Source organism: Duganella margarita, assembly GCF_009857535.1.
In the GTDB taxonomy this organism is placed as follows: domain Bacteria; phylum Pseudomonadota; class Gammaproteobacteria; order Burkholderiales; family Burkholderiaceae_D; genus Rugamonas; species Rugamonas margarita.
Genome location: NZ_WWCS01000002.1, coordinates 109090 through 166760, shown reverse-complemented (window position 1 = coordinate 166760; position 57671 = coordinate 109090). Strand labels below are relative to the sequence as shown.

Below are 57671 nucleotides of genomic sequence, written 5' to 3'. Positions count from 1 at the left end.
TTCTTCGTGGAACTCGCGGCCCTGCGTGCCGACTTCGCCCATATCGCCCAGCACCAGAATGCGCGGCGCGGCGGCTTTCGACAGCACGTCGATGGCGGCGCGCACCGAATCCGGATTGGCGTTGTAGGTGTCGTCGATGACCACCGAGCCGTTGGCGGCCTGCTTCTTCTGCAGGCGGCCGCTGACCGGCGCAAAGGTATCGAGTCCCAGCTTGATCTTTTCCAGCGGGATGCCGGCGGCGTAGGTGCACGCCACCGCAGCCAATGCGTTGCGCACGTTGTGCTCACCGGCCGCCTGCAGGCGGACGAAGAACTGCTGTGTATCGGCTTCGCTTTCGCAGATGGTGATGAACATCTCGCTGGCGAAATCGTCGGCGCGGAAGGTGCAGCTGACTTCTGCATCCTTGGTCAAGCCGAAGCGCAGCATGCGGCGGCCGGCCGACAGTTCTTCCCACACCGGCGTGAACTCGTCGCCATGCGGGAACACCGCGACGCCATCGGTCGGCAGCGCGGCCAGCACGGCGCCGTTTTCGCGCGCCACCGCTTCCACGGTGTGCATGAATTCCTGGTGTTCGCGCTGGGCGTTGTTGACCATGGCGATGTTGGCGCCGGCGATGGCGGCCAGGCGACCGATTTCGCCCGGATGGTTCATGCCCATCTCGATTACGGCCGACTGCTGGCTGGCTTCCATGCGGAACAGCGTCAGTGGCACGCCGATTTCGTTATTCAGATTGCCGCGCGTGGCCAGGCGGCCTTCCTCACCATGGGCGGCGGCCAGGATCGCGGAGATCATCTCCTTGACCGTGGTCTTGCCGTTGCTGCCGGTGACGCCGATGACCGGCATGCTGAACTGCTTGCGCCACCAGTTGGCGATCTGGCCCAGCGCCACCAGCGTATTCGGCACCACGACGGCCGGCAGCGAAAATCCTTCCGGCAGTTCTTCAACGATGACGGCGGCGACGCCCTTCTCCGCTGCCTGCGGCAGGAAGCTGTGGGCGTCGAACACTTCGCCGCGCAGGGCGACGAACAGATTGGCTGCGATGACGCTACGGCTGTCGGTGGAGACGCCGTTGAATACAACTTCGCCGTCACCCACAATGCGGGCGCCGGTCAGGGAAGGCAGAATTTGTGCGAGTGCTGCACGCATTAATTCGTCCTCATCATGGTTAAGCGGGCCGACAGCGCCAGTTGCGCGTGATCGGCGTCGGAGAATGGCAGCTTCTTGCCTTTGATTTCCTGGTACGGCTCGTGGCCTTTACCAGCCAGCAGGATCACGTCCGGCTTGGCCGCATGCTTGACTGCCGACAGGATGGCGCCAGCGCGGTCGTCCAGTGCCTGCACCGTCGATGCCGGATTGTTCTGGTCCATGCCGGCCAGGATCTGTTCGATGATCGAATGCGGATCTTCGCTGCGCGGATTGTCGCTGGTGACCAGCACATGGTCGGCCGCCTGCGCCAGCTTGCCCATCTGCGGACGCTTGCCCGGATCGCGGTCGCCGCCGCAGCCGAACACGCACCACAACTGGCCGCCACGGTCGGTGGCCACCGGACGCAGCGCAGCCAGGGTCTTCTCCAGCGCGTCCGGCGTGTGTGCGTAGTCGATGACGACCAGCGGCGCATCGTGGCCGCCCACTTGCTGCATGCGGCCCGGCGCCGGTTCCAGCGCTTCCACCGCTTCGATGGCGGCGCGCAGGCCGAGGCCCTTGGCCAACAGCGCGCCCATCACGCCCAGTGCATTACTGATATTGAAACCGCCCACCAGATGCGTGCGCACTTGCGCCACGCCCAGAGCGCACGCCAGATGGAATTCGGTGCCGCCGCTGCGGCCTGCGCGCAACTGGCTGGCGCGCAGTATCAGCACGCCGTCGATGTCGGGACGCGCGGTGCTGTCGTGCAGCGTGTAGCCGATCAGCGGGATCTCGCCGGCCAGTGGTGCGGCTTGGGCTTTCAGGTGATCGATGATGCGCACGCCGGCCGGATCGTCTAGATTGACGACGGCGGTTTTCAGGCCAGGCCACTGGAACAGTTTAAGCTTGGCCGCCTCGTAGGCTTCCATGGTGCCGTGATAGTCCAGGTGGTCGCGCGTCAGGTTGGTGAACAGCGCCACGTCAAAGCGCATGCCCGACAGGCGGCCCTGTTCCAGCCCTATGGACGAGGCTTCAATCGCCAGCGAGGTCGCGCCTTTGTCGCGCAGCTCCGCCAGCGAACGCGCCAGCAGCACTGCATCCGGCGTGGTGTAGCCGGTAACATCGTATTCCACTTCACCGCGCGGACGGAACACGCCCACGCCCAGCGTGCCGATGACGGCGGCCGGTTCACCGCCGCGCGACAGGGCCTGGCCCAGCCACACGGCGCTGGAGGTCTTGCCGTTGGTGCCGGTGACGGCCACGGTGAACATGCCGGCATCCGGCTGCGCATAGAAAGCGTTCGCGATGGCGCCCGCGTTCCTCTTCAAGTCCTCGACCGTCAGGTACGGCACGCTCCACTTGTCGTTCCACGTAAAGCCGGCCGGATCGAGCACGATCAGTGCTGCGCCCTGCTCGATGGCGCCGTCGATAAAGCTGCGGCCATCGGCGGCGTCGCCTGCGGCCGGCGCAAACGCAAAGAACACATCGCCCAGCTTGATGCGGCGCGAATCCGACGCCAGCTGCGCGCCTGGCGCCAGCTTGCGGATTGCGGCTGCAATAGCCAACGGGTCGAAAGTAGAAGTCGTCACATGTTCCCCTGTGCTGCAGATTCAGGAATGATGATATGGGTCAGGTCCGAGTCCGGCGCCACGTTCTTGGCGCGCAGCGCCTGGGCCGCCAGCGCCGAGAACACCGGACCGGCGACGTCGCCGCCGACGTGCACCGGACCACCCGGCTCGTCGATCATGACGGCAATGATGAAGCGCGGGTTGGACATCGGCGCCATGCCGATGAAGTTACCGATATATTTGGTTTGCGAGTAGCGGCCGTTTAACACCTTCTGCGCGGTGCCGGTCTTGCCGCCGACGCGATAGCCCGGTACCTGCGCCTTGACGGCGGAGCCGCCCGGCTGCGTCACCATTTCCAGCATCTCGCGCATTTCAGCCGCCGTCTTCGGGCTGACCACCGGCGTGCCATGCGGCGCCTCGCTCACTTTCTGGAACGACAGCGGAATGATGTCGCCGTCGCGGGCGAAGATCATGTAGGCACGCGCCAGCTGGATCAGCGATACCGAAATACCCTGGCCGAAACTCATATTGGCCTGCTCCACCGTGCGCCACAATTTATACGGACGCACGCGGCCCGCCACCGCGCCGGGGAAGCCCCACTTTGGCTGCTGGCCAAAACCGACCTTGGTGAACATCTCCCACATATCCTGCGCCGGCATGCCCAGCGCGATCTTCGAGGTGCCGATGTTGGACGACTTCTGGATGATGGTCTGCACGTCGATCAGGTAGTGCGGGTGCGTGTCGTGAATGATATGGCCGCCGATCAGCGCCGAGCCGGCGCCGGTGTCGAACATGGTGTGCGGCGTGATGCGCTTCTCGTCCAGCGCCAGGCCCACGGTGAACGGCTTCAGCGACGATCCCGGCTCGAAGGTGTCGGTCATCACGCGGTTGCGCAGCTGTTCGCCGGTGAGCTTGGAGCGGTCGTTCGGGTTGTAGGTTGGCCAGTTGGCCAGCGCCAGCACTTCGCCGGTGTGCACGTCCAGCACCACGGCGGCGCCGGCCTTGGCGTGGAACTTCTCCACCGCGTCTTTCACCTGCGTGAAAGCGATGTACTGGATCTTGCTGTCGATCGATAGCGTCAGGTCCTTGCCGTCGTGCGGCTCGCGCACCGACTCGATATCTTCAACGATGTGGCCGAGGCGGTCCTTGATCACGCGGCGGCTGCCGGTCACCCCTTGCAGGGTTTTCTGCTGCGCCAGCTCCATCGATTCCTGGCCCTGGTCCTCCACGTTGGTAAAGCCCACCACGTGGGTGGTCACTTCACCCTGCGGGTAGAAGCGCTTGTATTCCTTGCGGGTCTGGATGCCGTCGATGTCCAGCTTCGCGATCTGGTCGGACACGTCCTGCTCCACCTGGCGTTTCAGGTAGACGAAGCTGCGGTCCGAGTCGAGTTTTTTCTGCAGTTCGGCATCCGTCATGTCGAGCAGCCTGGCCAGCTGTTTCAGCTTGGCCGGCGGCGCTTCCTGCACGTCTTCCGGGATCGCCCAGATGGCCTTGACCGGCACCGACGATGCCAGCACCTGGCCGTCGCGGTCCGTGATCTTGCCGCGCGTGGCCGGCAGTTCCAGCGTGTGCATATAGCGGCTGGCGCCCTGTTTTTGCAGGAACTGGGTCGACACGCCCTGCAACCACAGCGCGCGCACGCCCAGCGCCACGAAGGCGGCGAACAATACGAACAGCACCACGCGCGAACGCCAGGTTGGCAGACGCACTGCCAGCACTGGACTCTTGGAGAAGGCCACGCCTTTGGCGGCGGCCACGCGGGAGGTGTTCACATTGTTGGAGCGGCTCATTTTGCTGGCTCCGGCGTCAGGTATTGGGTGCGCGCGGCGGTCAGCTGCGTCATGTTCAGATCGCGGCGCGCGATTTCTTCAATCCGCGCGTGCTTGCCCAGCGTCGACTGGTCCAGCTGAAACTGGGCCCACTCGATGTCCAGCTGACGCGCCTGCGTCTGCGCGCGTTCCAGCTCGATGAACAGATGACGCGCCTGGTACTGCGCGTTGACCAGCGACAGGCCGCACGCGACCAGCAACGCCGTCAACACCAGGTTGATCTTGCCGCTCATGCAGCCTCCGCATCCACAGGAATCGGCAGGCGGCGCGCCACGCGCATCACCGCCGAACGGGCGCGCGGATTGGCGTCGACTTCCGCATCGGATGGCTTGATCTTGGCCAGCAGCTTGAGTTCCGGCTGCGGCAGGTCCACCGCGCGGATCGGCAGGCGGCGGTCAGGCTGCTCGACATTGGCCTTGGACGCAAAGAAGCGCTTTACCATGCGGTCTTCCAGCGAGTGGAAGCTGATGATGGCGATAATTCCGCCCGGCGCCAGGCTGGCGTAAGCCTGGGTCAGACCGACTTCAAGGTCTTCAAGCTCTTTATTGATGAAAATCCGGATAGCCTGAAATGTGCGGGTTGCCGGATCCTTGCCCTTTTCCCGAGTCTTGACCGCGCCTGCCACGATGCCGGCAAGCTGTCGTGTGGTTGAAATTGGCTCGACTGCCCTGCGAGCAACAATCGCCTTTGCAATCTGAAAAGCAAACCGTTCTTCCCCATATTCCTTTATCACCTTTTCCAGTGTCTGTTCGTTTTCAGTGGCGAGCCACTCCGCCGCCGACATGCCGCGCGTGGTGTCCATGCGCATGTCGAGCGGGCCGTCGTTGCGGAAACTGAAGCCGCGCGCGGCGTCGTCCACCTGCGGCGACGAGATGCCCAGGTCGAGCAGGATGCCGTCCACCTGGTCCACGCCGTTGGCCGCCAGCGACTCGCGCATGGTGGCAAAGCTGTCGTGCACGATGGTGAAGCGCGGGTCGTTGATTTGTTCGGCGGTGGCGATGGCCTGCGGATCCTTGTCGAACGCCACCAGGCGCGCCTTGGCGCCCAGTTTGGACAGGATCAAACGCGAGTGGCCGCCGCGGCCGAAGGTGCCGTCGACGAACACGCCGTCGGCGCGCGCGCCGGCCAGCGCCAGCGCATCGACTGCTTCGTCTAGCAGCACCGTGCGATGCTGGAATTCAGGCACCGTTGTCGTGGTCATGAAATGGGGCCTTAGAAGGAGAAATTGGCAAGTACATCAGGGGTGCCGGCCTCCAGGGCCTGCTGCTCTTTTTCCGCCATCTTGGCGGTGTCCCAGATCTCGAAGTGAGAGCCCATGCCCATCATCATCACCTCTTTGTCCAGGCCGACGGCGGCGCGGAGTTCGGGCGAAATGAGGATGCGGCCGGCGGTGTCCATTTCCACGTCGGTGGCGTAACCGAGGAAAATGCGTTGCCAGGCGCGCGCTTGCAGGGGCCAGGCGGAGATCTGTTGACGGTGTTGTTCCCACACAGGACGGGGAAACAGCATGACGCAGCCGTCGGGATGGCGCGTCAGGGTGAGGCGGCCTTCACACTGGATCGACAGCGCGTCACGGTGCTTGGCAGGGATGGACATCCTGCCTTTGGCATCGAGATTGATTGCGGACGCGCCTTGAAACACGTGATTACCTTTTGACCTCAGTATGGTTAGCGGAGCATGAAACTATGACCATTCGTATTTCATCTCCCCTGTCCGCTAAGTCAGGCAAAATTTCCCACAAAAAGACACTTTTTCACACAGATGCCCACTTTAGAGGATGCACGAATGGTGGTCAAGCGCTTTCAGCCAATCGAAACAGCGATTTTAGTAATGAAATTAAGGACTTAGCGCGATTCCTTGAAGCCAGCTAGAAACAAAATAGTTCAATAAATTAAGTACTTATGTCAGGTTGTGAAGGTGACACTTCATCTATACCCATGTGTTTTGCGTAAAAATTATGCGGTTAAAAATAGTGATCTAAATGCATAAAGTTGCAAACCGCCAACATTGCAGTAGCAAATTGACAAGCAGGGAATCGGCAGGGGAAATACGCGGGATAGAGACGAGAAGCGCATCAACAGCGCGCTTACGCGGAATGAGGGAACCTTCACAAAACACACGCAACCAACTCAACTTTACTTCATGGCAACACCGACAGCGCAACTTGTCTATACAAATTTTGCGGCGCATCAACGCTATTATACGCGCTGAAAATCGTCCCAAACAGGGTCGCCGGCAAACGCGCTGGCCAGGTAATCGACAAAGCTGCGCACCTTGGACGGCAAGTGGCGGGCGCTCGGATAAATCGCCTGCACCACCAGTTCCTCCGGCACGTACGCCGGCAACAGTTGCACCAGCCTGCCCTCGGCGATCGCGGGACCGAACGCAAACGTCGGGCCGTAGGCGATGCCCAGGCCGGCGACGGCCATCGCCAGCAGCAGCTGCATATTGTTGGCTTGGGCCCGCAGCGGCCCGGCGATGGTGTGCCCCTGCCGGGCGGCGTTGGTGATGCTCCAGTCGCCGGCGGTGACCGCGCCGCTGAAGGCCAGGCGTGGCGCATCGCGCAGATCGGCTGGAGTGTGCGGCGTGCCGTGCGTTGCCAGCCAAGACGGCGCGGCGCACAACACCATGCGGCATGGCGCCAGCCGGCGCGCCACCAGCCCGGAATCCGGCAGGCGGCCGATGCGGATGGCGACGTCGATGCCGGCCGTGTGCAGGTCGGTGTAGTGGTCGTCCAGGATCACTTCGGCCGTCACCTGATCGTGCTGGGCCAGAAAGCCGGCCACCACGTCGCCCATGTGCAAGGCGCCGAAGCTGACCGGCGCGGCGATGCGCAGCCGGCCGCGCAGGGTGGCGGCGTTGTCGCTGGCTTCCCGGTTGGCCTCATCAAACTCTTCCAGGATACGTTTGCAGCGCGCGTAGTAGGCCTGCCCGGCCTCGGTGATGCTCAGGCTGCGCGTGCTGCGCTGGAGCAGGCGCACGCCGAGCTCAGCCTCCAGCCCGCCAAGGTATTTGCCCGCCATCGACGCCGACAGGCCGAACTTGCGCCCGGCCGCCACCAGGCTCCCCTCTTCCACTGCCGCCACAAAAACGGAGATACAGGCAAAACGGTCCACGGCAACTCCATTCGATCATATTACGATCGATTTATGATAAAGATATAGGGATTATCACGGCATTTGCGCGAATCTACAATGAGCGGCCAGTTATCCATAAAGGAGTATCGCCATGCATATCACCGTCAACAACATCCGGCTTCACGTCAGCGAACAAAGCGGCAAAGGGCCCGCGCTGGTCTTCCTGCACTACTGGGGCGGCTCGTCGCGCACCTGGCAGGCGGTGATCGACGCCCTGCCCGCCGGCCATCACACCATTGCCCCCGACCTGCGCGGCTGGGGCGATTCCGACGCGGCGGAGAACAACGCCTACGCCCTGACCGACTTCGCCGCCGACATCGAGCACCTGATTGCCGCGCTGGCGCTCAAACAGTACGTGCTGATCGGCCACTCCATGGGTGGCAAGATCGCCCAGTTGCTGGCGTCGCGCCGGCCGCCAGGATTGATGGGATTGGTGCTGGTCGCGCCAGCGCCGCCGACCCCGCTGGCGCTGGCGCCGGAAGCGCGCGCCGCGATGGAAAGCGCCTACAACTCGGCCGAGTCGGTGAGCATGAGCATCGACCACATGCTGACCGCCAAGCCGCTCAGCGCCAGCCAGCGTGAGCAGGTTATCGATGACAGCCTGCGCGGCGCCCCGCAAGCGCGCATTGCATGGCCAAACTACACCAGCCGCAAGGACATCAGCAATGAGGTAAGGAAGATCGCCGTGCCGACCCTCGTCATTGCCGGGGAACAGGATAAGGTCGATCCGGTGGAAGTCTTGCAGGCGGAAGTGCTGTCGCGCATTCCCCAAGCGACGCTGCGCGTGCTGCCCGGCACAGGCCACCTGTCGCCGCTGGAATCGCCGCAGGGCGTTGCCGAGGCAATCGACCACTTCCTTGCCTCGCTGGGCTGATTCAGTTTTCCCAATCCTTGGAGCGCTCGACGGCGCGCGACCACTTGGCCAGTAATTCCGCGCGGCGGTCGGCGCTCATGGCCGGCTCGAAGCGGCGCTCGCAAATCCATTGGGCGGCGATTTCTTCCTGCGTTTCCCAGAAGCCGACCGCCAGGCCGGCCAGATAGGCGGCGCCGAGGGCGGTGGTTTCGGTCACTTTCGGCCGCACCACCTGCACGCCCAGCAAGTCGGCCTGGAATTGCATCAGCAGGTCGTTGCGGGCGGCGCCGCCGTCGGCGCGCACTTCGGTCAGCGGCAGCGAAGCGTCCTTTTGCATTGCCGCCATCAGCTCGGCGCTCTGGTAGGCGATGGCTTCCAGCGCGGCGCGGGCGATGTGGGCGCGCGTGCTGCCACGGCTCAGTCCAAACAGCGCCCCACGCGCGTAAGCGTCCCAGTGCGGCGCGCCGAGGCCGACGAAAGCCGGCACCATGAACACGCCGTCGCTGTCCGGCACGCTGGCTGCCAGCGCCTCGACCTCTGAAGACGATTTGATGATGCCCAGTCCGTCACGCAACCACTGCACCGTGGCGCCGCCCATAAAGACGCTGCCCTCCAGCAGATAATCAGTCGCGCCATCGACGCGCCAGCCCACCGTGGTCAGCAAGCGGTTGTGCGAGGCCACCGGATGCCGTCCCAGATGCATCAGCATGAAGCAGCCAGTGCCGTAGGTATTCTTGACCATGCCCGGCTGATGGCAGGCCTGGCCGAAGGTGGCCGCCTGCTGGTCGCCGGCGATCCCAGCCACCGGTATCGGCGCGCCGAACAGATTGGCATGCGTGTTGCCCACTTCCTCGCTGGACGAGACGATCTGAGGCAGCACCTGCTCGGGAATATCGAACAGGTGCAGCAGGTCATAATCCCAGCGCATCAAATGGATGTTGAACAGCATGGTGCGCGACGCATTGCTGACGTCGGTCACATGCTGGCCAGTCAGCTTGTACACCAGCCAGCTGTCGACCGTGCCGAACGCCAGCCCGCCCTGCCGCGCCTTTTCGCGCGCGCCCGGCACGTGATCCAGCAGCCATTTCAGCTTGGTGGCGGAGAAGTAGGCATCCAGTTCCAGCCCGGAGATGTCGGTAATTTTCCTGGCCTTGCCGTCGGCGCGCAAGGCGTCGCAGATATCGGCCGTGCGGCGGTCCTGCCAGACGATGGCCGGGGCGATCGGCTCGCCGGTCTTGCGGTCCCACACCACGGTGGTCTCACGCTGGTTGGTGACGCCGATGGCCAGCACGTCATGCGCATTGACATGGTTATCGGCCAGCACCTTGCGGGCCACCGCCAACTGGCTCAGCCAGATGTCATGCGGGTCGTGCTCGACCCAGCCGGGATGGGGGAAATGCTGGGGAAATTCCTGCGCCGCGCAGCCACAAATCTGGCCCTGGTGGTCAAACAGAATGGCGCGCGAACTGGTCGTACCCTGGTCCAGGGCAAGAATGTATTTTTTCATCGCGAAAAAATGGTTGTTAGTTGAAGCAAGCCGATAGGCCGGATTTTGTTACGGCGCAGGCGAACCTGCGCTATGACAGCCATTCCTCTAGGCGCTGGATTACTCCAGCGCTCAAGCTTCCTACCCGCACGCTCCGCGAGCAGCATCATCGCGTGCCTATTTGGAATTGCACCAGGTGGAGGTTACCGCGTTTCACCGTAACTTAATACGCTCGTCTCTGTGGCCCTATTCCTCGCCTTATATCCCGTGAGGGACTTTCAGCGGACGGCCGTTAACCGTCACCCCGCTCTATGGAGTCCGGACCTTCCTCCCGTCAGGCATTACACGCTGACCAGCGGCTGTCTGGCTTGCTTCGGGCGCTATTGTACCAGTCCGCGCCTGCAAATCTGAAATTTGGTGTCGCCATTGCCAAAGCAGCGCGTCCGGCGCCGCCGTAGAATGCCGTGATACCTTCACCGCAAAAGGCTCACCACAATGACGCAACCATCCCGCACCGGCGGCCAGATCCTGGTCGACGCCCTGAAGATCCACGGCGTGGACACCGCTTTCGGCGTCCCCGGCGAAAGCTACCTGGACGTGCTCGACGCCCTGCACGATTCCGCCATCCGCTTCATCATCAACCGCCAGGAAGGCGGCGCCGCCTTCATGGCCGACGCCTACGGCAAGATGACCGGCAAGCCAGGCATCTGCTTCGTCACCCGCGGCCCCGGCGCCACCAATGCCTCGATCGGCGTGCACACCGCGTTCCAGGATTCGACGCCGATGATTTTGTTCATCGGCCAGGTCGGCAGCGACTTCATCGACCGCGAAGCGTTCCAGGAAATCGACTACCGCCGCATGTACGGCCAGATGGCCAAGTGGGTGACGCAGATCGACCGCGCCGACCGCATGCCGGAATACATCGCGCGCGCCTTCCAGATCGCCACCAGCGGCCGGCCCGGCCCGGTGGTGCTGGCGCTGCCGGAGGATATGCTGACCACCAGGGCCAGCGTGGCCGACACCCGCTGCTACCAGCCGGTGCAAGCCTCGCCGTCCGCCGCGCAGATCGACACCGTGCGCGGCCTGCTGGCCGGCGCCAAAAAACCGCTGCTACTGCTGGGCGGCGGCGGCTGGAACGCCCAAGCCTGCGCCGACATTCAGCGCTTTGCCGAAGCCAATCAGCTGCCGGTCAGCTGCGCCTTCCGCTTCCAGGATTTGCTGGACAATGAACACCCGCAGTACATCGGCGATGTCGGCATCGGCATCAATCCCAAGCTGGCGGCGCGCGTGCGCGAAGCCGACGTCATCCTCGCCATCGGCCCGCGCCTGGGCGAGATGACCACCAGCGGCTACGCCCTGCTGCAAGCGCCAGTGCCGGCGCAGCGCCTGATCCACGTGCATGCGGATGCCGAGGAACTGGGCAGCGTCTACCAGGCGGAAGTGATGATCAACAGCGGCATGCCGCAGATGGCGGCGATGCTGGCGGCCATGCAGCCGGTCGACGCCGGCGCCTGGCAGCACACGGTGGCCGAAGCGCGCGCCGAGCTGAAAGACTGGCAGCAGCAGCCGGCCATCTTCAAGGACGGCAAGGCGCCGCTGGACCTGTGGCAAGTGGTGCAGCAGATCGACCAGCTGGCGCCGCATGACACCATCGTCACCAACGGCGCCGGCAACTACGCCACCTGGGCGCACCGTTTCCACCGCTACGGCGGCATGCGCACGCAGCTGGCGCCGACCAGCGGCGCCATGGGCTACAGCGTGCCGGCCGGCGTCGCCGCCAAGATCATCGATCCGTCGCGCACCGTGATCACCTTTGCCGGCGACGGCGAATATATGATGAACGGCCAGGAACTGGCGACGGCGGTGCAGTATCAGGCGGGCGTGATCATCATCGTGTTCAACAACGCCATGTTCGGCACCATCCGTATGCACCAGGAACGCGAGTATCCGGGCCGCGTGTCGGGCACCACGCTGCGCAATCCGGATTTTGCCGCGCTGTCGGTGGCCTATGGCGGCACGGGTGAAGTGGTGACGAAGACCGAGGAATTCGCGCCGGCACTGGAACGCGCACTGGCGCACACGCGCGCGAACAACCTGCCGGCGCTGATCGAGCTGCGCTACGACGGCAACCTGATCACGCCGGGCGCCACGCTGGAGACCATCCGCCAGCAAGCGGCAGCGGCGCAGGCCGCCAAAGCGGCTCAATCATAAGCCGGCGGTAGTGGTGGAGCCGCTGTCCAGCAGCGGCTTGTCTTCTTTTTTTTCCTTCTGCGGCTTGGGCACAGGGCAGGCACGGCACACGCCGGCCTTGCGGCCGAAGTCCGTCACCAGCTGCAAGCGCATCGGCACCGCCTCATCGCCGCAATAGCCGCCATCCAGCACCAGCGTCTTGCCGCCGTCGGCCAGCTTGCCGCTGATGGTGCGCTCGTCTTCGTCCGGCGGGCGCACGGTGAAGTACAGCTGCTGGCCGCGCGGATCAATCGTCACGTCGCTGGCCACCACCGGCCAGCTCAGGCCGCCTGCGGTATATTCATACAGAATCGTGTCCACCTCGGCAAAGCGCTGCAGCGTGATGCGCTGGCCGCCGAATTCGCCGCTGTCGGCATGGATGCATAAATCGGAAAACACCAGCATGCCGTAGCGCGGCAGCATGCCGGGCTTTTTGCTTGTCTTGGGGGCGGCCAGCACGGCGCAGGAGGCCAGCAGGATGGCGCCGGCAAACAGGGCACGTCGTGTCATTGTGATCGCTTTCGGAAATGAACAACGGCTGCACAAGGCAGCCGTTGTTGAATCTAAACCTGAATAATCAGATTAGAACGAGTGTTTCAGACCCAAGTTGAAGGCCTTGTCGCCGGTGCCGGCTTCGGTGTTGTTACCAACGGTGTAACCTGCGCCGTTTTTGTTTTTGATTTTAGCGTAAGCAACGTAGGTGCTGGTGCGCTTCGACAGAGCGTAGTTGTAACCGATGGCCCACTGGTCAGCGTCACGGTTGAACGACTCTTTGTCGTTTTTACGGATGTACGAAGCCATCACGGTGCCGGCTTCCGACACTGGCGCGGTCAGACCGACCAGAGCGTCCTGGCTGTCAGCGCTTTGGGCGAAGGTGTAACCGAACGCGTTGGTGGTTGCGGTTGCGCTAGCTGCGCCGTTGATTGGTGCCGAACCCTGGCCTTTGTCTTTCGAGAAGGCAGCGAACACTTTCACTACTTTGAAGTCGTAGTTAGCAGCGATCAGCGAGTTGTGGCCAACACCGGCGGTTTTCAGTACCGAGGTGTCGTTGTTTTTCATGTTGTAAGCAACAGCAACGTTCAGAGGACCGTTTTTGTAACCCAGCGAGCCGCCAACTTGACGGGCAGCCGATGCGTCGCCTTGCTGTTCGCCCAGGCTGTAGGAAACAGCGCCGCTGAAGCCGTTCAGGTCAGGGGTTTTGTACACAACAGCGTTCGAGTTGCGGGTCATGTAGCTGGCAACTGGGAACAGGTTTTTAGCGGTACCAGCGTAGCCCATGGCGAATGGATCACCAACGTCGCGCAGGGTTTCGTAGTACGGAGTGTACTGGCGACCCAGGGTCAGCGAACCAGCGGTTTTCGACGACAGGCCAACATAGGCTTCACGGTTGAACAGCGCGCTGTTGGTGTTGTCCAGGGTGCCGTCGTCAACTTTAACGCCGGTTTCCAGTTTGAAGATAGCGCTCAGACCGCCGCCCAGATCTTCAGTACCTTTGAAACCGATACGCGATGCCGAAGCTGCGCCGCTGGTCACTTTGGTGACGTTGCCTTGGGCGCCGCCACGTTCTGCGGTGATGCCAGCATCCAGGATGCCGTAGATGGTGACGTTCGACTGAGCGAATGCTGCGGAGCTGGTTGCTGCCAGTACGGCGATAGCGATAAGGGATTTTTTCATTACGTGTTTCCTTCAGTTGTGTTGCTGTAAAAATAAGCCAGTAGTGCGGCGTGTTCGGTGCTTCACGGCTTGTGCCGTTGTGTGCGTGAGGGCAAACTCCCCAGCTGCCACTGTGTGCCCCAATCATGGGACACGTTCACTTGCGGCCGATCAATCTACGCCGGCTATTATCGCAGCGCCCTCATGGGGCGCCGGAGGCGGCACTATACTGATGCTAAGAAACTTCAACAAGTGTAAAACCATTCATGCTGAACCGTCTGCATACTTGTCTGTTTTTCAAAGCAGCGGCATTTTACCGCATCGCAATATTTCCTGCCGATCAAGCGAAACAGGCCGAGTTTTCCGCACGATGAACACGGTGTGTGCCACTTCTTCGTCGGACCAAGTAAAAATAGCCACATTGCTATTTCTGACGCTATTTTATACTGAACCACCGCCACACTCCTCTCTACCAAATGGTAATAAGCTAACAATTCCTGACTTTGTTCGGTGATTTTCTCAAGCAAAATAGGCCACAAACCAACTTTGCTCCTAGCATTACAGCTTTATTTGTGTAGTAAATTTTGTAAAAAGCGCAGGAAGTTGCATGACGTTACCGAATTGTAAGAAATTGCTACCTGTTGTATTCAGGAGACATATCGGTGCAGTTTTTTGCACCATTGCACGCTTTTGGTGCATGAAATCGATTCATTGAATGGCAATTTTGCCCCCCGTGCCCATCAAAAACACAGGTAAAATGCGCTGGCGCACCCTGCCCCCGTGCAGCTTGTTTATATCTGATGACTAATAAAGTTACCCCACAACTCGTTCCCAGCAGTATCAGCGACGTCGAACGCGACACCGGCGTGGCCAAGGAAACCCTGCGCGTGTGGGAACGCCGCTACGACTTTCCGCAACCGCTGCGCGATCTTAACGGCGAACGGGTCTACCCGATCGAACAGGTGCAAAAGCTGCGTCTGATCAAGCGGCTGCTGGATCTGGGCTTCCGCCCCGGCAAGGTGATTCAATACAGCACCGACGAATTGCAGCAACTGAGCAGCAAGGCCAGCGGCAAGGGCGACGCGCCGTCGGCGCCGGCGCCGGAACTGCAGACCTACCTGGATTTATGCAAAAGCCACCAAATGGAGACGCTGCGCCGCCGGCTGTCGCAGGCGCTGCTGATGATGGGACTGAAAAGTTTCGTGATCGAACTGGTGGCGCCGCTCACCACGCTGATCGGCGAGGCCTGGGCCAGCGGCCAGCTGGCCACGTTTGAAGAACATTTATATACCGAGTCGCTGACGGTGGTGATGCGCAGCGCGATCTTTGCCATGCCGCAGGCCAGTCAGGGCAATCCGGGCGCACCGCGCATTCTGCTGACGACTTTGCCCCAGGAACGCCACGGCCTGGGCTTGCTGATGGCCGAGGCGATGTGCGTGGCCGAAGGCGCGCACTGCATTTCGCTGGGCGTGCAGACGCCGCTGCTGGATATCGTGGAAGCGGCGCGCGCGCAACGGGTGGACATCATTGCGCTGTCGTTCTCGGTGGCGATGAATCCGCGCCAGGCGCTCGATGGCCTGGCCGAACTGCATGCCCGTCTGGCCGGCTGCGCCGACCTGTGGGCCGGCGGCGCCAATGCCGCGCTCAAGCGCCGGCGACCGCCGTACGTGCGGGTGTTCGATCTGGCGGGCCTGGCGGGCGCGATTGCCGAGTGGCGCGCGCGTGCCGCAATCTTGGCCGCTGGCTAGTACCCCGCACTCCGATCCGTCGCGGGGTCTGACCCGTACGGGTCAGACCCCTGTGCTTTGGCCTTGCGGGGTGGCGCTCTGGTAAAATAGGCAAATTCCCGTGCTGGCCAGCACCCCATTTACATATCCATGTTCAGCTTCTTCAAGAAAAAACCTGTCGCTCCCGAAGCGCCTGTGGCGCCTGTCGCCGCCCCGGCCGTGGTTTCCGCGTCCCCTTCCGCTCCCGTCACGCCCGATGTTGCCGACCTGCTGCCGATCGAAGAGCCGGCGGAACGTAAGCAATCGTGGATGGCGCGCCTGAAGGCCGGCCTGTCCAAGACCTCCAGCAACCTGTCGGTGCTGTTCATCGGCGCCAAGATCGACGACGACCTGTACGACGAGCTGGAAGCGGCGCTGCTGATGTCCGACGCCGGCGTCGACGCCACCGAATACCTGCTCGCCGAGCTCAAGCGCAAAGTCAAGGAAGACAAGCTGCTCGACGCCGCCGCCGTCAAGGCCGCGCTGAAACAGCTGCTGATCGACCTGCTGACGCCGCTGGAGCGCCCGTTCGTGCTGGGCCGCCACACGCCGACCGTGATGATGATCTCCGGCGTCAACGGCGCCGGCAAGACCACCACCATCGGCAAGCTGGCCAAGCACATGCAGACCCACGGCCAGTCGGTGCTGCTGGCCGCCGGCGACACCTTCCGCGCCGCCGCCCGCGAGCAGCTGATGGTCTGGGGCCAGCGCAACAACATCACCGTGATCTCGCAAGCCTCGGGCGACCCGGCCGCCGTGTCGTTCGACGCCGTGCAGTCCGGCAAAGCCAAGGGCATGGACGTGGTCATGATCGACACCGCCGGCCGCCTGCCGACCCAGCTGCACCTGATGGAAGAACTGAAAAAGGTCCAGCGCGTCATCGGCAAGGGCATGGACGGCGCACCGCACGAAACTCTGCTGGTGATCGACGGCAATACCGGGCAAAATGCGCTGGCGCAGGTGAAAGCCTTCGACGATGCCCTCAAGCTGACCGGCCTGGTGATTACCAAGCTGGACGGCACCGCCAAGGGCGGCGTGCTGGCCGCGATTGCGCGCGTGCGTCCGGTGCCGGTGTACTTCATCGGCGTGGGCGAGAAGATCGAAGACCTGCAGCCGTTTGTGGCTGCCGAATTTGTCGAAGCACTGCTTGGCTAATCCTACTCACCAGACCTCTATGATCGAATTCCGGAACGTCTCCAAACAATACTCCACCGATGTGATGGCGCTGCGCGACATCTCGTTCACGGTGGAAAAAGGCGAACTGGTGTTCCTGGCCGGCCCTTCCGGCGCCGGCAAATCCACCCTGATGAAAATGATCGCCGCGATGGAGCGGCCGACCTCCGGCCAGGTCATCGTCAACGGCCAGGACATCAGCCGCATCAAGCCGGTGGCCGTGCCCTTCCTGCGCCGCAACCTCGGCCTGATCTTTCAACAACAACGGCTGCTGACCGACCGCACGGTGCTGGCCAACGTCATGCTGCCGTTGCTGGTGACCGGCGCCTCCCACACGCAAGCCGAGCAGCGCGCCCGCGCCGCCCTCGACAAGGTCGGCCTCGGCGACCGCGCCAACGCCCAGCCGCTGGCCCTGTCCGGCGGCGAGCAGCAACGGGTGTCGATCGCGCGCGCCATCGTCAACCGGCCGCAAGTGATTTTGGCCGACGAACCGACCGCCAACCTCGACCGCGCCAGCGCCAACAAGGTGCTGGATGCCTTGAAAGCCTTCAACTCGGTCGGCGTCACCTGCCTGATCTCCAGCCACGACGAGCAGATGCTGGACGCCGCCGCGCGCGTCATCCATCTCCACCGCGGCCAGGTGGGAGCAGCAGCATGACCTACTGGTTCCGCCAACACCGCTACGCGCTGTCCGCCGCGCTGGTGCACCTGCGCCGTTCGCCGGGCAGCTTCCTGTTCAATATACTGGTCGTGGCGATCGCGCTGGCCCTGCCCTTCATGGGCGTGACGCTGCTGGACAATGTGCGGCCGATGTCGGAAACGCTGTCCGTCGATCCGGAAATCAGCATCTTCCTGAAGCAGGACACGCCGCGCGACCAGGCCGAAGCGCTGGCCGTGCAGCTGCGCCAGACCGTCAAGGACAAGCAGGCCAAAATCGTCTTCACGCCGCGCGAAAAAGCGTTGGATAACCTGAAGGACAAGAACGGCCTGGCTGATGTGCTGGCCACGCTGGGCGACAACCCGCTGCCCGACAGCTACGTGCTGAAGCTGGACGCCTTCCGCAACGCCCAGGCCGGCGGCGACGTCGACCAGTTGGCCGAGCAGATCCGCGCGCTGCCGGGCGTCGACACCGTGCAGGTCGACTCGGCCTGGGTCAAGCGCCTGGCTGCACTGATCAATATCCTGCGCCTGGCCTTGCTGCTGCTGGCGGCGACGCTGGGCACGGTGGTGGTGGCGGTGATCTTCAACACCATCCGCCTGCAGGTCCTGACCCAGCGCGAGGAAATCCTGGTGTCCAAGCTGATCGGCGCCACCGACAGCTTTATCCACCGCCCCTTCTATTACACCGGCGCGCTGCTGGGCCTGGGCGCCGGCGCGCTGGCGCTGGGCGCGGTGACGGCGGCGCTGCGGCCGCTGAATACCGCGATTGCCCAATTTGCCAGGTTGTACGCGTCCGAGTTCCAGCTGGCGCCGCTGCCGCCGGCCGCCATGGCGGCCCTGCTGGCACTGTCTGCCACGCTCGGCCTGATCGCCGCCCGCCTGTCGGTCAAGCGCCACACGGCCCGCCTCAACTGATCCCTCCTGCCGTTCCGTGCGTCGGCGCACGGAACGCGCCATCCCGGCGGCTTAGGATGTTTTCCATCATTAAGCCCGCCCTAAGATCCATCGCGCATTCTAAACACATCGGCACTCCCGATAGTGTTCTACTATCAGGCCCATTTATTTTGGGTGATTGGCACTCATCGATAGAGAGTGCTAATATATGTCCATCAGAGTACATAGGTGCTCTCAAGCAGTATTCAAGCGAAGGAAACGAAAATGACTATGATGTCCGTGGTACCTGCGAAAAACAGTGCTCTGGGACTCGGGTTTAGTGGCAACCTGGGCAACCTGGATGCTTACATTTCGGCTGTCAATCGCCTGCCGATGCTGACGCACGACGAAGAAATTTCGCTGGCTAAACGCCTGAAAGACCAGGCCGACCTCGGCGCCGCCGAACGGCTGGTGATGTCCCACCTGCGCCTGGTGGTATCGATCGCCCGCGGCTACCTGGGTTACGGCCTGCCGCACGGCGACCTGATCCAGGAAGGCAATATCGGCCTGATGAAGGCGGTGAAACGTTTCGACCCCGATCAGGGTGTGCGTCTGGTGTCGTACGCCATGCACTGGATCAAGGCCGAGATGCATGAATACATCCTGAAGAACTGGCGTCTGGTCAAAGTTGCGACCACCAAGGCCCAGCGCAAGCTGTTCTTCAATCTGCGCAGCCACAAGACCGGCCTGGACGCGATGACGCCTGCCCAGATCGATCAACTGGCCAAGACGCTGGACGTCAAGCGCGAGGAAGTGATTGAAATGGAAACGCGTCTGAGCGGCCGCGACATCGCGCTGGAATCGCCGACCGATGATGAAGATGACAAGTTTGCGCCGATTGCTTACCTGTCGTCGGAAGCCTCCGAGCCGACCCGCGTGCTGGAAGCCGAACAGGTGACCCGTCTGCAATCGGAAGGACTGGAAGAAGCGCTGGGCAAGCTGGATGCGCGTTCGCGCCGCATCATCGAGTCGCGCTGGCTGGCCAACGACGACGGTTCCGGCGCCACGCTGCACACTCTGGCTGCCGAGTTCGGTGTATCGGCCGAACGCATCCGCCAGATCGAAGCGGCTGCGCTGAAAAAAATGAAAGGTGCGCTGGCCGCTTACGTCTAAGCCGTCCAAGCCCGCACCGTAGTGTCCCCAGCTGCCGCCGGCGTTCGCGCCGCGCGGCACTTTTTTTTTGGCGCCTCCTTGAGCTAGCGCTGACCTCGTGCCGTTCGTGCGCCACGCCCATGGTCTTTTTGCTAAGCTTGCCTCCAACTGAAGCAAGAGGTCCACAATGAAATCAACCATATTCCGGCAGCTGATCGTGCTGCCGTTGCTGGCGGCCGTCATGGCCACCTTGTACGCCTGCGGCGCCGCCAACAGCCGCGCCGTTGCCGCGCCTGCGCATTTCACCACCGTCTACGTGCTGCGCCAGGGCGCCAGCGCGGCCATCACCGGCGCCGCCGCCAAGCCCAGCGCCAGCATCGGCGCCAGTGCCCCAGTGGTGCGGCTGGAGCGCGTCAACGACAGCCGCTGCCATCCGGGCGCGGTATGCGTCTGGGCCGGCTACATCAGCTTCAGCTTCACGCTGCTGCAGCCGGATGGCAGCGCCAGCAACTTCGTCCTGTCCGACAACATGCCCAACGGCACCCCTAGCGTCACGCGCAGCGGCCTGACCTTCACGCTGGCCGGGTTCCAGCCACAACAGGTGCCTGCAAAAAATGAGGCGCCGCCGGATTATCAGGTAAGCTTAAAGGTGAGCAACATTAACCCACCTTAAAGCTTGCCCACATGACCTTCTCGTCCCGCGCCCGTCCCTTCCGCATCGTTCTCGTTTCCTCCATCATTGTTGCCCTGGCCTTGCCGGCCGCCGCCAAGACCCCGGTGGCCACCGGCACCGGCGGCGCTGTCGCCACCATCAGCGAGCAGGCCTCACAAGCCGCCATCGCCATCCTCAACCAGGGCGGCAATGCGATCGACGCCACGGTGGCGGCGGCCGCCACGCTGGGCGTGACCGATCCGTTCAGCTGCGGCATCGGCGGCGGCGGTTTTATGGTCATCTATCTGGCCAAGGACAAGCGCGTGATCACCATCGACCACCGCGAAACCGCGCCGGCCAGCTTCACGCCGAGCGTGTTCCAGAAGGATGGCAAGGAGCTGGATTTCGACACCGTGGTGGCCAGCGGCATGTCGGTCGGCGTGCCCGGCACGGTGCGCGGCTGGCATGAAGCGCTGGACCGCTATGGCTCGATGTCGTTCAAGCAGGTGCTGGCGCCGGCCATCGATGTCGCCAGCAAGGGCTTCAAGGTCAGCGACAACTTCTCGCATCTGATTGAGGGCAACGAGGCCAAGTTCGCCATGTTCCCCGCCACCGCCGCGCTGTATCTGAAAAACGGCAAGGCCCTCCCGGCCGGCAGCACGCTGCGCAACCCGGATCTGGCCAAGGCCTACCGCGAACTGGCCGCCGGCGGCGTCAAGGCCTTCTACAGCGGCAAGATGGCGCGCGCCGTGGTCGATGCGGTCAATGCCCCGGCCACCGCGCCGGGCAAGCAAGTCAGCGCCGGCAAGATGACGTTGGCCGACCTGTCCAACTACGAAGCGCGCCTGCGCCAGCCGGTGCACAGCACCTATCGCGGCTACGATTTGTACGGCATGCCATTGCCAAGCAGCGGCGGCGTGGCGGTGGCCGAGGCGCTGAATATCCTCGAAGGCTACGACCTCAAAGCCATGCCGCGCGCCAGGGCCGAACACCTGTACCTGGAAGCCAGCCGGCTGGCCTTCGCCGACCGCAACGCCTATCTCGCCGACCCCGAATTCATCGACGCGCCGGTGGCCGGCCTGCTGAGCAAGGACTACGCCGCGCGCCGCCGTGAGCTGATCAATCCGGAGCAGGCCAGCGTGCAGGCGCCGGCCGGCGATCCGTATCCGTTCCAGAACGACGTCAGCGTGCCGCTGCGGCCCAACGCCAACAAGCTGATTGCCGAAGGCGCGCACACCACCCACCTGACCGTGTCGGACAAGGAAGGCAATATCGTCTCCTACACCTACACGATTGAATCATGGGGCGGCAGCGGCATCGTGGTGCCGGGCTACGGCTTCCTGCTGAATAACGAGATGACCGACTTCGACTTCTCCGGCCCGGCGCCGAATGTGCCGGAGGCCGGCAAGCGTCCGCGCAGCAGCATGTCGCCAACTATCGCCTTCAGGAACGGCAAGCCGGCGTTCTCGGTCGGCAGTCCGGGCGGCGCCACCATCATCACCACCGTGCTGCAAACCATCTTCAACTATGTCGACCTGGGCATGAGCATGCCGGACGCCGTCAACGCGCCGCGCCTGTCAGAACGCAATGGCATGGCGACCGATGTGGAGCCGGGCTTCACCGGCAGCGCGCAGGCGCAGGCGCTGGAGAAAACCGGCCAGCACTGGAGCAAGACGCCGGAAGAAATCGGCGCCGCCAACGCCCTGGTGTTCAATCCCGACGGCACGGTAACGGCGGTCAGCGAAGGCCATCGCCACGGCGTCGGCAGCGCGCTGGTGCAGAAGACCGCACACTAAGCCTGCAACACCATCCACGCCTGCAAGGCGTCGACCGCCAGCTCGCACGCCAACAGGTGACGCGGGCAGTCGCCGCGACAGAATGACGGCGACGGCGGATCGAGGCGGCTGACCGAGCGCACCAGCGTCGGCAGGTCCGCCAGGCCGCTGCGGCCCTCTTCCGGTTCACTCATCAAGGCGCGCATGCAATGGCCGGCCAGCCCGGCGGCGTACTCGCGCACCTCGTCCGACAGCTGGAACGGCAGATCGTAAAGTTGCATGGAGACCCCGCAGCTAAGCCATGATTAAGTATTTGCTCACAATATTAATCCCGGCCACCTGGCAAGAACATCACTCACTTGGGAGAAGACATGAAAAAATGGATGCGCGCCAACAAGGGCTTTTTACTGTTCCTGATGTTGTTCGGGATTTTCCGCACGGCGGTCGCCGACTGGAACCCGATTCCGTCGTCCTCCATGCACCCCAACCTGCTGGAAGGCGACGTGGTGTTTGTCAACCGCCTGGCCTACAACCTCAAGGTGCCGCTGACCGATATCGTCATCCATCCGACCGGCGAACCGCAACGGGGCGACATCGTCACCTTCTCGTCGCCGGTCAACGGCACGCGCCTGATCAAGCGTGTGATCGCGCTGCCGGGCGACCGCGTCGAAATGCGCAACGATGAGCTGATCATCAATGGCCAGGCGGCCGCCTACACGGCGCTCGGTCATGGCGTGGAAAGCATCCAGGGCGTCGGCGACCTGGCCGCCGTGCAGGTCAGCGAAGCGGTTGGCCAGAGCCGCCACGCGATCCAGTTCCTGCCGCAGATAAAGGCGCGCCGCGATTTCGCCGCGCTGGTGGTGCCGCCCGGCGAATACATGATGTTGGGCGATAACCGCGACAACAGCGCCGACTCGCGCTACATCGGCCTGGTGCCGCGCGCGCTGCTGATCGGCCGCGCCGAACGGGTGCTGGCATCGGCCGACATCACCGGCAACTGGATGCCGCGCGCCGAACGCTTTGGCATGAGCCTCTATCCGAAGCAATAAGCAAAGCGGCAAGCGCCGCGCCGGCGGTGTTATGATGATGTAGTAAATTCATAACATTGCCGGTGTCTTCATGATCGATTTTCAAGGCCTGTCCAAAGTCTACGGCAGCTTCAACGCCGTCAAGCCACTGACGCTGACCGTGCAGCGCGGCGAAGTGTTCGGCTTCCTCGGCCCCAACGGCGCCGGCAAGACCACCACCATCCGCATGATGATGGGCATCCTGGTTCCGAGCGGCGGCCGGGTGCTGATCGATGGTCTCGATTGTCACGCCGAGCCGGCGGAAGTAAAGCGCCGCGTCGGCTATCTGCCCGACACACCGGTCTTCTACGACTACCTGCGCGGCCGCGAGATCCTGCAATTCGTCGCCGAGATGCACGGCTACCCGCGCGCCGACGCGGCCGCACGCAGCGCGCGCCTGCTGGCGGAATTCGGCCTGACCGAAGCCGGCGAAGACTACGCCGTCAACTACTCGCTCGGCATGAAGAAGCGCCTCGGCCTGGCCTGCGCGCTGATCCACGATCCGGCAGTGCTGATCCTCGATGAGCCGATCAACGGCCTCGATCCGCGCGCCTCGCGCGATGTGCAGGAACGCCTGCTGGCGGCAGCCGCGCGCGGCGTCACCATCTTCGTCTCCACCCACTTGCTGGACATGGCCGAAAAGCTGTGCGACCGCGTCGGCATCATCCATCGCGGTGAGCTGGTGGCCACCGGCACGCTGGACCAGATCCGCGCCGAGTCCTCCGCCAGCGGCTCGCTGGAAGACGTGTTCCTGAAGATCACCGACGAAGCCGCAGAAGAGACGCCGCAATGACCGCGCTGCACACCATCTGGCTGATGACGCGCATGCGCCTGACCCGACAGCGCAACATGGTGTTCAACAATCTGTTCCGCTTCAAGAAGAAAAAGCCGCGCGACACCAGTGGCGGCAAACGTAGCAGCCTGTGGGTGCTGACCGCAGTGATGGTGCTGTTCATGTCCTTCTCGTTCGTCAGCGTGTCCAACAACGCGGTGCTCAACATGCAGTGCCGGCTGGCGCCGGCCAGCAAATGCCACTTCATCGACTCCCATGGCGAACATCACACTGAACTGCATGTCGCCGAGGAGGAACTGGCCACCGCGCCGTTCGCGCCGGCGCTGATGAACGGGCTGACGATGGAAGTCACCATCTTGCTGTTGATCGCCGTGCTGATGCCGCTGGGGAGCAAGGAGATGGCGCAGCCGGACTGGGATCTGGAATGGCTGGTGACGATGCCGGTGGAGCGCAGCACATTGCTGTGGGGCCGCGTGCTGGAACGCAGCGCCAGCAACGTCGCCGGCTGGTTCGCAATGGTATCGGCCTACAGCGTCATCGCCTGGCATTCCGGCTACGCCTGGAGCGCGCTGCCCATCGCGCTGCTGGCCGCCGCCGTGCTGCTGCCGCTGGCGTCGATGCTGCACACGCTGGCCGACACTGGCCTGCGCATGTGGCTACCCGCCGCCCAGCTGCGCAACATGCAGGCCATCACCGGCTTATTCAACCTGCCGCTGATCTACTTTGTCATGGCGCTCGGCATGCCGCAGGCGAACGCGTTTGCGATGGACTGGGCACGCGCTTTTCCGGCCTGGGTGAGCTGGACGCCGCCCGGCCTGGTGCTCCAGGCGATCCAGGCGCAGGACGCGACGCAGCTGGCCGAACGCGTGGCGCTGCTGCTGGCGCAGGTGATGCTGCTGATATGGGGCGGCATGGCGCTGTTGCGCCACCAGCTGCGCCACGGCGTGGTCAATTCCGGCTCGCGCGAAAGTGCGCGCACCAGCGCGCGCACCGCGCAAGCCAGCGCCGCGCCGAGCGGCATGGCGGCGCTGCTGTCCACCGTGCTGTCGCCGATCAAGCGCCGCGAGCTGCGCTTGCTGAGCCGCGACCGCAACTTCCTGTTCCAGACCTTGCTGCTGCCGATTATCATCGTCGGCAGCCAGATGATGTTCAACGGTAAGCTGAACAGCCTGGCGGAGCTGGGCGATCACCACCTCGTCGCCGCCGCCGTCGCCTTCGGCATCGGCGTCTATGTGCTGATGCTGTCGGCGTTCCAGACGCTCAACAACGAAGGCCAGGTCCTGTGGCTGATGTACACCGTCCCGCGCTCGCTGGAAAGCGTATTGAAAGAAAAGGCGCAGCTGTGGGGCGGGTTGACGATGGTGTATCCAGCCGTCGTCCTCGGCATCACCGCGTGGTACACCACGGACTTCGACTGGAGCATGCTGGCGCTGGTGCTGACGGTGTTCATCGGCATTCCGATCTACTCCATGATCGCCGTCTCGCTGGGCGTGTTCGCCTGCGATCCGCTGGCGGTGGATGCGCGCACGCGCGTGCGGCCCACCTACGTCTACCTCTACATGCTGCTGGCCAGCTTCTACACCTGGTCGATCTACAGCAATGTGTGGTCGCAAAAGCTGGTGGTGATGGTGATGGTGGCGTCGATGGCGCTGGCGCTGTGGCAGAAAGCGCGCGACGCCCTGCCCTACCTGCTCGACCCGGCCGCCGCGCCGCCGCCGCGCGTCTCCGCCGCCGACGGTCTGATCGCCGCCACCGCCTTCTTCATCCTGCAAGGCCTGGCGCTGCTCATCATCGGCAAATCCGATCTGCGCGCCATGACCTTCGCGTTCGGCATCGCCGGCCTGGTAATCTATCTGCTGATGCGCTTCGTCTACTGGCGCAACAAGGCGGCCGGCGTGCCGGTCATCGTGCGCGGCATGGACATCAACGTATCGCTGCGCAGCGCCGCCATCGCCGCCGCCGTCGCGTGCGTGCTGGGCGTGCTGTATCTGACGCTGATGCAGCACACGGCATTGTGGACGGAACTGATGAAGGACGGACCGAAGCTGGTCGGCGCGCGCGGCTGGATTCTGGCGCTGGCCGTGGTGGCGGCGCCGCTGTGCGAGGAATTCATCTTCCGTGGGCTGATCTACGGCGGCCTGCGACGTTCCATAGGAGCGCCGCAAGCGATGCTGATGAGCGCCGCGATTTTCGCGGTGGTGCATCCGCCGTTGTCGATGCTGCCGGTTTTCGCGCTGGGACTGTGCACCGCCTGGACCTATGAACGCAGCAAGACGCTGCTGGCGCCGATGCTGGTGCACGCCACCTACAACGCCGTGATCCTGTCGCTGCAATTCTGGTTGTAGCAGCGCTGGCAGGAATTGACTGTTTTATGTCATTCCCCCGCATCGGAGGGTGAAGATAATGACCGCATGCGATCATTACTCCTCTCCCTCCTGCTGTTCTGCCGCCTCGCCGTCGCCGGCGAGATTCCAACCTATTCGAACCTGCATGCACGCGCGCAGCCGGTCGTCGCTGTCGTCGGCTACAACGGCGGCACCGAGCTGACCGACTTTGCGATTCCCTACGGCGTGCTGGCGCGCTCTGGCTCCGCGCAGGTCATCGCCGTCGCCACGCAGTCCGGCCCGATGACGATGAAGCCCGCGCTGCGCATTCAAACGCAAGACACCATCGCCACCTTCGACGCCCGCTTTCCGGATGGCGCCGACTACGTCATTGTGCCGGCTGTCGTCAAACCAAACGACGCCACGCTGGTAGCCTGGGTGGCGTCGCAAGGCGCCAAGGGCGCCACCATCGTCAGCATCTGCGACGGCGCGCTGGTGGTAGCCAATGCAGGCTTGTTCAAGGGCCGCCGCGCCACCGCGCACTGGGCCACCGGCGACTATCGCCGCGAGCATTATCCCGACACGGAATGGCTATCTAACGTGCGCTACGTTGCCGATGGCCGCGTCATCTCCAGCGCCGGCGTCAGCGCCGCCATGCCGACCGCACTGGCGCTGGTGGAAGCTATCGCCGGCAACGCCCGCGCCAGCGCCGTTGCACGCGACATCGGCGTCAGCGACTGGAGCACGATGCACAACAGCGACATATTCCATCCAAGACTGGGCGTCAATCTCGGCGCTTACCTCACCGGCTACACCAACCAATGGTTCCATTCGGCGGAACGGATCGGCATCACGGTTGCGCCGGGCGTGGATGAAGTTTCGCTGGCTTTCACGGCGGACGCGTGGGCACGTTCCAAGCGCAGCCAGGTCTACACGGTTGCCGCCTCCACCACTGCACTGTCATCGCAACACGGCCTGACCATCCTGCCCGACTACGCCGCCACCGACGCCGACGCGCCACCAGCACTGCCGGCAACCGCCGCTGTCCTGCCGGGCCAGGCGCTGGACCGCGCGCTGGAAGAACTGGCGCAGCGCTACGGCCGCCGCACCGCCTTCCTGGTCGCGCTGGAACTGGAGTATCCTTCCTACCGATGAAAGCCCATACCACCCTGCGCGTCGTCCTGCTGGCCTATGACGACATGAATCTGCTGGACCTGAGCGGCCCGCTGCAAGCACTGTCCACCGCCAGCAAGCGCCATAGCGGCAACGGCGCGCCGCTGTACGAAGCCATCGTCGCTTCCGGCAGCGGCGGCTTGATCACCACCAGCGCCGGACTGCCGGTGATGACGGTCTCCATCGCCTCGTTGAACGATCAGCCCATCGACACGCTGATCGCACCGGGCGGCTGCAAGGGCCAGGAATTCTACGCGCCATCGGCACTGGTCAACTGGATCGCGCAGCAGGCGCCGCGCGTACGGCGGCTATGCTCCGTGTGCACCGGCGCCTTCCTGCTGGCCGCCGCCGGACAACTGCAAGGCAAGCGCGCCGCCACGCACTGGGAATGGGTGGACCGCCTGCGCAAGCTGCATCCGCAAGTGGACATCGACGCAGACAAAATCTTCATCAAGGATGGCGCGGTATGGACCTCGGCCGGCGTCAGCGCCGGCATCGACCTGACGCTGGCGCTGATCGAAGAAGACTATGGCCACCAGGTCGCCATCGAAACCGCGCGGCAGATGGTGATGTTCATCAAGCGCTCCGGCGGCCAGTCGCAATTCAGCGTGCCGCTGGCGGCGCAATCGCAGGAAGGCGGACGCTTTGACGATCTGCACACCTGGGTCGCCGCCAACCTGCACGAGAACCTGACGGTGGAGCGGCTGGCCGAACAAGCCGGCATGACGCCGCGCACCTTCGCCCGCAGTTACGCCGGCCAGCTGGGACGCACGCCTGCCAAGATGGTGGAAGCGATGCGGCTGGAAGCCGCCTGCCGCGCATTGGAAAAGACCGCGCTGCCGCTAAAAACCATCGCGGCCAATACCGGGTATGTGGAAGAACAGAATTTGCGGCGCGTGTTCCAGCGCCAGCTGGGCGTCAGCCCCGGGCAGTACCGCAGCCGCTTCTCCGGCCACGGCGCCGCCGCGCGCGACTAGTCTTTGTAGCGCACTTCGGCCAGTGCAAACGCGCCGCCGTGATAGGTCACGGACGCATTCTGGTCCGGATACTGGCCGCTGTCCGGGAAGCTGGCGTCAAACTGCGACGAGCTGTCCTTCGGCTTGTACCCCAGGTGCGCCGCCTTGCTGTTGTCCCACCACGCCACGTCGTTGTTCGACATGCCGAACAAAATGGTAAAGCCCACGCGGGTGGCGAACAGCGACTGGCGCAGCGCTTCCACCAGATCGTCGTAACTCAGCCAGGTCACCATCATGCGGCGGTCCTTCGGTTCCGGGAACGAGGAGCCGATGCGCAGGCTCACGGTCTCAAGGCCAGTGCGGTCCCAGTAGTAGCTGGCCAGCTGCTCGCCGAAGCACTTGCTGACGCCATAGAACGAATCCGGACGCGTCGGCGCGGTAGCGTCGATGTAGTCGGTGTTGCGGTAGAAGCCCACGGTGTGGTTCGAGCTGGCGAACACGATGCGCTTGACGCCCAGCTTGTGCGCCGCCTCGTAGATATTGGCGGTGCCCAGGATGTTCGCGTGCAGGATGTTCTCGAAGGTGTTCTCGGTCGAGATGCCGCCGAAGTGCAGCACCGCCTCCACGCCTTCCATCATCTTCATGACAGCCGCTTTGTCGCCCAGATCGCAGACGACGATTTCCTCGCCCTCGCGCGCTTCGCCCAGATCGGCGATGTCCGACAGCACCACCACATCAGCCCACGGCTTGATGCGGTCGCGCAGAACTTTACCGAGGCCGCCGGCGGCGCCGGTCAGCAGCAGTCGTTTAAATGGCTTGCTCATAATGTCTCCGTTATATGTCGTCGTTCCCGCGCACGCGGGAATCCATGCTGATTGTGATGATGCGTTCTATGGATTCCCGCCTGAGCGGGAATGACGGCGCTTACGTCACTGGGGCCGGGTTGAACAGCACCAGTGCATTATGCAGCTTCCATTTTTCCGCCCACGTCTCTTTGCCGGAAGCGACGTCCAGCAGCATCTGGAACAGCTCCCAGCCGACATCGGCGATGGTGGCTTCGCCGCTGGCGATGCGGCCGGCGTTGATGTCCATCAGGTCGTGCCAGCGGTTGGCCAGGTCGTTGCGGGTGGCGACTTTAATCACCGGCACTTCGGCCAGGCCGTACGGCGTGCCGCGACCGGTGGTGAACACGTGCAGGTTCATGCCGGCCGCCAGTTGCAGCGTGCCGCAAATGAAATCGCTGGCCGGCGTGGCGGCGTAGATCAGGCCTTTCTGCGTCAGCTTCTCGCCCGGCGACAGCACGCCGGAAATCGGCGAGCTGCCCGACTTGACGATCGAGCCCATGGCTTTTTCCACGATGTTCGACAGGCCGCCCTTCTTGTTGCCCGGCGTGGTGTTGGCGCTGCGGTCAACGCCGCCGCGCGTCAGGTATGCATCGTACCAGGCCATCTCGCGGATCATGGCCTCGGCCACTTCCGGCGTGGTGGCGCGCGACGTCAGCTGGTCGATGCCGTCGCGCACTTCGGTCACTTCCGAGAACATCACGGTGGCGCCGGCGCGCACCAGCAAATCGGTGGCAAAGCCCACGGCCGGATTGGCGGTCACGCCGGAGAAGGCGTCGCTGCCGCCGCACTGCACGCCCACCACCAGCTCCGAGGCCGGCACGGTTTCGCGCTGGCGCTTGTTCAGCTCCGCCAGGTTTTTCTCGGCCTGCTTCATGATCGAGTCGATCATCGACATGAAGCCGACGTGCTGCGCATCCTGCAGACACACCAGGCCCGGATCGGCGCCGCCGGCGTTCTGGATCGGAATCGAACCTTTCGGGAACAGGCGCGTCGGCTGCAGTTTTTCGCAACCGAGGCTGACCACCATCGCCTGGCCGCCAAAGTTGGGGTTCAGCGCGATATTGCGGATGGTGCGGATCGGGATCGGCGCGCCCGGCGCGTCAATCGCCACGCCGCAGCCGTAGGTATGCTCCAGGCCCACCACGTCGTCGACGTTGGGATACTTCGGCAGCAGCTCGCTCTTGATGCGCTCCACCGCAAATTCGACTACGCCCGACACGCACTGCACGGTAGTGGTGATGGCCAGGATGTTACGGGTGCCGACGCTGCCGTCGGGATTGCGGAAGCCCTCGAAGGTGTAGCCTTCCAGCGGGTCCATCGGCGGCGGCTTGATGGTGGCGATCGGCAGGCCTTCCAGCTCGCGCGCGGCCGGCATCTCGACATTGTGCTCGGCCAGCCAGCTGCCGGCCGGCAGATCCTTGGCGGCGAAGCCGATGGTGACGTTGTAGCGGATCACGCGGTCGCCCTTGGCCAGGTCGCGCAGCGCCACCTTGTGGCCTTGCGGGACCGCTTCCAGCAGCGTCAAGCCATTCGGGAACACGGCGCCGGCGGCCAGACCGCCGTCGTTGACGACAATCGCAACGTTATCGTTGTCGTGCATGAGGATGTAGCGCGGCGTATTGGCGGCGCTGGTCGGTGTGGTCATGGGCTTTCCTACGTTGTTTTTTGGTCTCGTAAAGTGGTCTGACCACTTCTGTTATTGGCCGGCCATCCGGTGGATTGTGGCCTGCACGCCACAGTCTGGATGCCGCATGTTTCCTAGGGTTTTGCCTATCAAACACGGGGGTCAGACGGTCGCTCGATGAATTCAGTATGCCAGTATAAAATAAATTTGGCTAGTCCACATTGCGCATTTGGTCTGACCACCTTAGAATGGCCTGACCAGATGGCAAATCAATAAGCCACGCATACAAACGAGACAAGCAATGTTGAAAAAGACCGTTCTTCCTGTCGAGAACTCCGCTCACGAGCCACGCCTCTATCGTGTGGTGGCGGACCGCATCCAGGAACTCATCCGCAATGAACACATCGCCCCCGGCGAGCGCCTGCCGTCGGAACGCGACCTGGCCACCAAGCTCAGTGTCAGCCGCGCCTCGCTGCGCGAAGCGCTGATCGCGCTGGAGCTGGGCGGCGTGATCGAAGTGCGTGGCGGTTCCGGCGTCTACGTCAGCGACGTGCCCGAGCCGGCCGACAGCGATCTGCCGGAAGCCGGTCCCGGTCCCTTTGAAGTGCTGTCCGCGCGCCGCCTGATCGAATCCGAGATCGCCGCCATCGCCGCCCGCGTCGCCACCGACAGCGCCATCGACGCCATCCTGCAGGCGGTGGTGGAGATGGAAAAAAACCACGACAACTATTCCAGCAACGAGCAGGCCGACCGCAACTTCCACCTGGCCATTGCGCGCGCCACCGGCAACAGCGCGCTGGTCGGATCGCTGACCTATTTGTGGGACCAGCGCGGCCGCCTGTGGCACAAGCTGAAAGAACACTTCCAGACCGAGGAACTGCGCCAGGAAACGCTGAAGGACCATCGCCGCATCCTGGAAGCGATTGCCGACCACGATCCGGCGGCGGCGCGCAAAGCCATGCGCGCCCACCTGGAACGCGTGACCCGCACTTTCTCGCGCGGATAACAGAACAGAACTACAACACCCGTAGTAACGCAGGACCGGCCTCGAAGCCGGCCGCACAAAAAGTAATCAAGTTATCGACCGGCTCGACCTAGGCCTTCCCTCTGCACCCTGCACAGCGGCCCTCGTCACAGCGGCACGGAGTACGCGAGGTGCTCCACTCACGCATGCGCTGTTCAGCGCTGCGTATAACTTTATTCAAGAGACGAAGGAGACAACACCATGAAGTCCGAGAACCCGGTCCAGAACCGTTCCGCCCAACCGCGCCTGCTGCTCACCGCAATCAGTCTGGCCGTCCTCACCCTGACCAACACCGCCTACGCCCAGGACGGCGGCGAAGGCCCGATGACCCGCGTCGAAGTGACCGGTTCGAGCATCAAGCGCGTGGCCAACGAAGCCTCGCTGCCCGTCAGCACCATCAAGGCCGAAGACCTGGTCAAGCAAGGCATGACCACGCTGGCCGACGTGATGATGGCGCTGCCGCAATCGGCATCGCTGGCGCCGTCGAACGCCGGCTCCGGCACCAACATCAACCTGCGCGGCCTGGGCGTAAACCGCACCCTGGTGCTGCTGAACGGCCGCCGCCTGGCCAACGAAGCGATTTCCGACGGCTACGCCAACCTGGACGTGATTCCGATGAGCGCCCTGGCCCGCGTCGAGATCCTGCGCGATGGCGCCTCCTCGATCTACGGCTCCGACGCCATCGGTGGCGTGGTCAACTTCATCACCAAGACCCAGTACGACGGCCTGCAACTGACGGCGCAAGCGGTGCAGCCTGAGAAAAAAGGCGGCGGCGACGAGCAGCGCGCCACCGTCACCTGGGGCAAGGGCAATCTGCAACGCGACGGCTGGAGCTTCTACGCCACGCTGGACGCGCACCAGCGCACCCGCCTGGCCTCGTCGGACCGCGCCTATCTGAGCACGCCGGAAATGCTGGCCGCACTGGGTCGCGCGCCGTCGCTGGGCACCGGCGGCAACGCCACGCCGGCCAACTTCACCACGCCGACCAACAAAACCGCACAGAATCCTTATGCGGCCAGCGGCTGCCTGGCGCCATACTCGATCGTTGGCCAGAAAGGCACCTGCGTACTGGATAACAATGAGTACGGCACCGCGCTGTACGCCAACCAGCAGGTCACCTTCTACACCCGCGCCTCCAAGCAGCTGAGCGAAGACCATGTCATCTACGTCGATTACTCGCGCGGCGAAGAGTTCATCCTCGGCACCAAGAACCCGACCAATGCGCTGGCCGTCAACGGCGTCGCTGCCATCCTGCCGTCGACCAGCAAATGGTACCCGGGCAAAAGCGGCGGCGTGCCTGCCGTGGCAGGCCTGAACAACGCACCGCTGACCGTGACCTGGGCAGTGGCCGACGGCGGCCTGGCCACCACCAAGGACGTGCAGCTGAACCAGCGCCTGGCAGTGGTCGACGAAGGCACGCTTGCAGGCTGGGACTACAAGGCCGGCCTGGTGATCGGCATCTCCGAGCGCAGCGGCTACTACTACTCCGGCTACTACAAAGGCCAGGGCCTGCTGGACGGTCTGAAAAACGGCAAGCTGAATCCATTCGGCCTGCAAGACGCCGACGGCAAGGCTTACCTGGACAGCATCAGCGTGGACGGCGCCAAGAACCGCTACTCGAAATCGACCTTCACCGGCGTCGACGCCACCGTCAGCCGCGCGCTGATGGAACTGCCGGGCGGTTCGCTGGCACTGGCCGTGGGCGTTGACCTGCACCGCGACACCACCGAAGACACCAAGCTGCCGATCGGCGGCGAAGTCACCTACGCCAACGCCACGCCATCGCACGGCGAAGGCCAGCGCAACGTCGCCGCGCTGTTCGCCGAGATCAACCTGCCGGTCACCAAAACGCTGGAACTGAACGCCGCCGTGCGTGACGACCATTTCAGCGACTTCGGTAACACCATCAATCCGAAAATCAGCTTCCGCTGGGAGCCTTCGAAACAGCTGATGTTCCGTGGTTCGGCCAACACCGGCTTCCGCGCACCGACGCTGTTCGACGCCTACGGCTATCGTCTGCCTGGCGCCACCGGCCTGACCGCCGCCAAGTGGGACGATCCGGTCCTGTGCCCGGGCGGCACGCCAGGCGTGGCCGGCACCGGCACCGCGCTGCCAGGCTATGTGGCATCGACCGTCTGCAACACCACGCTGCCTAAACAGACCGGCTCCAACGCCGGCCTGAAACCAGAGAAGTCCAAAGGCTTCACGCTGGGCGTGGTGATGGAACCAGTGAAGAACGCGATGGTCTCGTTCGACTACTGGAACATCAAGATGACCGACATGCTGGCCAACTTGCCAGAGCAGGTGTACTTCCTGGACCCGGTCAAATACGCATCGTATTTCGTGCGTAACGCCGACGGCACCATCAACTACATCAACAACACCATCATGAATCTGGGTGGCCAGAAGGCTGCCGGCGTGGACGTTTCGGGTTCGTACAACTTCCCGAAAACCGCCTACGGCGATTTCAAGGTGGCGATCGATGGCACCTACCTGACCCAGTTCGACAACCAGCTGTATAACGGCAGCCCGTTCGTGTCGAACATCGGCCAGTTCGGCCTGGCCAGCAACGGCACCACCTCCAGCTTCCCGATCATCACCTACCGCTGGAAGCACACGCTGAAACTGAACTGGGCGGCGGGTAACTGGAGCAGCCAGCTGACCCAGAACTACAACTCGAAGTACACCGACCAGAATCTGGTGGCCAAGCAGTACTGGCGCAACATCAATTCCTACAAGCTGTGGAACGCGACCACCACCTACAACGGCTTTAAGAATATCCAGGTTACCGCCGGCATCACCAATCTGTTCAACGTGGCGCCACCAGCCACCAACAGCAGCTTGTACACCTATGGTTACCTGAGCAGCGCCGGCAGCGCCATCGGCCGCGCGTACAACGTGCGCATGACCTACACTTTCTGATGAAAGCGTGGCTGCATAAACTGAGTCACTCCGCCTGAGTATGGGGCGCCGGACCGCATCACGGCCGGCGCCCCTTTTTTTTCGGATCGCACCATGAAATTCCTCACATCTTCCGCCGCCGCCCTGTTGCTGCTGGCCGGCGCCACCTACGCTGCCGACGCTCCCGCACCAGCACCAGCACAAACACCGGCCAAACCAGTCCGCATCATTCTCGTCGGCGACTCCACCATGGCCAACACCAGCGGCTACGGCGACGCCTTCTGCTCGCGCGTCAATCGCGCCAACACCTGTATCAACCTGGCCAAGGGCGGCCGCAGCTCCGGCAGCTTCCGCGCCGAAGGCCGCTGGGACGAAGTCGAAGGCCTGCTGCGCGGCGCCGCCGCTTACCGCGCCACCTATGTACTGATCCAGTTCGGCCACAACGACCAGCCAGGCAAGCCTGGCCGCTCGACCGACCTGAAGACCGAATTCCCCGTCAATATGGCACGCTACGGACAGGAAGTGAAAGCGCTGGGCGGCGTGCCGGTGCTGGTCACGCCGCTGACCCGCCGCACCTTCAAGGACGGCGTACTGGAAAATAATCTGACGCCCTGGGCGGAAGTGATCCGCGCCACCGCTGCCACGCAGCACGTACCGCTACTGGACCTGAACGCGGACAGCTACGCCGCCGTGCAGGCCATGGGCCAGGACGAAGCCGACACGCTGGCCATGGTGCCGCGTCCGGCCGACTTTGGCTCCGCGCCAACCGCCGGCAAAGTGGAAGTGGCAGGCGCCGCCAAGTCGGCATTCGACCGCACCCACGTCGGCGCCAAAGGCGCGGCCTACTTCTCGCGCATGGTGATGGAAGAACTCAAACGCGCAGTGCCGGATCTGGCCGGGCAGTTCAAGCCGGAGAGCGAGCAGTGACAGCGCGCCGCCTCGTTCCCCTCGCACTCTTCGTCGCATTCTGGGCACCAGCGCACGCACAGGACAGCCGCAAAGTCACCGAACCGGTCGCGCCGCCATCGTGCACCGTGCTGACCGCCGGCGGCGCCGTCGATGATACCGCCCGCATCCAGTCCGCCATCGACCAATGCCCTGCCGGCCGCGCCGTGCGCCTCTCCGGCAGCAACGAGAAGCAGCGCTTTGTCGCCGGCCCGCTGGCGCTGCGCAGTGGCGTCAGCCTGCTGGTGGACACCGGCGCCACGCTGCAAGCCAGCAGCAATCCCAAACTGTATGACCGTGGCGCCGGCACCTGCGGCACCATCGACAAACAGGGACGCGGCTGCAAACCCTTCATCACCATCGACAACGCCAAGGGCAGCGGCATCTACGGCGAAGGCGTGATCGACGGCCAGGGCGGCCATGTGGTCGACGGCGGCACGGAATCATGGTGGCAGCTGGCGCGCCGCGCGCAAAAGGAAGACGCGCGCCAGAACGTGCCACGCCTGATCGAAGTCACCAACGCGCAGAACATCACGCTGCACAAGATCACGCTGCGCAACTCGCCCAACTTCCACGTAACGCTGAACAAGGTCGACGGCTTCACCGCCTGGGGCATGCGCATCGATACGCCGGCCACCGCGCGCAATACCGACGGCATCGATCCAATCTCGTCGCGCAACGTCACCATCGCCTACAGCCATATCCGCACCGGCGACGACAACGTCGCCGTCAAAGCCGGCAACAACGGTCCGACGGAAAACATCTCCATCGTGCACAACCGCTTCTACAGCGGCCATGGCATGTCGATCGGCAGCGAGACCAATGGCGGCGTGCGGAACGTGCTGGTCGACGACCTGAGCATGGACGGCACCACATCCGGCCTGCGCATCAAGAGCGACGTCTCGCGCGGCGGCGTGGTGGACCGCGTCAGCTATCGCAATGTCTGCCTGCGCGACGTGAAAACACCGATCGACATCAGCACCCGCTACGCCAGGGACGCACAGGGCACGCAGGTGCCGGTGTTCACCAACATCGACTTCGACGACGTGCACAGCGTGTCACCGGGCCGCGTGGTGGTGCAAGGCTACGATGAACAGCACCCGGTGCTGGCGCATCTGCATGACGTCAGCATCACCGGCAAGGCCGATCGCAAGATCGAATTCGCCCGCCTGACCGGCGATCCAATCAGCAGCAGCGACACCAGCAACTGCGCCAGCCGCTTCGTCCCCTTCCCGGAAAGCGCGGCGGTCAGCACGCGTCCGCAGCTCACGCAGGATCAAGCCAGGCAGTTCTCGTACGGCGAAGTGCTGAAGTACGTGGGCGTAGCCGGCAAGGAGACCGTCGATCCATGGGACCCGCTCAACGATCCGCTGGCCAAAGGCGCCGTCTTCACGCCCGACTACATCGTCGACAAGGCAGCAAAAGCCGACGGCGTCCGCACCTTCAACACGGTGCAGGAAGCCGTCAGCCGCGCGGTGCTGGACAGCGCGAGCAAGCGCCTCTACATCCTGCTGAAGCCCGGCGTGTATCCGGAACTGGTCTACGTCCCCGCCTCCGCCGCGCCGATCACCCTGTACGGCGAGGGCAAGGACGCGGCGGCGACGCGCATTACTGCCAGGCTGGAAGCCTCGATGACCGGCGCAGCGTATGACGCCGTGGCCGGCCCGCAGTTCGCCAGGGCAGCGCCGGCGGTGCAGGCGATGTACGCCACCATCAAGGATCGCGCGCAGATCGGCACCTTCGGCACGCAAACCGTGTGGACGCAGAATAACGGCTTCCAGGCGCGTAACCTGACGTTTGAAAACGGCTACAACAAGGACACCGGCAATGCTCGCGCCGAAGAACTCCCCAACATCAACAACGTCCACCACCAGGCGCTGGCGCTCAGCGTGGACAGCGCCGACAAGGCGCAGTTTGAAAACATCCGCCTGATCGGCTTCCAGGACACGCTGTATCTGAAGTCGCCGCAAATCGGCAGCACCGTGCGCAGCTTCTTCAACAAATCGTATATCGAAGGCGACGTCGATTTCATCTTCGGCGACAGCACCGCCTATTTCTACCAGACCGAGATCCGTACGCTGGGCGACCGCGGCGTGTCCTACACCGCCGCACCGAATACCTACCTGAAGACCAAGTACGGCTTCGTCTTCGACGACTGCCGCTTCACCCACGAGGGCAAGAAGACCGGCGACTTCTATCTGCTGCGCCAGTGGTTCGCCAGTTCGCGCTGCACGCCGTATGCGCCGCTGGCGTTGGACGGCTACAGCTGCACCTATGGCCCCGTCAACGTCTACAAGGCACCCACCGGCACGGTGGCGCGCGTCTCGCTGGAAGCCGTCGGCAAAATGGTGGTGCTGAATTCGCGCATCGGTGCGCACATCAACCGCCAGCATCCGTGGGCCGACTGGAACAAAAAGGGCACCATCTCCTTCCGCCCGGCGCAGTACAACTCGGACGACCACTGGAACAACCTGATTAAGGCCGGCATCGATCCCGTCAAGGATCTCGGCTACAGCAAACCGCCTTCGCCGCCAGAGGTCTTCCTCGGTGAGTTCAATAATTCAGATGAATAAGGAACACAGCATGACCATCAATAACCAACGCCGCAATTTGATGAAAGCCTTGCCGGCAGCTGGCGTCACGCTCAGCATTCCCGCCGTCGCCGCCACCGCGCCCGATCCGTGGCTGCAGGCGCAAGGCATCATCGATCACGTATCCAGGCCGCTGGTATTCCGCAAACAGGACTTCAACATCACCACCTACGGCGCCAAGCCGTGCAAGCTGACCAAGGTGAAAGCGTGGATCTCGCACGAAGAGCAGGAAGACCTGGGCACGCCGGCCGCCGGCGCTACCGACTGCTACGCCGCCATCAAGGCCGCCATCAAGGCCTGTAACGCGGCGGGCGGCGGCCGCGTGCTGATTCCGGCCGGCGACTGGTATTGCGCCGGCCCGATCGTACTGCTGTCGAATGTGAATGTGCACCTGGCGAAAGGCGCGCATGTCTACTTCAGCCAGAATCCGGCGGACTATGCCAAGTACGGCGACATCGACTGCGGCAAGAACGGCAAGCTGACCATCTCGCGTTGGCAAAGTAACGACTGCCTGAACTACTCGCCGCTGGTGTACGCCTATGGCCAGACCAACATCGCCCTCACCGGCGACGACTGGACCTCCATCCTGGATGGCCAGGGCGGCGTGCCGTTCAACGACGCCGGCGATTCGTGGTGGACATGGAAGGGCAAGCAGAAGACTATCAACTCCATCGGCCAGGGCACCACGCCCAACTTCAAGGCCGGCAAAATGTCGGAGAACACCGTCAATCCGCTCAACGCGGAATCGCTGGCCACCGTGGCGCCGGCGCTGACCGAGGCGGAGCGCCTGCTGATTCAAGGTGAAGGCGACAAGTGGCGCGCCGACGCGCAGTACCTCCCGGCGCTGTCGGAAGCCGGCGTGGCGCTATCGAAGCGCATCTTCGGCGTGGGCCACTATCTGCGTTCGCCGATGATCCAGATTATCGGCTGCACCAACGTGCTGCTGCAGGGGTACAAGGTGCAGAACACGCCGTTCTGGCAGCACCACCCGGTCCACTGCCGCAACCTGGTGATCCGCAAGGTCTACATGCACAGCCACGGCCCTAACAGCGACGGCTTCGATCCGGAAGCGTGCGACCACGTGCTGGTGGAAGACTGTACCTTCGACACCGGCGACGACTGCATCGCGATCAAGGCCGGCAAGGATCAGGATACACAGTACGGACCTTCGCAGAATATCGTTGTCCAGAACTGCATCATGCACAGCGGCCATGGCGGCATTACCTTGGGCAGCGAGATGGCGGGCGGTATCCAGAACGTGTTTGCGCAAAAGCTGGTGTTTGAGAACGCCAACTGGAAGACCAATCCGCTCAACACGGCGATCCGCATGAAGACCAATATGAATCGCGGCGGCTTCCTGCGTAACTTCTACGTGCGCGATTGCACGGTGCCGAATGGCGTGCAGATTACGCCGTCGTTCTACGCATCGCTGCCAGGTTCGCCGATCCAGTCCAAGACCGTGGCGACGGCGGCTGGCGCCATCGTTACCTTCGATTGCGACTATACGCCGATCAGCGACAACGTGCGCATTCGTCCGCCGATTGTGGATAACATCCAGATTTCCAACGTCAAGGCCAGCAACGTGAACAAGGATGGCAAGACCGCATCCTGCTTCCAGGCGATTGTCATTCTGGGGCCGGTGGCGTCGGACTACAACGGTCCACAGCCGATGCCGCCAGTGTTCCCGGTGACGAATGTGTCGATCAGCGATTGCGATTTCGGCACGCCGGTGAACGCCGCGTCGCCATGGTTCCTCTACAACGTCAAGAACATGATGCTGAAGAATGTGACCATTGGCGACAAGGTGCATAACACCGTACTGTCAGCCTGAGAGATGCGATGATGATTCCGCGCCTGCTCTGCACCTTGGCCCTGATCGCCGCTGCTGCACCGGGCAGCGCGGCAACCATCCTGCTGCCCGCTGCCGGCGCGCGGCAGGTCAATCCGGACACGCATCTGACACTGCGCTTCGACCAGCCGCCGGTGCTGGGCAGCGCGGGGCTGATCCGCATCTACGACGCCGCCAGCGGACAGCTGGTGGACACGCTGGACCTCAGCATCCCAGCCGGCCCCACCGAACGCACCAAACTGCCGGCAGCGCCCTACCTGACCACGCCCTACGTCTACGCAGCCGGCCCGCGCGCAACCAATGCCAACACCAAAGCCGGCACACCGTCCGCAGGCGCCGAGCCAAGTGACGGCAGCAAATACCAGCTCACCATCATCGGCGGCTTTACGGACGGCTTCCACTTCCATCCAGTGATCGTGCACGACAAGACGGCGACCATCTACCCGCACAACAACCTGCTCGCCTACGGCAAGCGCTATCGCGTGCAGATTGACAACGCAGTCTTCGGCCAAGCGATCAAGCCGTGGGAGTTCAGCACCAAGCCACGCGGCCCGGCGGCCGATGCGCAGCGCGTGGTGGTCAGCGCCGACGGCAAGGGCGACTTCAGCACCGTACAAGGCGCGCTCGATTACGTGCCGGATCATCCAGCCAGACGCGTGACCATCTTCGTGCGCAATGGCGACTACGAGGAGATCGTCTACTTCCGCAACAAGTCCAACATCACCGTGCAGGGCGAGGCACGCGACAAGGTGCGCATTCACTACGCGAATAATGAAGTGTTCAATCCCCATCCACCCAACATCAGCACCAACGAGCAGCCGGGCACTTTCCCGTCGCGGCGCGCGGCGTTTGCGGCGGATAACGTCAAAGGCGTTCACCTGCGCGATCTGACGCTGGAAACCACATTGCAAGGCCAGGCCGAAGGCTTGCTGATCACCGGCTCGGAAAACATCGTCGCCAACACCACCGTCATCGGCTCGGGCGACGCCTTGCAGGTCAACGGCAGCACGTATCTGCCCGACGTGAAGGTGGTCGGCCACGGCGACACGATCCTCGGCCGCGGTCCGGCGTTCTTCGAGCGCTGCGACATCCAGTCGCAGCATGCGTTCATGTGGATACGCAATCCGGCCACCAATCACGGCAACGTGTTTGTCGACTGCCGCTTCACCGCGCTTGCCGGACCGACTGAACTGGCGCGCCTGCCGGCCAACAAGGGCAACAACTATCCGTATGCCGAAGCGGTGCTGATCAACACTACGCTAAGCGGCATCAGTCCCGCCGGCTGGGGACAGATCGACGGTGACGCGGCCAACGTGCACTTTTGGGAATTCAACAGCCGCAATGCAGATGGCACGCCGGTGGACGTCAGCCAACGCAATCCAGCCTCGCGCCAACTAACGATGGAGCGCGACGCCGAGACCATCCGAAACTACAGCAACCCAGCGTGGATACTGGGCGACTGGGCGCCGACACGCTGATGCGCATCGCAACCGCAGAATGAGCATTTATTTTTTCGTGCCGCTGGTGAAGTAAAACGAAATCACCAGCGTCGCCATTGGCAGCATCCCGATCTTGATAATTTCGATCAATGCCGCCAGCGCCTGGTTGTCAGGGTAACAGGCGTACCCAGCCATGATGGCTGAGCTGATGAGCGCCAATCCCGCAGTAAGCTGTTTGGCAAATATGAGCCGATCGCGCTCATTGATCGCCGGTTCCGGCGATCGTGGAAAGATGTCGAAAAGATCGACTTCTTGTTCGCTCGGCGTACTCATCGTACGCCTGTTACCACCCCAACAGCACGCAGGGAATTGTCAGGCATGCGCTGGACCAAACCCAGCGATGAACCATCTCCTTTTTGCTTCTGGTCGTAGGCAATTTTCAGAAGCGAGAATGCCCCCTTCATGGCTCTTGCCTTGCTGATCCCCTGTTCACAAGCAAAAGTATTAAGGAAATCGTCAATTTCTTCTGGCAAGCTCAACGTCATGGTTCGCATGATGCACCTCCGCATGGTGAGGGAAAATTATACTGCGATGGTGCGCTGCGGTCGTTTGATCCAAGCCAAACGAATCAGGGCGTGACGCGGAAGTAGTCGATGTCGGCATGGCCGCCGTTGCCGGCGCTGAAGAGGCCCATCTGGGCGCCGACCCAGCGGCCCATTTTGGCGGTGAATTGCGCGCCGATCGGCGTGTACTTTTTGCCGTCCACGCTGTAGGAGAATTGCGTGACGCCGCCGGCGATCACCTGCATGCGCAACCACACTTGCGGCGACGGCAGCTCCACGCCCGCTTCCTGCTGCTCGTGGCATTTGACATCGGCCTTGTAGCAGCTCACCAGCGCCAGCTGGGTGCCGCCGTCGAGACGGCGGGTGCCCAGCCAGACGTAATCGGCGCCGTACATAACAAGACCCGCGACGCCGCCTTCGGCCTGGCCGGCAGCATCCAGCCTGGTCTCGACGGTGAAGGTTTCCGCCGGCAGCTTTTGCAGCAGCAGCGACGGCACGTCCCACAGATTGCCGTCACGCGGCTGCGCAAACAGGCGCAGCTTGCCGCCATCCAGCGCGTACCACGACGGCTGCCAGTTCGCATTCCACTGCCATTGCAGGCCGAGCGCCGGCCCGTTGAATTCATCGCTGGTCGGCGGCGCGGCTTTCGCCCCTCCGCTTACCGGCAAGCGGTAGCGCAGCACCGGCTGGCCCGCCGTGCCGCCGATGTCTTCACCGATCAGCGGCCAGCCATCACGCCACGTCATCGGCTGCAGATGCACCACGCGGCCGTAGGCGCGCTTGTCCTGGAAGTGGATGAACCAGTCCTCGCCTTGCGGCGTCTGCACCCACGCGCCCTGGTGCGGACCGTTGACCGGCGAACCGCCCTGCGCCAGCACGATGCGGTCCTCATACGGCCCGCCGATACTGCGCGAACGGAACACCGACTGCCATCCCGTTTCCACGCCGCCGGCCGGCGCAAACACGTAGTAGTAGCCGTCGCGCTTGTAGAACTTCGGCCCTTCCAGTGTGGTGTACTTCGGCAGCTTGTCGCCGTTGATGATCACCGTGCCTTTGTCATCGAGCAGGCGACTGGCGTCCGGCGCCATGCGGCGCAAGGTCAGCACGTTGGCGAAGCCGGCGCGGCTCTTCGCCCACGCATGCAGCAGATAGGCCTGGCCGTCATCATCCCACAGCGGCGTCGGATCGATCAGCCCTTTGCCGGCCGCCAGCAGATGCGGCGCGGTCCACGGACCGGCGAACGTCGTTGCCGTGATCACATAGATGCCGAAATCGGGATCGGGATAGAAAATCCAGAACTTGCCGTCGTGGTAGCGCAGGCTCGGCGCCCATACGCCCTTGCCATGCTGCGGCCTGGCGAAAACATCCAGCGGCACCAGATGCGGCAGGGCGTGGCCGACCAGGGTCCAGTTGACCATGTCCGGCGACTGCAACAGCGGCAATCCCGGCGCATTATTGAAGCTGGAAGAAACCAGGTAATACGTCTCGCCGACGCGGATCGCATCCGGGTCCGAATAGTCGGCGTGGATAATCGGATTCGTATACTCATTTTCGCGCGGCGCAGTCGCGCATGCGGCCAGCAGGGCCGCAAAGAAAAAGGGCAGACACCGCAAAAGTATCCGCCCCATCATCATGCTCCAAACGGCGTTTCGGCAACGCCTTTCACACCTGGACGCAGCAGCGCCACCGCCCCGCCCCACTCCGCATCTTCCGGCTTGCCGGAGACGATGGAGGTGACCAGCAGCGTGTCCAGATCCTTGCCGCCGAAGGCGCACATGGATGGCTTCAGCATCGGCACGTCGATGCGGCGATCCAGCTTGCCGTCCGGCGTGAAACGCAGCACGCAGCCGCCGTCGTTACCGCAGATCCAGTAGCAGCCATCGGCATCGACCGCAGCGCCGTCCGGACGGCCCACGTAGGTGGTCATATCGGCGAACACGCGGCGATTGCTAGGCACACCATCGGCGAGGTCGTAATCGAAGGCCCACACCATGCGCCGTTGCGGATGCGAATCCGACAGGTACATGATGCGACCATCCGGCGAAAACGCCGTGCCGTTCTGCGTCAGCAACTCGGACACGAAGGGCGCCGAAATGCCGCGCCCTGCGTCGTAGCGATACAGCTGGCCGACCGCCTTGGCGGCGCCCATGTCCATGAACATGGTGCCGGCCCAGAAACGGCCCTGACGGTCGCAACGGCCGTCATTGAAACGCATGCCTTCACCCAGGCCCGAAGCCGGCGTCGCCAGCTTGAACGCCGACGCGGCTTGCGCCTCGCCCAGCTCCAGGCTGAAGATACCGGTCTCCATGCCCGCAATCAGGCCGCCGCCGGCCTTGGTCGCCACGCAGGCGGCCATTTCGGCGGTATCCCAATAGCGGGTGGCGCCGCTGGAGGCATCCATGCGCCACACGCGTTTGGCGGGGATGTCGACCCAGTACCAGGCCGATTCCGCCGCGCTCCACGTCGGGCTCTCGCCCACCGTGCAGGAAACGCCGCTTACGCGCTCCACCTTAGCCGTTCCAGACCAGGTCGCCGTTCACCACGCGCGGGATGTTCTGCGGGTTGGCGTCCTGCAGCGATTCCGGCAGCAGGTAGGCTGGCACGTCCTGGTACGACACTGGACGCAGGAAGCGGTCGATGGCCGAAGCGCCCACCGAGGTGGTACGGCTGTCCGAAGTCGATGGGAACGGGCCGCCGTGCACCATGGCGTACGCCACTTCCACACCGGTGCCGAAGCCGTTGAACAGGATGCGGCCGACTTTGCGCTCCAGCACCGGCAGCAGCTTGGCGGCCAGCGCCTTGTCGTCGGCGGTCGCGTGCACGGCGCCGGTCAGCTGGCCTTCCAGGTGCTCGGCCACCGCCAGCAGTTCTTCTTCGTTCTCAGCCACAACCAGCAGCGAGGTTGGGCCAAAGATTTCGCCTTCCAGCGCAGCGTCGGTCAGGAAGCGCTTGGCGTCAACCTGGTACAGGAACGCTTGCGCGCCGCATGGCAGCTCGCCGCTCTGGCCGATCGCAACTTGCTTGACGCCGTCCACGCCAGCCAGGCCTTTGACGCCGCTGGTGTAGGCTTTGTGGATGCCCGGGGTCAGCATGGTCTGCGACGGCTTGGCGCCGATGGTGCCGGCGGCGGCGTCCACAAACGCTTGCAGCTTGTCGGATTTCAGCGCGATCAGCAGACCTGGGTTGGTGCAGAACTGGCCGGCGCCCAGCGTCAGCGAATCGGCGAACTGTTGCGGCAGCTTAGGATTGTCCAGCGCGCCTGGCAGCAGGAATACCGGATTGATCGAGCTCATTTCTGCGTACACCGGGATCGGTTCCTTGCGGGCAGCCGCAGTGTGCATCAGTGCGACACCGCCGGCGCGCGAGCCGGTGAAGCCGACCGCCTTGATGGCAGGATGCGACACCAGGTTCTGGCCGATGGTCTGGCCCGAGCCGATCAGCATCGAGAATACGCCTTCCGGCATGTTGCACTCTTCAGCGGCTTTGGCGACAGCCTTGCCGACCAGTTCCGAGGTACCCAGGTGAGCCGAGTGGGCTTTGACGATGACCGGGCAGCCGGCTGCCAGTGCCGAGGCGGTATCGCCGCCAGCCACCGAGAACGCCAGCGGGAAGTTCGAGGCGCCGAACACGGCAACCGGGCCCAGGCCGATCTTGCGCAGGCGCAGGTCAGGACGTGGCGCCGGTGCGCGGTCTGGCAGTGCGCTGTCCAGCGTCGCGGACTGGAAGCGGCCTTCGCGCACTACTTTGGCGAACAGGCGCAGCTGGCCGACGGTACGACCGCGCTCGCCTTCCAGGCGGGCTTGCGGCAGGCCGGTTTCCTGCATCGCGCGCTCGATCAGGGTGGGGCCGAGATCCAGAATGCGGTCAGCGATGGTTTCCAGGAACTTGGCGCGCTCTTCCAGGCCGGTGGCGCGGTAGATGTCGAACGCCTTGTCGGCCAGTTCGGCAGCGCGTTGCAGGTCGGCAGCGCCGGCCAGGCCGAACGCCGGTTCGATTTCCACGTTACGCGATGGATCGATGGCCTTGACGGTGCCTTCTTTGCCTTGAACCGCGGTGCGGCCGATAATCATTTCGCCAACTACTTGCATGGTGACTCCTTAATGTGTGAAAAGCGCGGACGAAGCCGCGCTTTGATTTTTGCTTATTGTGCTATAGCTTAGCCGATTACTGCGCGCCCTGCTTGAGCATCAGCTTGTGCAGCATTTCAACTTCTTCGCCCGTCAGGTCGGTCAGCGGTGCGCGCACCGGACCGGCATCGTAGCCCGCCAGCTTGGCGCCGGCCTTGACGATCGATACAGCGTAGCCGGCTTTGCGGTTGCGGATGTCCAGGTATGGCAGGAAGAATTCGTCGATCATGCGGTTCTGTTCGGCGTGGTTGTCCGACGCCACGGCGTGGTAGAAGTCCATCGCCAGTTTCGGCATGAAGTTGAACACGGCCGACGAGTACACCGGGGTGCCCAGTGCCTTGTAGGCTGCGGCGTACACTTCCGCAGTTGGCAGGCCGCCCAGGTAGCTGAAGCGGTCGCCCATTTTGCGCCAGATCGACACCATCAGTTCGATATCGCCGATACCGTCTTTAAAGCCGATCAGGTTCGGGCAACGGTCGGCCAGGATCGCCAGCGAGGTTGGGCTCAGGCGGCAGTTGGCGCGGTTGTAGACCACCACGCCCAGGTTGGTGGCTTTGCAGACTTCCGCCACGTGTTCGATCAGGCCGTCTTGCGACGCTTCGGTCAGGTAGTGCGGCAGCAGCAGCAGGCCTTGCGCGCCGGCTTTCTCGGCTTCTTTGGCGTAGGCGGCGGCCACGCGGGTCGGACCACCGACGCCAGCCAGGATCGGCACCTGGCCACGGCAGGTATCGACGGCGGTCTTGATGATTTCCGGGTATTCCTGTGGGGTCAGCGAGAAGAATTCGCCAGTGCCGCCGGCGGCGAACAGCGCGGTCGCGCCGTATGGGGCCAGCCATTCCAGACGTTTGATATAGGTCGACTTGTTGAAGTTACCTTCCGCGTCGAAGTCCGTTACAGGGAACGACAGCAGGCCGGAGGAAAGGATTTTTTTCAGGTCATTCGGTTGCATTACAGTCTCCAATATTAACGTCTGGTGAAATGAGGGACGATATCTCGTCGTGTTGTATGACATCGTACAACTAGATCTGGATCGAAGCAAGCGATTTCACGTAAAGCTGTCAATCGCTTGCTGGGATGTTGCTTATTTCAGCGCTAAGCGCTCACCTCTTGCTGCGCGCGGCGCAGGCGTTCACGGCTGTTGCTGAGGTGGGTGCGCATGGCGGCCCGTGCCGCTTCGGCATCCTTGCGCTGGATGGCGTGGTAAATATCGTCATGCTCGCGGTTGACGCGTTCCTGGTAGGCTTTCGGGTCATCATGCGCCAACTGCTCCGAATCGAGGCGCGCGCGCGGGATGATGGTGTTGCCCAGGTCGCTGAGGATGTCGACAAAATAACGGTTGCCGGTGGCCTGCGCGATCAGCAGGTGGAAGGCCTTGTCCGATTCCACCGCGACGGCGCGGTTGGGCGCGGCGACGATGCGCTTCAGCGCGGCGTCCATCAGCGCCACCTGCTCGTCGGTGCGGCGGCTGGCGGCCAGCCAGGCGGCTTCGGTTTCCAGGCTGATGCGCAGCTCCAGGATCGACAGCACGTCGCCGATGGTGCGGATGGTATCGGCGGCAAACATATTGGTCGGCTGCGGCTCCAGCACAAAGGTGCCGATGCCGTGGCGGGTCTGCACCAGGCCTGCGGCCTGCAGGTGCGAGATGGCCTCGCGCACCACGGTGCGGCTGACGCCGTGCATTTCCATGATGACCGATTCGGTCGGCAGTTTTTCGCCCGGTTTCAGCGTGCCGGCCTGGATGCTGCCGGTAAAGCTTTCCACCACGCCCTGGGCGAGGTTGCGGTGCTTCTTCTTCGGCAATGCGGCGGCGGGGACTGATGCGATCTGATTCATGGCGGTTGAATTGTTGTATGACGACTATAAGAATACACGGATTGGCGCGTGCATTATATCGACAACATCATTTTTGCCACAAATAAGGGGCTTACACCAGCAGCGCCGCGCTCATCGAGGCGGCTTCGTCGGCCGATTCCAGCAGGATCTGTTCGAGCAACGCGTTGTCGTCGATAAAGCCGGTCAGCGACGGGCTGTCCTGCCCTGCTGCCAGCGGCGAGCGCACCGGCGCCAGACGCTTGGCGATCAGCAAGGTATCGCGCAGGCCCAGCGGCGGCGGCGTCAGCGTGGCGCCGCGCAGCGAAACGATGGCCTGGCTGACCGGCTCGGGAATGCTCATTTTCTTCATCATCTCGCGGGCGATGATTTCCTGCGCCGCCCCCATCCAGTCTGCCGGATCGTCCAGCAGGCCGGGAATGTCGTCGGCGCGCGACAGCAGATAAAAGCCGCCCGCCTCATGCACGATGCCGGCAAACAGCGCGGTGTCCGGATCGGTGGAGGTCAGCTTGCGGCCGATCACATGCGCCAGCGCCGCCACGTGCGCCGTGTGGCGCCACAGCTGGTCGGCCTGCCGGCGCAGTTCGGCGTCGCGGATGCGGGCGCCAAACTGGCGCACCACCATCGCCGCCGCCATGGTGTACAGGTTGCGATAGCCAACCCGCTGCACCGCCGCCCGCACGCTGGTCACCGGCGTGCCGCTGCGGTTGAACACCGCCGCATTGGCCAGCGCCACGGTGCGGGCCGCCAGCAGCGGCTCGGCCAGCACCTTGCGGATCACCGCGTCCATCTCGCTATCGGGATCGGCCAGCGCCAGTTGCAGGCTCAGCACGGCGTTGACGCTAGTCGGGAACACCAGCTCGCCGCGGCTTGCTTGCGCGAGGACCTGCGAGAAGTCTTTCAGTTTTTCCATGGAAACATTATAGCGCTTAACCACGGCCGCCCCTTGCAACTTGCTCGCCGGCGTTGCCGCTGAGGCGCAATGCATCGGCCAGCCCGAGCAGGCTGATCAGCGCCACCAGCAGGAACGCCAGCCGGTAATCGATGGCCGCCCAGCCGCCAATGCCGAGCTGTTGCGCGCTCCAGTGACCGAGCCGCACGCCGCTCGCGCCCAGCGCCACACCGAGGCCCAGCGCCACCTGGAACGCGGTGCTGAACAAGGTGTTGGCGGCCGCCATGCGCGCCTGCGGTACATCGGCAAAGGCGATCGTGTTGAGCGCGCTGAACTGCATCGAGCGCGTCAGGCCGCCGGCAAACAGCACGGCGGCGATCATCCACACCGGCGTGGCCGGTGTCAGCAGGGCGCAGGCGGCCAGCGTGGTCACGTTGGCCAGGCCGTTCACCAAAATCACCGGACGAAAGCCGAAGCGGCGGATGATCGGCGTGGTGGCCGGCTTCATCATCAGGTTGCCAGCGAAGACGGCGATCACCAGCAGGCCGGAATGGAAGGCATCCAGGCCGAAGCCCAGCTGGAACATCAGCGGCAGCAAAAACGGTACGGCGCCGATCGCCATGCGGAACAGCGAGCCGCCGATGATGGTGATGGAGAACGTCGGTATCGCCAGCGACGACAAATCGATCAGCGGGTGCGCGGCGCGCTTCAGATGCCAGCCCAGCGCCGCCAGCAGCAACGCGCCGGCGATCAGGCAGGCGCCCGCCTCCTGCCAGTCCGGATTCTGGCCGCCGACCACTTCCGCGCCCCAGGTCAGCAACAGCAAGGCGCTGCCGCTAAGCAGGAAGCCGGGCCAGTCGAACGGCCGCGGCTCGGCGGCGCGCTGGTCGGGGATCAGCCACCACGCCAGCGCCAGCGCGATCACGCCCAGCGGCAGGTTCAGGTAAAAAATCCAGCGCCACGACGCGTAGCTGGTGATGAAGCCGCCCACCGGCGGCCCCAGCACCGGCGCCACCAGCGCCGGCCAGGTCAGCGTGGCGATCACCGAAATCAGTTTTTCCTTCGGCGTGTTGTTCAGCACCACGAGACGGCCAACCGGCACCATCATCGCCCCGCCCGCGCCTTGCAGCACGCGCAGCCAGACGAATTCACTCAGGCTGCTGGCCATGCCGCACAACACCGACGCCAGCGTAAAGAGCGCCAGCGCCGCGGCAAACACCCGGCGCGCGCCGAAGCGCTCTGCCACCCAGCCGCTGATGGGAATGAATACGCCCAGCGTCAGCAGGTACGCGCTGACGCCGATATTCAACGCCAGCGGCGCCACGCCGAACGAGTGCGCGATATCCGGCACCGCCGTGGTGATCACGGTGCCGTCCAGGTTCTCCATAAAGAACGCGCCGGCTACCAGCAAGGCTATCCATTTGCTCTTGCCATCCGCCGGCGACTGCGTACTGCTTTGCATAAGCCGCCTTTTTTGCCGCATTGAATCCAATCCCCGCCATTCTGCCGCATGCGCCGCGTGCGCGTGCAACGGCTTGCAAAACGCTAGCGTCGCTTCGCTTTTGCAAGTGTGTTGTTCAAGCCACGAATTATGCGAACACTCGTGCCATTTTGTCGGGACTGCTATAGAGTCGAGCTACCGAACACAACCAAAAATATCGGAGACAAACCACATGAAGAGAACCGCCGCATCCGCAGCGTGCCTGACTGCACTCGCCTTGTTCGCCGGCCAAGCCGCCGCGCAATCTTCCGTCACCATTTACGGCACGCTCGATGTCGGCCTGGACCGGATCGACAAAAGCCAGGGCAACGTCCAGGGCACCGTGTTTGGCGTCAGCGGCACCACGCCTGTCCCCAACAGCATCGCCTCCCCGGCCAGCGTGACCACGCGGCTGAGCCCATCGCACACGCGCCAGAGCAATATCGGTTTTAAAGGCGTGGAAGACCTGGGCGGCGGCTACCGCGGCCTGTTCGTGCTGGAGGGCGGCGTCACCATCGACAACGGCGGCCTGGCCAATGACAACCGCCTGTTCGGCCGCCAGGCGTACGTCGGCCTGACCACGCCGGTCGGCGAAATCAAGGCCGGCCGCCAGGCCAGCCCGATGCTGATCGGCTATTACCTGGTGACGCCGGAGGCCTTGGGCAGCACCGACTTCTTCGGCGCCGGCCTGGTGGTCAACACCGTGCAGACGTGGCAGGACAATCAGCTCAGCTACGCCATCAAGCAAGGGCCGATCACGGCGATCGTCTCGTACGCCACCAACTCCGGCATCGGCACCGGCATCAGCGCCGCGCGCGCCACCGCCACCGCCTCGACGCCGGTGGCGACGAGCACCACCGGCCAGATCGTCGGCGGCCAGACCGCCGGTGCGGAAACCGCCAGTGGCCGCGGCAAAACCGCCGGTGCGTTGCTGGCCTACCGCGCCGACAACATCGTCGCGCTGGCGTCCTACCACCGCAACAACTTCGACAACGTGCCGATCGGTGTGGTGTCGGGCACCACGCTGGTGCCGCTGTTCATCGGCGAGAAATTCAGCTCCTACATGGGCGCGGTGAAATACACCTTCCCTGGCGTCGGCACCTCGGTTGCGATTGGCGGCCACGAAGCCAAGTTCTCGCTGCGCGGCAACACCGATCCGAAAGTGCGCACCTGGACTGCCACCGTCAAGCATCCGATCGGCGCGTTCGACCTGAGCGCGATCTTCCTCGACACCCGCTTCACCAACTACACCGAAGGCAAGGACCGTGGCCTGATGCTGGGCGTGGACTACAACTTCTCCAAGCGCACGGCGTTTTACACGCGCTTTGGCGGCATCAAGGACAAGCGCGGCAAGACCGTGGTCAGCAGCGCGACACCCTTGCCGCTGGCTGGCGGTCCGGGCGCGATCCTGATCCCGCTGGGCACGCAGGAAGTGCCGCTGTTCTCCGGCGCCGGCCAGAACATCGACGCCCGCACCACCATGTTCAGCGTCGGCCTGCGCCACTCGTTCTAACCCCGAACGAAAGGGTCTGACCCCGTACGGGGTCAGGCCCTGGCCGCAGCGTTGTGCGGGTTGCGCCGGTGCCATCTGCAAAAAAAAAGGCGGGGCACTGCCGGTACAGTGCGCCGCCCAAAGCTACAGCCGAGGATAAGTGTTAGAGGTGGGTCGCGATCTGCGGCAGCAGGTCGTCAAACGTCCGTCCGTTGCCGTTCTCGCCGATGGCGTGCATCTTCCACTCGCCGTTGTGACGGTAGATCTTGGCCATGATCTGCGCCGAATGCGGCCCCTGCACCGACAGATTGAAACGCGCCACTTCCTTGCCGCTGGCGGCATCCAGCAAACGGCAATAGGCATTTTCCACCTGCGCAAAGGTCTGGCCGGTGAAACTGTTCACCGTAAACACCAGGCTCTTGATCTGCGCCGGCACGGCGTTCAGGTCGACGTTGATCTGCTCATCGTCGCCATCGCCGGCGCCGGTGCGGTTGTCGCCGGTGTGGACCACGCTGCCGTCCTTGCTTTTCAGCTGGCGGAAGAAGATCACATCCACCGGACGGTGGCCTTCGTCGAACATCACGCACGAAGCGTCCAGGTCGACCGCTTCGGTCTTGGAACCGAAGCCGAGGAAGCCCTTGCTCTTGATAGCGTCCCAACCGAGACCCATGGTGACGCGACCGAGCGCGCCGCCGGCTTCCTTCTCCAGAGAGATTTTCTGGCCCTTGCTTAAATTGACTGTCATAGTGACTCCTTTAATTTACGATGCCGACTGACGCGTCAGCCAGGCTTGCAGCGAGGCGCTGTTGCGCGAGCAGATCAAAATCTTGCCCTTGCCCGAGAAGCGCAGCACCATGCCTTCCCCGCTGGTCTGGCTGTTCACCAGGTTGCTGAGGAAGCCGCTGTTGCCGCCCGTGGTCACCGAGATGTCGTAGCGCAGCGCGCTATCCCAGGCCACCACGTGCGAGTTGTCGATGATGACGTCGCGTCCCGGTTCCACCTCAAGCTGCGAGATCGAACCGAAACCCGACACCACGGCCTGGCCGACGCCGCTGGTTTCGGTGATGAAGAAACCGCCGCTGCCGGCGAACAGCGCGTTGCCCAGGCTTTGCGTGCGCACCTTCAGTTCCACGCCGGAGGTGGCGGCGACAAACGCGCCGTCGCTCAGCATGTACTGCTGGTTGCCGAGATCCAGCGTCTGCATCGCGCCGGGCAGGGTTGGCGACAGCAGGCAATCGCCGTCGCCGCGCACCGCCTCAATGTGCTGCTGGAAGAAGGACTCGCCGTTGGCGAAGCGCCGCATGATGGCCGCGCCGATGCCGCCGGTAACCTTGCCCTTCAAGTCCAGCGCCGCTTCCATCATCACCATGGCGCCCGATTCGCAGTAGATTTTTTCTCCCTGGCGCATCGACACGTGCAGAAATGGATCGACGTCGCCGGTGATGGTAAATACAGGCATGATTGCGAGTCCTTTCAGAGAACGTTAAACGCCGACGCCGAACGAAGCGGCCAGCGGACCGAGGCCGCCCTTGAAGCCCTGGCCGACGGCCTTGAACTTCCAGTCGGCGCCGTTGCGATACACCTCACCGAAGATCATCGCCGACTCGGTCGAGCCGTCTTCCGACAGGTCGTAGCGGGCGATTTCGGTATTGCTGCCGGCATTGATGGTGCGGATGAAGGCTTTCTGCACCTGGCCGAAATTCTGCTTGCGGGCGTCGCCCTCGTGGATGGTGACGCAGATCGCGATGCGTTCCACATCGGCCGGCACCTTGGTCAGGTCGATGGTGACGGTTTCGTCGTCGCCATCGCCGGCGCCGGTGCGGTTGTCGCCCGAGTGGGTCACCGACTGGTCGGTCGATTTCAGGTTGTTGTAGAAAATGAAGTCGCTGTCGTTGCGGACCTTGCCGTCTACTTTCAGCAGGAAAGCCGAGCCGTCCAGGTCGAACGCGTTGCCGTCGGTGGAACGCACGTCCCAACCCAGGCCGACCGTGATTTTCGACAGGCCAGGGGCCTCTTTGCTCAGATTAACGTTGCCGCCTTTTTGCAGACTGATTGCCATTTTGATGCTCCTTAAATGAAAACCGGACTAGGTACTACAAGGCGGCGGGCCGTTGTCCGTATAAAACGGCCCGCCGGGTTCTGTTACGCCGTGACGGCGAGTGCTTCGTGCTTGCGGCGGTGGCGCACCGACGACCACACCGAGGCGGCGATGAACGCCACGCCGATCAAGCCGGTGAAAATTTCAGGTACGTGGTACTTCATACTTGCCAACATGATCGCGGCCAGGATACCGATGGCGTAGTGAGCGCCGTGCTCCAGGTACAGGAACTTGTCCAGCGTGCCCTTCTTCACCAGGTAAATCGTCATCGAGCGGACAAACATCGCGCCAATGGCCAGGCCCAGCATGATGATGACAACGTCGGTGGTGATCGCAAAGGCGCCGATCACGCCGTCGAAGCTGAACGACGCATCCAGTACTTCCAGGTACAGGAAGCCGCCGATACCGCCGCGCTTGACCATGTCGCCGACGTTGCCGCCGCCCTCCTCTTCCTTCTCCAGCAGGCTGCTGATGCCGTCGACGCCGACGTAGACCAGGATGCCCCACAGGCCGGAAATCAGCACCACCAGCTTCTGGCCTTCGGCCACCAGGCCCATGCAGCCCATCAGCACGCCGATGGCGATCATCACCGAGATAGACGAGACCTTGCCCAGCGAGCCGAGTTTCTTCTCAAAATTCCCCAGCCAGTGCGTTTCCTTCTCCGCATCCAGCAGGAAGTTGAGGAACACCAGCAGCAGGAACATGCCGCCGAACGCCGCCACTTCAGCGTGGTGATTGGTCAGGTGCGTCGAGTAGGTCTTGGGATCGTTCAGCGCCAGCGTCCACACATCGACGATGCTCATGTCGGCCGCCACCGCCACAATCACCAGCGGGAACACCAGCCGCATGCCGAACACCGCGATGATGATGCCGACGCCAAGGAACAGCTTCTGCCAGTAATCGTCCCAGGTCTTCAGCACCGAGGCGTTAACCACCGCGTTATCGAACGACAGCGACACTTCCATCGCCGCCAGAATCAGCGCGATGCCAAAGGCCGACAACGCGCCGCCCCACCCTGCCAGCCCATAGCCCCACCAGCCTGCCAAGCCAAGGCAGAGAAAGCTGACGAGGAAAGAAATCCTGAAATGCTTCATCGTTTTCTCTCATAGTTATTAATCGATGCACGCAGTGTAAAGAAAACCGACGCATTGAAAAATAGAAGATAATTGAAGTATTACTTCGTAAAAGCAGAACCATGAAAAATAGCGGATTGAATTTCAGACACTTGTATTTCTTTTGGATGGTGGCCAAGGAAGGCGGCGTCACGCGCGCCGCCGAGCGGCTGGGACTGGCGGTGCAGACCATCAGCATGCAGCTGGCATCACTGGAACAAGCGGTCGGCAAGCAGCTGCTGGAACCGCAGGGACGGCGACTGGTGCCGACCGAAGCGGGCAAGCTGGCGCTCAGCTATTGCGACCAGATCTTCCTGCTGGGCGACCAGCTGCAGGACGCGCTGGAAGAAGCGGAAACCGACAAGATGCGGCTGGCGGTCGGGATTTCCGATTCGCTGCCCAAGCTGATCGCCTTCCGCCTGCTGCAGGCAACGCAGCAGCTGGACACCCGCGTGCGCCTGGTCTGCATGGAGGATGAATTTGAAAACCTGCTGGCCGACCTGGCGCTGGGCAAGCTGGACGTGGTGCTGACCGACCGCGAAGTGCGCGCCGGCGGCAGCCTCAAAGTCTTCAGCCACTTGCTGGGCGAAAGCGACATGAAACTGTTCGGCGTGCCGCGCCTGGCGCGCAAATACCGTCGCAATTTTCCGGACAGCCTGCACGGCGCACCGCTGCTGGTTCCCACGCGCAACAACGCACTGCGCGGCCGCATCGACGCCTGGCTGGTCGAGCGCAAGGTGCGGCCGGACATCGTCGGCGAGTTCGAGGACAACGCCATGCTCAACACTTTCGGCCGTAACGGCCTGGGACTCTTCTTCGCACCGTCGGCGCTGGCGCAGGACATCGAAGACCAGTTCGGCGCCGTGCTGGTGGGCGACGCCCCCGAGCTGCGCGAGCACTTCTACGCCATCTCCAGCGCCCGCAAAATCACCCATCCGGCCATCGAAGCCATCCTGAATGAGGTGCATAGCGGCTTGTTCGCATGAACATATTTTGCGGTGCACCAGCGCCGAGTCGTTTAAGATGCAGGTTTCAACTACGTAAATTGCCGCTCGGCCCCTATGCAAAATCTCCTGCTCGTCGTTCTCGCCATCTTCCTGGTTGCTTTGAACGGTTTCTTCGTCGCTGCTGAATTCGGCATCGTCACTCTGCGAAAAACGCGGGTCCGCGCCATCGCCAAGACCAAAGGAATACAGGGACGCATCCTCGGCAAAGTACACGGAGAACTGGACGCTTATCTGTCCGCCTGCCAGCTCGGCATCACGCTGGCCTCGCTGGGCCTGGGCTGGGTCGGCGAGCCGGCCTTCGCCGGCCTGCTGGAGCCGCTGCTGACGTTCATCGGCATCACCTCGCCCGAATTGGTGCACGGTATTGCCTTCGTGTTCGCGTTTGGCGTGATTTCCTTCCTGCACATCGTGGTCGGCGAACTGGCGCCAAAATCGCTGGCGATCCGCATGCCGGAAGTGGTCGGCCTGTGGAGCGCGATTCCGCTATATGGTTTCTACTGGGCCATGTACCCGTTCATCTGGGTGCTGAACGCCAGCGCCAATATGGTGCTGGGCCTGGCGGGTCTGTCCGGCAAGGGCGGCCATGACAGCCATTATTCGGTCGATGAACTGAAGCTGATTCTGCGCACCAGCCAGCCGGGCGAAAAATTCAACCAGGACGAACGCAACATCCTGGCGCACTCGCTCGATTTCAGCGACCTGTCGGTGTCCGACCTGATGCGTCCGATTAATGAAGTGATCAGCCTGCACGCCAGCCGTCCGCTGAACGACAACCTGGCCACCATGCTGCGCAACCGCTTCAGCCGCTATCCCTACTACGACAAGGACGGCGAGACCGTGCTGGGCGTGGTGCACCTGAAGGACTTGTTCTTCGCCATGCAATCGGGCCGGCCGGTGACGGACCTGGTGCCGTTCCTGCGACCGGTCGAGACGATTTCCGCCCGCACGGCGGCGCTGGAGCAGTTCCGCCGCTTCCGCGACGGCGCGCCGCACTTTGCGCTGATCGGTGAAAAGGGCAAGCGCCCGGTTGGCTTCATCACGCTGGACAACCTGCTGGGCGCGATGGTCGGCGAAATCCACGACGAATTCCGCCTCAACGAAAACGACTGGCTCAAGCAGCCGGACGGCACGCTGATCGGCAAGGCCAGCCTGCCGATCTTCTCGCTGGAACGCACGCTGGGCATCGACATCGAAAACGAAGAGCTCGGCATGGAGGAAGTGGAATCGGTCGGCGGCCTGCTGATGCTGAAGCTGGGCGATATCCCGAAACAGGGCCAGCGCATCAGCTTCCGCCACTTCGACATCGTCGCCAAGAAGATGAATGGTCCGCGCATCCTGCTGGTCAAGGTCATCCCCAAGGATGACACCGAAGACAACGCCGACCAGGATTGACGGTCAAGAATGCAGCTGGTCCGCAGTCCAGTTGCGCAGCAGGCCCAGGCCCACCGCCAGCAGCGTGGGGCCGATGAACAGGCCGACAAAGCCGAACGCCAGCACCCCGCCCATCACGCCCAGCAGCACCAGGATAAATGGCAGGCTGCTGCCGCGCGAGATCAGCATCGGCTTGACCACGTTGTCGACGCCGCTGATGACGAACATTCCCCA

At 63.3% G+C, this 57671-nt stretch carries 50 protein-coding genes and 1 other RNA gene (2 of these 51 only partly in view); 23 read left to right on the top strand and 28 right to left on the bottom strand.

The genetic code is table 11. The annotated features are described in order from the left end of the window. From GTP55_RS03310 to GTP55_RS03280, 7 genes are all read right to left on the bottom strand, one after another. On the bottom strand, positions 1-1146 hold the 5' portion of the coding sequence (locus tag GTP55_RS03310; RefSeq protein WP_161043558.1) for a UDP-N-acetylmuramoyl-tripeptide--D-alanyl-D-alanine ligase. Its footprint begins 240 nt before the window's first position; the window shows 1146 of its 1386 coding nt (coding positions 1-1146); its start codon is at positions 1144-1146; its stop codon lies beyond the left edge, outside the window. Beyond that, a complete protein-coding gene (locus GTP55_RS03305) occupies positions 1146-2714 on the bottom strand; it encodes a UDP-N-acetylmuramoyl-L-alanyl-D-glutamate--2,6-diaminopimelate ligase (RefSeq protein WP_161043557.1) in 1569 nt (522 codons plus the stop codon). The genes GTP55_RS03310 and GTP55_RS03305 overlap by 1 nt, the downstream gene beginning before the upstream one ends. After that, positions 2711-4486 (bottom strand): peptidoglycan D,D-transpeptidase FtsI family protein, encoded by a 1776-nt coding sequence (locus GTP55_RS03300; RefSeq protein WP_161043556.1) that lies wholly within the window; start codon positions 4484-4486, stop codon positions 2711-2713. Before GTP55_RS03300 ends, GTP55_RS03305 begins: the two co-directional genes overlap by 4 nt. Continuing rightward, complete coding sequence (gene ftsL / locus GTP55_RS03295; RefSeq protein WP_110847275.1) at positions 4483-4758, bottom strand: cell division protein FtsL; 276 nt, start codon at positions 4756-4758, stop codon at positions 4483-4485. Before ftsL ends, GTP55_RS03300 begins: the two co-directional genes overlap by 4 nt. Beyond that, positions 4755-5726: a 16S rRNA (cytosine(1402)-N(4))-methyltransferase RsmH gene (gene rsmH, locus GTP55_RS03290; protein WP_161043555.1), complete on the bottom strand. Its 972-nt coding sequence runs from the start codon at positions 5724-5726 to the stop codon at positions 4755-4757. Before rsmH ends, ftsL begins: the two co-directional genes overlap by 4 nt. A gap of 11 nt (positions 5727-5737) precedes the next feature. After that, complete coding sequence (gene mraZ, locus GTP55_RS03285; RefSeq protein WP_161043554.1) at positions 5738-6166, bottom strand: division/cell wall cluster transcriptional repressor MraZ; 429 nt, start codon at positions 6164-6166, stop codon at positions 5738-5740. A gap of 557 nt (positions 6167-6723) precedes the next feature. Then, a complete protein-coding gene (locus GTP55_RS03280) occupies positions 6724-7641 on the bottom strand; it encodes a LysR family transcriptional regulator (RefSeq protein ID WP_161043553.1) in 918 nt (305 codons plus the stop codon). Positions 7642-7753: 112 nt separating this feature from the next. Here GTP55_RS03280 and GTP55_RS03275 point away from each other — a divergent pair, with 112 nt between their 5' ends. Next, positions 7754-8536, top strand: coding sequence for an alpha/beta fold hydrolase (locus GTP55_RS03275; RefSeq protein ID WP_161043552.1), 783 nt, complete (start codon positions 7754-7756; stop codon positions 8534-8536). A 1-nt stretch (position 8537) separates the two neighbouring features. Here the strand turns inward: GTP55_RS03275 and glpK are convergent, their stop codons facing one another. Together glpK and rnpB are read right to left on the bottom strand one after the other, a co-directional pair. Continuing rightward, positions 8538-10022 carry a glycerol kinase GlpK gene (gene glpK / locus GTP55_RS03270; protein ID WP_161043551.1) on the bottom strand — a complete coding sequence of 495 codons (1485 nt, stop codon included), beginning with the start codon at positions 10020-10022 and terminating at the stop codon, positions 8538-8540. An 18-nt stretch (positions 10023-10040) separates the two neighbouring features. Beyond that, positions 10041-10376: RNase P RNA component class A (gene rnpB, locus GTP55_RS03265), an RNA gene on the bottom strand. A gap of 120 nt (positions 10377-10496) precedes the next feature. Between rnpB and GTP55_RS03260 the strand changes: the two genes are divergently transcribed. After that, positions 10497-12212: a thiamine pyrophosphate-binding protein gene (locus GTP55_RS03260; protein ID WP_161043550.1), complete on the top strand. Its 1716-nt coding sequence runs from the start codon at positions 10497-10499 to the stop codon at positions 12210-12212. Here GTP55_RS03260 and GTP55_RS03255 read toward each other — a convergent pair. After that, positions 12207-12740: a hypothetical protein gene (locus GTP55_RS03255; RefSeq protein ID WP_202423513.1), complete on the bottom strand. Its 534-nt coding sequence runs from the start codon at positions 12738-12740 to the stop codon at positions 12207-12209. The two genes, GTP55_RS03260 and GTP55_RS03255, sit on opposite strands and share 6 nt — an antisense overlap. Positions 12741-12812: 72 nt before the next feature. Then, positions 12813-13904: a porin gene (locus tag GTP55_RS03250; protein WP_161043549.1), complete on the bottom strand. Its 1092-nt coding sequence runs from the start codon at positions 13902-13904 to the stop codon at positions 12813-12815. A gap of 779 nt (positions 13905-14683) precedes the next feature. Between GTP55_RS03250 and GTP55_RS03245 the strand changes: the two genes are divergently transcribed. The 7 genes from GTP55_RS03245 to ggt all read left to right on the top strand — a co-directional run bounded on the left by GTP55_RS03245 (position 14684) and on the right by ggt (position 21955). After that, on the top strand, positions 14684-15631 hold the full coding sequence (locus GTP55_RS03245) for a MerR family transcriptional regulator (protein ID WP_161043548.1): 948 nt from the start codon (positions 14684-14686) through the stop codon (positions 15629-15631). Between the two features lie 129 nt (positions 15632-15760). Further along, a complete protein-coding gene (gene ftsY, locus GTP55_RS03240) occupies positions 15761-16804 on the top strand; it encodes a signal recognition particle-docking protein FtsY (RefSeq protein WP_161043547.1) in 1044 nt (347 codons plus the stop codon). A 19-nt stretch (positions 16805-16823) separates the two neighbouring features. Continuing rightward, the gene (gene ftsE, locus GTP55_RS03235; protein WP_161043546.1) at positions 16824-17480 is read left to right on the top strand and encodes a cell division ATP-binding protein FtsE; all 657 of its coding nucleotides are present in this window, start codon (positions 16824-16826) and stop codon (positions 17478-17480) included. After that, a complete protein-coding gene (gene ftsX / locus GTP55_RS03230) occupies positions 17477-18397 on the top strand; it encodes a permease-like cell division protein FtsX (protein ID WP_161043545.1) in 921 nt (306 codons plus the stop codon). Before ftsE ends, ftsX begins: the two co-directional genes overlap by 4 nt. Before the next feature lie 243 nt (positions 18398-18640). After that, positions 18641-19528: an RNA polymerase sigma factor RpoH gene (rpoH, locus tag GTP55_RS03225; protein ID WP_371867993.1), complete on the top strand. Its 888-nt coding sequence runs from the start codon at positions 18641-18643 to the stop codon at positions 19526-19528. A gap of 166 nt (positions 19529-19694) precedes the next feature. Beyond that, positions 19695-20180 (top strand): hypothetical protein, encoded by a 486-nt coding sequence (locus GTP55_RS03220; protein WP_161043544.1) that lies wholly within the window; start codon positions 19695-19697, stop codon positions 20178-20180. A gap of 11 nt (positions 20181-20191) precedes the next feature. Next, positions 20192-21955 carry a gamma-glutamyltransferase gene (ggt, locus tag GTP55_RS03215; protein ID WP_161043543.1) on the top strand — a complete coding sequence of 588 codons (1764 nt, stop codon included), beginning with the start codon at positions 20192-20194 and terminating at the stop codon, positions 21953-21955. On the opposite strand, the gene GTP55_RS03210 is transcribed toward ggt, so the two are convergent. Continuing rightward, the gene (locus GTP55_RS03210) at positions 21952-22215 is read right to left on the bottom strand and encodes a hypothetical protein (protein ID WP_161043542.1); all 264 of its coding nucleotides are present in this window, start codon (positions 22213-22215) and stop codon (positions 21952-21954) included. The two genes, ggt and GTP55_RS03210, sit on opposite strands and share 4 nt — an antisense overlap. Positions 22216-22305: 90 nt before the next feature. Here GTP55_RS03210 and lepB point away from each other — a divergent pair, with 90 nt between their 5' ends. The 5 genes from lepB to GTP55_RS03185 all read left to right on the top strand — a co-directional run bounded on the left by lepB (position 22306) and on the right by GTP55_RS03185 (position 28268). Next, the gene (lepB, locus tag GTP55_RS03205; protein WP_161043541.1) at positions 22306-22983 is read left to right on the top strand and encodes a signal peptidase I; all 678 of its coding nucleotides are present in this window, start codon (positions 22306-22308) and stop codon (positions 22981-22983) included. Positions 22984-23053: 70 nt separating this feature from the next. Next, on the top strand, positions 23054-23794 hold the full coding sequence (locus GTP55_RS03200; RefSeq protein ID WP_161043540.1) for an ABC transporter ATP-binding protein: 741 nt from the start codon (positions 23054-23056) through the stop codon (positions 23792-23794). Further along, complete coding sequence (locus tag GTP55_RS03195) at positions 23791-26139, top strand: CPBP family intramembrane glutamic endopeptidase (RefSeq protein WP_161043539.1); 2349 nt, start codon at positions 23791-23793, stop codon at positions 26137-26139. The genes GTP55_RS03200 and GTP55_RS03195 overlap by 4 nt, the downstream gene beginning before the upstream one ends. Positions 26140-26205: 66 nt before the next feature. Then, the gene (locus GTP55_RS03190; protein WP_161043538.1) at positions 26206-27273 is read left to right on the top strand and encodes a DJ-1/PfpI family protein; all 1068 of its coding nucleotides are present in this window, start codon (positions 26206-26208) and stop codon (positions 27271-27273) included. Next, positions 27270-28268 carry a GlxA family transcriptional regulator gene (locus GTP55_RS03185; RefSeq protein ID WP_161043537.1) on the top strand — a complete coding sequence of 333 codons (999 nt, stop codon included), beginning with the start codon at positions 27270-27272 and terminating at the stop codon, positions 28266-28268. Before GTP55_RS03190 ends, GTP55_RS03185 begins: the two co-directional genes overlap by 4 nt. Here GTP55_RS03185 and GTP55_RS03180 read toward each other — a convergent pair. Continuing rightward, positions 28265-29071: an NAD-dependent epimerase/dehydratase family protein gene (locus tag GTP55_RS03180; protein ID WP_202423511.1), complete on the bottom strand. Its 807-nt coding sequence runs from the start codon at positions 29069-29071 to the stop codon at positions 28265-28267. The two genes, GTP55_RS03185 and GTP55_RS03180, sit on opposite strands and share 4 nt — an antisense overlap. Before the next feature lie 100 nt (positions 29072-29171). Further along, complete coding sequence (gene garD / locus GTP55_RS03175; RefSeq protein ID WP_161043536.1) at positions 29172-30737, bottom strand: galactarate dehydratase; 1566 nt, start codon at positions 30735-30737, stop codon at positions 29172-29174. Between the two features lie 280 nt (positions 30738-31017). Here garD and GTP55_RS03170 point away from each other — a divergent pair, with 280 nt between their 5' ends. From GTP55_RS03170 to GTP55_RS03145, 6 genes are all read left to right on the top strand, one after another. Further along, complete coding sequence (locus GTP55_RS03170) at positions 31018-31722, top strand: FadR/GntR family transcriptional regulator (RefSeq protein WP_161043535.1); 705 nt, start codon at positions 31018-31020, stop codon at positions 31720-31722. A 219-nt stretch (positions 31723-31941) separates the two neighbouring features. Then, complete coding sequence (locus tag GTP55_RS03165; RefSeq protein WP_161043534.1) at positions 31942-34662, top strand: TonB-dependent receptor plug domain-containing protein; 2721 nt, start codon at positions 31942-31944, stop codon at positions 34660-34662. Between the two features lie 93 nt (positions 34663-34755). Then, a complete protein-coding gene (locus GTP55_RS03160; protein ID WP_161043533.1) occupies positions 34756-35568 on the top strand; it encodes a rhamnogalacturonan acetylesterase in 813 nt (270 codons plus the stop codon). Then, a complete protein-coding gene (locus GTP55_RS03155) occupies positions 35565-38159 on the top strand; it encodes a pectinesterase family protein (protein WP_161043532.1) in 2595 nt (864 codons plus the stop codon). The genes GTP55_RS03160 and GTP55_RS03155 overlap by 4 nt, the downstream gene beginning before the upstream one ends. 10 nt (positions 38160-38169) lie before the next feature. Next, positions 38170-40008 (top strand): glycoside hydrolase family 28 protein, encoded by a 1839-nt coding sequence (locus tag GTP55_RS03150; RefSeq protein WP_161043531.1) that lies wholly within the window; start codon positions 38170-38172, stop codon positions 40006-40008. 8 nt (positions 40009-40016) lie between these two features. Continuing rightward, the gene (locus GTP55_RS03145; RefSeq protein WP_202423509.1) at positions 40017-41504 is read left to right on the top strand and encodes a pectinesterase family protein; all 1488 of its coding nucleotides are present in this window, start codon (positions 40017-40019) and stop codon (positions 41502-41504) included. Positions 41505-41531: 27 nt separating this feature from the next. On the opposite strand, the gene GTP55_RS03140 is transcribed toward GTP55_RS03145, so the two are convergent. The 9 genes from GTP55_RS03140 to GTP55_RS03100 form a co-directional block, all read right to left on the bottom strand. Beyond that, positions 41532-41798 (bottom strand): hypothetical protein, encoded by a 267-nt coding sequence (locus GTP55_RS03140; RefSeq protein ID WP_161043530.1) that lies wholly within the window; start codon positions 41796-41798, stop codon positions 41532-41534. Then, positions 41795-42019, bottom strand: a complete 225-nt coding sequence (locus tag GTP55_RS03135; RefSeq protein WP_146235919.1) for a hypothetical protein — start codon at positions 42017-42019, stop codon at positions 41795-41797. Before GTP55_RS03135 ends, GTP55_RS03140 begins: the two co-directional genes overlap by 4 nt. 74 nt (positions 42020-42093) lie before the next feature. Beyond that, positions 42094-43641, bottom strand: a complete 1548-nt coding sequence (locus GTP55_RS03130) for a glycoside hydrolase family 43 protein (RefSeq protein WP_229257715.1) — start codon at positions 43639-43641, stop codon at positions 42094-42096. Between the two features lie 17 nt (positions 43642-43658). Further along, entirely contained in the window at positions 43659-44537 is an 879-nt protein-coding gene (locus tag GTP55_RS03125; protein ID WP_161043528.1) for an SMP-30/gluconolactonase/LRE family protein, read from the bottom strand. A 1-nt stretch (position 44538) separates the two neighbouring features. Continuing rightward, positions 44539-46116: an aldehyde dehydrogenase (NADP(+)) gene (locus GTP55_RS03120; RefSeq protein ID WP_161043527.1), complete on the bottom strand. Its 1578-nt coding sequence runs from the start codon at positions 46114-46116 to the stop codon at positions 44539-44541. Positions 46117-46192: 76 nt separating this feature from the next. Continuing rightward, positions 46193-47104 carry a 5-dehydro-4-deoxyglucarate dehydratase gene (gene kdgD, locus GTP55_RS03115; protein WP_161043526.1) on the bottom strand — a complete coding sequence of 304 codons (912 nt, stop codon included), beginning with the start codon at positions 47102-47104 and terminating at the stop codon, positions 46193-46195. Positions 47105-47247: 143 nt separating this feature from the next. Further along, positions 47248-47988 (bottom strand): FadR/GntR family transcriptional regulator, encoded by a 741-nt coding sequence (locus GTP55_RS03110; RefSeq protein WP_161043525.1) that lies wholly within the window; start codon positions 47986-47988, stop codon positions 47248-47250. A gap of 91 nt (positions 47989-48079) precedes the next feature. Next, positions 48080-48898: an HDOD domain-containing protein gene (locus tag GTP55_RS03105; RefSeq protein ID WP_161043524.1), complete on the bottom strand. Its 819-nt coding sequence runs from the start codon at positions 48896-48898 to the stop codon at positions 48080-48082. A gap of 16 nt (positions 48899-48914) precedes the next feature. Next, entirely contained in the window at positions 48915-50339 is a 1425-nt protein-coding gene (locus GTP55_RS03100) for an MFS transporter (protein WP_161043523.1), read from the bottom strand. A 211-nt stretch (positions 50340-50550) separates the two neighbouring features. Between GTP55_RS03100 and GTP55_RS03095 the strand changes: the two genes are divergently transcribed. After that, a complete protein-coding gene (locus tag GTP55_RS03095) occupies positions 50551-51870 on the top strand; it encodes a porin (protein ID WP_161043522.1) in 1320 nt (439 codons plus the stop codon). Between the two features lie 142 nt (positions 51871-52012). Here the strand turns inward: GTP55_RS03095 and GTP55_RS03090 are convergent, their stop codons facing one another. The 4 genes from GTP55_RS03090 to GTP55_RS03075 all read right to left on the bottom strand — a co-directional run bounded on the left by GTP55_RS03090 (position 52013) and on the right by GTP55_RS03075 (position 55041). Beyond that, positions 52013-52594: a TerD family protein gene (locus tag GTP55_RS03090; RefSeq protein ID WP_161043521.1), complete on the bottom strand. Its 582-nt coding sequence runs from the start codon at positions 52592-52594 to the stop codon at positions 52013-52015. A 15-nt stretch (positions 52595-52609) separates the two neighbouring features. Continuing rightward, on the bottom strand, positions 52610-53308 hold the full coding sequence (locus GTP55_RS03085; protein ID WP_161043520.1) for a TIGR00266 family protein: 699 nt from the start codon (positions 53306-53308) through the stop codon (positions 52610-52612). Between the two features lie 24 nt (positions 53309-53332). Further along, complete coding sequence (locus GTP55_RS03080) at positions 53333-53908, bottom strand: TerD family protein (protein ID WP_161043519.1); 576 nt, start codon at positions 53906-53908, stop codon at positions 53333-53335. An 83-nt stretch (positions 53909-53991) separates the two neighbouring features. Further along, entirely contained in the window at positions 53992-55041 is a 1050-nt protein-coding gene (locus GTP55_RS03075) for a DUF475 domain-containing protein (RefSeq protein ID WP_161043518.1), read from the bottom strand. A gap of 101 nt (positions 55042-55142) precedes the next feature. Between GTP55_RS03075 and nhaR the strand changes: the two genes are divergently transcribed. Next, positions 55143-56045 (top strand): transcriptional activator NhaR, encoded by a 903-nt coding sequence (nhaR, locus tag GTP55_RS03070; protein ID WP_161043517.1) that lies wholly within the window; start codon positions 55143-55145, stop codon positions 56043-56045. Positions 56046-56120: 75 nt separating this feature from the next. Next, positions 56121-57458: a hemolysin family protein gene (locus GTP55_RS03065; RefSeq protein WP_161043516.1), complete on the top strand. Its 1338-nt coding sequence runs from the start codon at positions 56121-56123 to the stop codon at positions 57456-57458. Positions 57459-57461: 3 nt separating this feature from the next. Here GTP55_RS03065 and GTP55_RS03060 read toward each other — a convergent pair whose 3' ends face one another. Beyond that, positions 57462-57671: the 3' end of an AI-2E family transporter gene (locus GTP55_RS03060; RefSeq protein ID WP_161043515.1), read on the bottom strand. It continues 834 nt past the right edge of the window; 210 of the gene's 1044 nt are visible here — the last part of the coding sequence; its start codon lies beyond the right edge, outside the window — the gene reads right to left on this strand; the stop codon is at positions 57462-57464.

Coding starts and splice junctions, on each gene's coding strand:
- GTP55_RS03180 (WP_202423511.1), bottom strand. CDS start 29,071: ATGAGCAAGCCATTTAAACGACTGCTGCTGACCGGCGCCGCCGGCGGC.
- rpoH (WP_371867993.1), top strand. CDS start 18,641: ATGACTATGATGTCCGTGGTACCTGCGAAAAACAGTGCTCTGGGACTC.
- GTP55_RS03160 (WP_161043533.1), top strand. CDS start 34,756: ATGAAATTCCTCACATCTTCCGCCGCCGCCCTGTTGCTGCTGGCCGGC.
- GTP55_RS03245 (WP_161043548.1), top strand. CDS start 14,684: ATGACTAATAAAGTTACCCCACAACTCGTTCCCAGCAGTATCAGCGAC.
- GTP55_RS03150 (WP_161043531.1), top strand. CDS start 38,170: ATGACCATCAATAACCAACGCCGCAATTTGATGAAAGCCTTGCCGGCA.
- GTP55_RS03200 (WP_161043540.1), top strand. CDS start 23,054: ATGATCGATTTTCAAGGCCTGTCCAAAGTCTACGGCAGCTTCAACGCC.
- GTP55_RS03260 (WP_161043550.1), top strand. CDS start 10,497: ATGACGCAACCATCCCGCACCGGCGGCCAGATCCTGGTCGACGCCCTG.
- GTP55_RS03095 (WP_161043522.1), top strand. CDS start 50,551: ATGAAGAGAACCGCCGCATCCGCAGCGTGCCTGACTGCACTCGCCTTG.
- GTP55_RS03190 (WP_161043538.1), top strand. CDS start 26,206: ATGCGATCATTACTCCTCTCCCTCCTGCTGTTCTGCCGCCTCGCCGTC.
- nhaR (WP_161043517.1), top strand. CDS start 55,143: ATGAAAAATAGCGGATTGAATTTCAGACACTTGTATTTCTTTTGGATG.
- GTP55_RS03220 (WP_161043544.1), top strand. CDS start 19,695: ATGAAATCAACCATATTCCGGCAGCTGATCGTGCTGCCGTTGCTGGCG.
- lepB (WP_161043541.1), top strand. CDS start 22,306: ATGAAAAAATGGATGCGCGCCAACAAGGGCTTTTTACTGTTCCTGATG.
- GTP55_RS03085 (WP_161043520.1), bottom strand. CDS start 53,308: ATGCCTGTATTTACCATCACCGGCGACGTCGATCCATTTCTGCACGTG.
- GTP55_RS03145 (WP_202423509.1), top strand. CDS start 40,017: ATGATGATTCCGCGCCTGCTCTGCACCTTGGCCCTGATCGCCGCTGCT.
- GTP55_RS03090 (WP_161043521.1), bottom strand. CDS start 52,594: ATGACAGTCAATTTAAGCAAGGGCCAGAAAATCTCTCTGGAGAAGGAA.
- GTP55_RS03300 (WP_161043556.1), bottom strand. CDS start 4,486: ATGAGCCGCTCCAACAATGTGAACACCTCCCGCGTGGCCGCCGCCAAA.
- rsmH (WP_161043555.1), bottom strand. CDS start 5,726: ATGACCACGACAACGGTGCCTGAATTCCAGCATCGCACGGTGCTGCTA.
- kdgD (WP_161043526.1), bottom strand. CDS start 47,104: ATGCAACCGAATGACCTGAAAAAAATCCTTTCCTCCGGCCTGCTGTCG.
- ftsL (WP_110847275.1), bottom strand. CDS start 4,758: ATGAGCGGCAAGATCAACCTGGTGTTGACGGCGTTGCTGGTCGCGTGC.
- GTP55_RS03140 (WP_161043530.1), bottom strand. CDS start 41,798: ATGAGTACGCCGAGCGAACAAGAAGTCGATCTTTTCGACATCTTTCCA.
- GTP55_RS03165 (WP_161043534.1), top strand. CDS start 31,942: ATGAAGTCCGAGAACCCGGTCCAGAACCGTTCCGCCCAACCGCGCCTG.
- GTP55_RS03135 (WP_146235919.1), bottom strand. CDS start 42,019: ATGCGAACCATGACGTTGAGCTTGCCAGAAGAAATTGACGATTTCCTT.
- GTP55_RS03170 (WP_161043535.1), top strand. CDS start 31,018: ATGTTGAAAAAGACCGTTCTTCCTGTCGAGAACTCCGCTCACGAGCCA.
- glpK (WP_161043551.1), bottom strand. CDS start 10,022: ATGAAAAAATACATTCTTGCCCTGGACCAGGGTACGACCAGTTCGCGC.
- garD (WP_161043536.1), bottom strand. CDS start 30,737: ATGACCACACCGACCAGCGCCGCCAATACGCCGCGCTACATCCTCATG.
- GTP55_RS03185 (WP_161043537.1), top strand. CDS start 27,270: ATGAAAGCCCATACCACCCTGCGCGTCGTCCTGCTGGCCTATGACGAC.
- ftsY (WP_161043547.1), top strand. CDS start 15,761: ATGTTCAGCTTCTTCAAGAAAAAACCTGTCGCTCCCGAAGCGCCTGTG.
- GTP55_RS03075 (WP_161043518.1), bottom strand. CDS start 55,041: ATGAAGCATTTCAGGATTTCTTTCCTCGTCAGCTTTCTCTGCCTTGGC.
- GTP55_RS03110 (WP_161043525.1), bottom strand. CDS start 47,988: ATGAATCAGATCGCATCAGTCCCCGCCGCCGCATTGCCGAAGAAGAAG.
- GTP55_RS03250 (WP_161043549.1), bottom strand. CDS start 13,904: ATGAAAAAATCCCTTATCGCTATCGCCGTACTGGCAGCAACCAGCTCC.
- ftsX (WP_161043545.1), top strand. CDS start 17,477: ATGACCTACTGGTTCCGCCAACACCGCTACGCGCTGTCCGCCGCGCTG.
- GTP55_RS03105 (WP_161043524.1), bottom strand. CDS start 48,898: ATGGAAAAACTGAAAGACTTCTCGCAGGTCCTCGCGCAAGCAAGCCGC.
- GTP55_RS03255 (WP_202423513.1), bottom strand. CDS start 12,740: ATGACACGACGTGCCCTGTTTGCCGGCGCCATCCTGCTGGCCTCCTGC.
- GTP55_RS03275 (WP_161043552.1), top strand. CDS start 7,754: ATGCATATCACCGTCAACAACATCCGGCTTCACGTCAGCGAACAAAGC.
- GTP55_RS03065 (WP_161043516.1), top strand. CDS start 56,121: ATGCAAAATCTCCTGCTCGTCGTTCTCGCCATCTTCCTGGTTGCTTTG.
- GTP55_RS03100 (WP_161043523.1), bottom strand. CDS start 50,339: ATGCAAAGCAGTACGCAGTCGCCGGCGGATGGCAAGAGCAAATGGATA.
- GTP55_RS03210 (WP_161043542.1), bottom strand. CDS start 22,215: ATGCAACTTTACGATCTGCCGTTCCAGCTGTCGGACGAGGTGCGCGAG.
- GTP55_RS03195 (WP_161043539.1), top strand. CDS start 23,791: ATGACCGCGCTGCACACCATCTGGCTGATGACGCGCATGCGCCTGACC.
- ftsE (WP_161043546.1), top strand. CDS start 16,824: ATGATCGAATTCCGGAACGTCTCCAAACAATACTCCACCGATGTGATG.
- GTP55_RS03120 (WP_161043527.1), bottom strand. CDS start 46,116: ATGCAAGTAGTTGGCGAAATGATTATCGGCCGCACCGCGGTTCAAGGC.
- GTP55_RS03080 (WP_161043519.1), bottom strand. CDS start 53,908: ATGGCAATCAGTCTGCAAAAAGGCGGCAACGTTAATCTGAGCAAAGAG.
- ggt (WP_161043543.1), top strand. CDS start 20,192: ATGACCTTCTCGTCCCGCGCCCGTCCCTTCCGCATCGTTCTCGTTTCC.